General features: G+C 33.7%; 50 protein-coding genes, 1 tRNA gene and 1 other annotated feature (1 of these 52 running past the window's edge). Of the genes, 45 read left to right on the top strand and 6 right to left on the bottom strand.

The genetic code is table 11. From position 1 onward, the window contains the following. From BLV37_RS04210 to BLV37_RS14985, 6 genes are all read left to right on the top strand, one after another. Nucleotides 1–807 carry the end of an ABC transporter substrate-binding protein gene (locus tag BLV37_RS04210; protein WP_091727736.1) on the top strand. Its footprint begins 945 nt before the window's first position, so 807 of the gene's 1,752 nt are visible here — the last part of the coding sequence; the start codon falls outside the window, past its left edge; its stop codon occupies nucleotides 805–807. A 95-nt stretch (nucleotides 808–902) separates the two neighbouring features. Further along, nucleotides 903–1,883 carry an ABC transporter permease gene (locus BLV37_RS04205; RefSeq protein ID WP_091727733.1) on the top strand — a complete coding sequence of 327 codons (981 nt, stop codon included), beginning with the start codon at nucleotides 903–905 and terminating at the stop codon, nucleotides 1,881–1,883. A 13-nt stretch (nucleotides 1,884–1,896) separates the two neighbouring features. Beyond that, the gene (gene opp4C, locus BLV37_RS04200) at nucleotides 1,897–2,814 is read left to right on the top strand and encodes an oligopeptide ABC transporter permease (RefSeq protein WP_091727730.1); all 918 of its coding nucleotides are present in this window, start codon (nucleotides 1,897–1,899) and stop codon (nucleotides 2,812–2,814) included. A 5-nt stretch (nucleotides 2,815–2,819) separates the two neighbouring features. Further along, on the top strand, nucleotides 2,820–3,800 hold the full coding sequence (locus BLV37_RS04195; protein WP_091727727.1) for an ABC transporter ATP-binding protein: 981 nt from the start codon (nucleotides 2,820–2,822) through the stop codon (nucleotides 3,798–3,800). After that, nucleotides 3,800–4,774 carry an ABC transporter ATP-binding protein gene (locus BLV37_RS04190; RefSeq protein ID WP_091727724.1) on the top strand — a complete coding sequence of 325 codons (975 nt, stop codon included), beginning with the start codon at nucleotides 3,800–3,802 and terminating at the stop codon, nucleotides 4,772–4,774. The genes BLV37_RS04195 and BLV37_RS04190 overlap by 1 nt, the downstream gene beginning before the upstream one ends. A gap of 33 nt (nucleotides 4,775–4,807) precedes the next feature. Continuing rightward, complete coding sequence (locus BLV37_RS14985) at nucleotides 4,808–4,984, top strand: hypothetical protein (RefSeq protein WP_176967868.1); 177 nt, start codon at nucleotides 4,808–4,810, stop codon at nucleotides 4,982–4,984. Nucleotides 4,985–5,195: 211 nt separating this feature from the next. Here the strand turns inward: BLV37_RS14985 and BLV37_RS04185 are convergent. Further along, a tRNA-Lys gene (locus BLV37_RS04185) sits at nucleotides 5,196–5,271 on the bottom strand. Between the two features lie 114 nt (nucleotides 5,272–5,385). Continuing rightward, nucleotides 5,386–5,613 carry a hypothetical protein gene (locus BLV37_RS04180; RefSeq protein ID WP_091727721.1) on the bottom strand — a complete coding sequence of 76 codons (228 nt, stop codon included), beginning with the start codon at nucleotides 5,611–5,613 and terminating at the stop codon, nucleotides 5,386–5,388. Between the two features lie 219 nt (nucleotides 5,614–5,832). On the opposite strand from BLV37_RS04180, the gene BLV37_RS04175 reads away from it, so the two are divergent. Continuing rightward, nucleotides 5,833–6,117 carry a hypothetical protein gene (locus BLV37_RS04175; RefSeq protein ID WP_091727719.1) on the top strand — a complete coding sequence of 95 codons (285 nt, stop codon included), beginning with the start codon at nucleotides 5,833–5,835 and terminating at the stop codon, nucleotides 6,115–6,117. 139 nt (nucleotides 6,118–6,256) lie between these two features. Here BLV37_RS04175 and BLV37_RS04170 read toward each other — a convergent pair whose 3' ends face one another. Beyond that, nucleotides 6,257–6,559: a hypothetical protein gene (locus BLV37_RS04170; protein WP_091727717.1), complete on the bottom strand. Its 303-nt coding sequence runs from the start codon at nucleotides 6,557–6,559 to the stop codon at nucleotides 6,257–6,259. 223 nt (nucleotides 6,560–6,782) lie between these two features. Between BLV37_RS04170 and BLV37_RS04165 the strand changes: the two genes are divergently transcribed. Together BLV37_RS04165 and BLV37_RS04160 are read left to right on the top strand one after the other, a co-directional pair. Next, nucleotides 6,783–7,256, top strand: coding sequence for an NfeD family protein (locus BLV37_RS04165; protein ID WP_091727714.1), 474 nt, complete (start codon nucleotides 6,783–6,785; stop codon nucleotides 7,254–7,256). Next, nucleotides 7,241–8,176 (top strand): SPFH domain-containing protein, encoded by a 936-nt coding sequence (locus BLV37_RS04160; protein ID WP_091727712.1) that lies wholly within the window; start codon nucleotides 7,241–7,243, stop codon nucleotides 8,174–8,176. The genes BLV37_RS04165 and BLV37_RS04160 overlap by 16 nt, the downstream gene beginning before the upstream one ends. A gap of 36 nt (nucleotides 8,177–8,212) precedes the next feature. On the opposite strand, the gene BLV37_RS04155 is transcribed toward BLV37_RS04160, so the two are convergent. Further along, nucleotides 8,213–9,844 (bottom strand): MBL fold metallo-hydrolase RNA specificity domain-containing protein, encoded by a 1,632-nt coding sequence (locus BLV37_RS04155; protein ID WP_091727710.1) that lies wholly within the window; start codon nucleotides 9,842–9,844, stop codon nucleotides 8,213–8,215. Between the two features lie 176 nt (nucleotides 9,845–10,020). Here BLV37_RS04155 and BLV37_RS04150 point away from each other — a divergent pair, with 176 nt between their 5' ends. From BLV37_RS04150 to BLV37_RS04125, 7 genes are all read left to right on the top strand, one after another. Further along, a complete protein-coding gene (locus BLV37_RS04150; RefSeq protein WP_091727707.1) occupies nucleotides 10,021–10,290 on the top strand; it encodes a hypothetical protein in 270 nt (89 codons plus the stop codon). A gap of 72 nt (nucleotides 10,291–10,362) precedes the next feature. Next, nucleotides 10,363–10,512, top strand: a complete 150-nt coding sequence (locus BLV37_RS14980; protein WP_176967867.1) for a hypothetical protein — start codon at nucleotides 10,363–10,365, stop codon at nucleotides 10,510–10,512. A gap of 148 nt (nucleotides 10,513–10,660) precedes the next feature. Then, entirely contained in the window at nucleotides 10,661–12,685 is a 2,025-nt protein-coding gene (locus tag BLV37_RS04145; RefSeq protein ID WP_091727704.1) for a transporter substrate-binding domain-containing protein, read from the top strand. Then, nucleotides 12,663–14,018 carry a sigma-54-dependent transcriptional regulator gene (locus BLV37_RS04140; protein WP_091727701.1) on the top strand — a complete coding sequence of 452 codons (1,356 nt, stop codon included), beginning with the start codon at nucleotides 12,663–12,665 and terminating at the stop codon, nucleotides 14,016–14,018. The genes BLV37_RS04145 and BLV37_RS04140 overlap by 23 nt, the downstream gene beginning before the upstream one ends. Before the next feature lie 216 nt (nucleotides 14,019–14,234). Next, nucleotides 14,235–15,281, top strand: coding sequence for a TRAP transporter substrate-binding protein (locus tag BLV37_RS04135; protein WP_091727698.1), 1,047 nt, complete (start codon nucleotides 14,235–14,237; stop codon nucleotides 15,279–15,281). A gap of 86 nt (nucleotides 15,282–15,367) precedes the next feature. Continuing rightward, the gene (locus BLV37_RS04130; RefSeq protein WP_091727695.1) at nucleotides 15,368–15,841 is read left to right on the top strand and encodes a TRAP transporter small permease; all 474 of its coding nucleotides are present in this window, start codon (nucleotides 15,368–15,370) and stop codon (nucleotides 15,839–15,841) included. After that, nucleotides 15,841–17,115 (top strand): TRAP transporter large permease, encoded by a 1,275-nt coding sequence (locus tag BLV37_RS04125; protein ID WP_091727693.1) that lies wholly within the window; start codon nucleotides 15,841–15,843, stop codon nucleotides 17,113–17,115. The genes BLV37_RS04130 and BLV37_RS04125 overlap by 1 nt, the downstream gene beginning before the upstream one ends. Nucleotides 17,116–17,224: 109 nt before the next feature. Here the strand turns inward: BLV37_RS04125 and BLV37_RS15420 are convergent, their stop codons facing one another. Both BLV37_RS15420 and BLV37_RS15415 read right to left on the bottom strand, forming a co-directional pair. Next, nucleotides 17,225–17,347, bottom strand: coding sequence for a sporulation protein YjcZ (locus BLV37_RS15420; protein WP_143031479.1), 123 nt, complete (start codon nucleotides 17,345–17,347; stop codon nucleotides 17,225–17,227). A 29-nt stretch (nucleotides 17,348–17,376) separates the two neighbouring features. Next, nucleotides 17,377–17,502, bottom strand: coding sequence for a hypothetical protein (locus BLV37_RS15415; protein WP_280140109.1), 126 nt, complete (start codon nucleotides 17,500–17,502; stop codon nucleotides 17,377–17,379). 442 nt (nucleotides 17,503–17,944) lie between these two features. Between BLV37_RS15415 and BLV37_RS04120 the strand changes: the two genes are divergently transcribed. The 29 genes from BLV37_RS04120 to BLV37_RS03985 all read left to right on the top strand — a co-directional run bounded on the left by BLV37_RS04120 (nucleotide 17,945) and on the right by BLV37_RS03985 (nucleotide 57,001). Then, nucleotides 17,945–18,685: an HAD family hydrolase gene (locus tag BLV37_RS04120; protein ID WP_091727690.1), complete on the top strand. Its 741-nt coding sequence runs from the start codon at nucleotides 17,945–17,947 to the stop codon at nucleotides 18,683–18,685. A gap of 64 nt (nucleotides 18,686–18,749) precedes the next feature. After that, nucleotides 18,750–18,968 (top strand) — a binding site (T-box leader). A gap of 158 nt (nucleotides 18,969–19,126) precedes the next feature. Next, nucleotides 19,127–22,228, top strand: a complete 3,102-nt coding sequence (ileS, locus tag BLV37_RS04115; RefSeq protein ID WP_091727688.1) for an isoleucine--tRNA ligase — start codon at nucleotides 19,127–19,129, stop codon at nucleotides 22,226–22,228. A gap of 300 nt (nucleotides 22,229–22,528) precedes the next feature. Then, nucleotides 22,529–24,166, top strand: a complete 1,638-nt coding sequence (locus BLV37_RS04110) for a methyl-accepting chemotaxis protein (protein WP_091727685.1) — start codon at nucleotides 22,529–22,531, stop codon at nucleotides 24,164–24,166. Nucleotides 24,167–24,364: 198 nt separating this feature from the next. Next, on the top strand, nucleotides 24,365–25,201 hold the full coding sequence (locus tag BLV37_RS04105) for an FAD binding domain-containing protein (protein WP_091727683.1): 837 nt from the start codon (nucleotides 24,365–24,367) through the stop codon (nucleotides 25,199–25,201). Nucleotides 25,202–25,214: 13 nt separating this feature from the next. Then, nucleotides 25,215–25,676, top strand: a complete 462-nt coding sequence (locus BLV37_RS04100) for a (2Fe-2S)-binding protein (RefSeq protein ID WP_091727680.1) — start codon at nucleotides 25,215–25,217, stop codon at nucleotides 25,674–25,676. 31 nt (nucleotides 25,677–25,707) lie between these two features. After that, nucleotides 25,708–28,026 carry a xanthine dehydrogenase family protein molybdopterin-binding subunit gene (locus BLV37_RS04095; RefSeq protein WP_176967866.1) on the top strand — a complete coding sequence of 773 codons (2,319 nt, stop codon included), beginning with the start codon at nucleotides 25,708–25,710 and terminating at the stop codon, nucleotides 28,024–28,026. A gap of 98 nt (nucleotides 28,027–28,124) precedes the next feature. After that, nucleotides 28,125–29,369 (top strand): uracil-xanthine permease family protein, encoded by a 1,245-nt coding sequence (locus tag BLV37_RS04090; protein ID WP_091727659.1) that lies wholly within the window; start codon nucleotides 28,125–28,127, stop codon nucleotides 29,367–29,369. Between the two features lie 358 nt (nucleotides 29,370–29,727). Beyond that, nucleotides 29,728–30,978, top strand: a complete 1,251-nt coding sequence (locus BLV37_RS04085; RefSeq protein ID WP_091727656.1) for a uracil-xanthine permease family protein — start codon at nucleotides 29,728–29,730, stop codon at nucleotides 30,976–30,978. Nucleotides 30,979–31,161: 183 nt separating this feature from the next. Continuing rightward, a complete protein-coding gene (locus tag BLV37_RS04080; RefSeq protein ID WP_091727653.1) occupies nucleotides 31,162–32,304 on the top strand; it encodes an MFS transporter in 1,143 nt (380 codons plus the stop codon). Nucleotides 32,305–32,446: 142 nt separating this feature from the next. Beyond that, the gene (locus tag BLV37_RS04075) at nucleotides 32,447–34,777 is read left to right on the top strand and encodes a xanthine dehydrogenase family protein molybdopterin-binding subunit (RefSeq protein WP_208975196.1); all 2,331 of its coding nucleotides are present in this window, start codon (nucleotides 32,447–32,449) and stop codon (nucleotides 34,775–34,777) included. Continuing rightward, nucleotides 34,774–35,613: an FAD binding domain-containing protein gene (locus tag BLV37_RS04070; RefSeq protein ID WP_091727647.1), complete on the top strand. Its 840-nt coding sequence runs from the start codon at nucleotides 34,774–34,776 to the stop codon at nucleotides 35,611–35,613. Before BLV37_RS04075 ends, BLV37_RS04070 begins: the two co-directional genes overlap by 4 nt. Then, on the top strand, nucleotides 35,610–36,086 hold the full coding sequence (locus BLV37_RS04065; RefSeq protein ID WP_091727644.1) for a (2Fe-2S)-binding protein: 477 nt from the start codon (nucleotides 35,610–35,612) through the stop codon (nucleotides 36,084–36,086). Before BLV37_RS04070 ends, BLV37_RS04065 begins: the two co-directional genes overlap by 4 nt. 230 nt (nucleotides 36,087–36,316) lie before the next feature. After that, on the top strand, nucleotides 36,317–37,891 hold the full coding sequence (locus BLV37_RS04060; protein WP_091727641.1) for a methyl-accepting chemotaxis protein: 1,575 nt from the start codon (nucleotides 36,317–36,319) through the stop codon (nucleotides 37,889–37,891). A gap of 184 nt (nucleotides 37,892–38,075) precedes the next feature. Beyond that, nucleotides 38,076–39,104: a LacI family DNA-binding transcriptional regulator gene (locus BLV37_RS04055; RefSeq protein WP_091727638.1), complete on the top strand. Its 1,029-nt coding sequence runs from the start codon at nucleotides 38,076–38,078 to the stop codon at nucleotides 39,102–39,104. Between the two features lie 11 nt (nucleotides 39,105–39,115). Next, the gene (locus tag BLV37_RS04050) at nucleotides 39,116–40,228 is read left to right on the top strand and encodes a tRNA-dihydrouridine synthase (RefSeq protein WP_091727828.1); all 1,113 of its coding nucleotides are present in this window, start codon (nucleotides 39,116–39,118) and stop codon (nucleotides 40,226–40,228) included. Nucleotides 40,229–40,271: 43 nt separating this feature from the next. Then, nucleotides 40,272–41,975, top strand: coding sequence for a PucR family transcriptional regulator (locus BLV37_RS04045; RefSeq protein ID WP_091727634.1), 1,704 nt, complete (start codon nucleotides 40,272–40,274; stop codon nucleotides 41,973–41,975). Nucleotides 41,976–42,156: 181 nt separating this feature from the next. Then, on the top strand, nucleotides 42,157–43,128 hold the full coding sequence (locus BLV37_RS04040; RefSeq protein ID WP_091727631.1) for an oxamate carbamoyltransferase subunit AllH family protein: 972 nt from the start codon (nucleotides 42,157–42,159) through the stop codon (nucleotides 43,126–43,128). Beyond that, nucleotides 43,121–44,677, top strand: coding sequence for an acyl-CoA synthetase FdrA (gene fdrA / locus BLV37_RS04035; RefSeq protein ID WP_091727628.1), 1,557 nt, complete (start codon nucleotides 43,121–43,123; stop codon nucleotides 44,675–44,677). The genes BLV37_RS04040 and fdrA overlap by 8 nt, the downstream gene beginning before the upstream one ends. Nucleotides 44,678–44,694: 17 nt before the next feature. Beyond that, a complete protein-coding gene (locus BLV37_RS04030) occupies nucleotides 44,695–44,865 on the top strand; it encodes a fdrA domain protein (protein WP_091727626.1) in 171 nt (56 codons plus the stop codon). Nucleotides 44,866–44,901: 36 nt separating this feature from the next. Next, entirely contained in the window at nucleotides 44,902–46,164 is a 1,263-nt protein-coding gene (locus BLV37_RS04025; RefSeq protein WP_091727623.1) for a YlbE family protein, read from the top strand. Nucleotides 46,165–46,249: 85 nt separating this feature from the next. Then, on the top strand, nucleotides 46,250–47,044 hold the full coding sequence (locus BLV37_RS04020) for a cyclase family protein (protein WP_091727619.1): 795 nt from the start codon (nucleotides 46,250–46,252) through the stop codon (nucleotides 47,042–47,044). Nucleotides 47,045–47,177: 133 nt separating this feature from the next. Further along, nucleotides 47,178–48,365, top strand: a complete 1,188-nt coding sequence (locus tag BLV37_RS04015; protein ID WP_091727616.1) for a CaiB/BaiF CoA transferase family protein — start codon at nucleotides 47,178–47,180, stop codon at nucleotides 48,363–48,365. A 99-nt stretch (nucleotides 48,366–48,464) separates the two neighbouring features. Beyond that, nucleotides 48,465–49,403, top strand: a complete 939-nt coding sequence (gene arcC, locus BLV37_RS04010) for a carbamate kinase (RefSeq protein ID WP_208975195.1) — start codon at nucleotides 48,465–48,467, stop codon at nucleotides 49,401–49,403. A gap of 274 nt (nucleotides 49,404–49,677) precedes the next feature. Beyond that, nucleotides 49,678–50,271, top strand: a complete 594-nt coding sequence (locus tag BLV37_RS04005) for a helix-turn-helix domain-containing protein (protein WP_091727611.1) — start codon at nucleotides 49,678–49,680, stop codon at nucleotides 50,269–50,271. Nucleotides 50,272–50,386: 115 nt separating this feature from the next. Continuing rightward, nucleotides 50,387–52,024, top strand: a complete 1,638-nt coding sequence (locus tag BLV37_RS04000) for a class I SAM-dependent DNA methyltransferase (protein WP_091727608.1) — start codon at nucleotides 50,387–50,389, stop codon at nucleotides 52,022–52,024. Further along, the gene (locus tag BLV37_RS14975; protein WP_176967865.1) at nucleotides 52,014–52,184 is read left to right on the top strand and encodes a hypothetical protein; all 171 of its coding nucleotides are present in this window, start codon (nucleotides 52,014–52,016) and stop codon (nucleotides 52,182–52,184) included. Before BLV37_RS04000 ends, BLV37_RS14975 begins: the two co-directional genes overlap by 11 nt. Then, nucleotides 52,177–53,400, top strand: coding sequence for a restriction endonuclease subunit S (locus BLV37_RS03995; RefSeq protein ID WP_176967864.1), 1,224 nt, complete (start codon nucleotides 52,177–52,179; stop codon nucleotides 53,398–53,400). Before BLV37_RS14975 ends, BLV37_RS03995 begins: the two co-directional genes overlap by 8 nt. 81 nt (nucleotides 53,401–53,481) lie before the next feature. Then, nucleotides 53,482–53,685, top strand: a complete 204-nt coding sequence (locus BLV37_RS03990; RefSeq protein WP_091727603.1) for a hypothetical protein — start codon at nucleotides 53,482–53,484, stop codon at nucleotides 53,683–53,685. Between the two features lie 76 nt (nucleotides 53,686–53,761). Beyond that, entirely contained in the window at nucleotides 53,762–57,001 is a 3,240-nt protein-coding gene (locus tag BLV37_RS03985) for a type I restriction endonuclease subunit R (RefSeq protein ID WP_208975194.1), read from the top strand. Nucleotides 57,002–57,671: the final 670 nt, after the last annotated feature.

The following is a 57,671-nucleotide window of genomic DNA, read 5'->3' as shown; positions in this document are numbered from 1 at the left end:
GTTAAGCTAAACTGTGAGTGGGGACCAACAGCAGATCCTAAAGTTCGTCAAGCTCTATACTATGCATTCAATAGAGAAGAGTTTGTAAACAGCTACTTTAAAGATGAAGAAACAGGCATCGTTATAGCTGGAACTCAAGCTCATCCATTTTCACAAATTTCATGGGCATTAGATGACAAGATTAAAGCTGAATTAAACAACTATGACTTTGATCTTGAAAAAGCTAAAACACTTCTAGAAGAAGCTGGCTGGAAATTAAATTCACAAGGCTTCCGTGAAAAAGATGGTAAAGTTATGGAAATGAACATAGCTGCAATGCCAGACCATGATATATTAGCTACATTAATCCCTATGTGGGAAAGAGACTGGGGTAAAGGATTAGGAGTTAAGCTTAATATTGCATACCTAGAGTTCAACACTATACTTGACTATGTAATCTATAACTCAGATGCTAACTATGACAAATGGAGCTTATTCTTCTTAGCTACTTCAATAAATTCTCCAGATCCACATACTCTATATTCATCATTCCATTCAGACTATGTAGGAAGTGGAAAAGACAATACATCTAGATATAAGAATCCTAAGGTAGACGAACTACTTGACAAAGGTAAGACTATAATGGATATAGAAGAAGCTAAACCAGTTTACCAAGAAGTAGTTAAGATATTAAACGAAGAAGCTGTTATGATGCCAGTATATGTTAACACATACTTTGACCTATACGATGCAAAATTAACTAATTTCACAACAAGCTCACTATATAACTGGGTAGCTGCATTAAAGGATGCAAAAGTAGCAGAATAGACTATTAATCATTAAAATAATTAATATAGAGGCAGCCTCCATAGCTGCCTCTACTATTTCATTCTATATTTACAACTAAAGGAAGGAGTGAAGGCATGTTAAAATATATTGGACGTAGATTATTGCACCTAATACCTGTACTAATAATTATTTCAATAGTAATATTCACGATTCTAGAGCAGATGCCAGGAGATCCTGTTAATGCATATTTAGGAGAAGGCTCTGCAGTAACTGTTGAACAACAGCAGATGATGAGAGCAAAATTAGGATTAGACCAGCCTGCACCTGTTAGATATTTAAAGTGGTTAGGTAGAACACTTACAGGAGATTTTGGGACATCGCTTAAATATAGGAAGCCTGTAAATGAGGTTATAGGCACGTTTATATGGAATTCCTTCCTGTTAAATGTAGTGGCTATGACGTTGGCTTTTGCTATTGCTATTCCTGTAGGCATAAGGTCAGCAGTTAAAAAATATGGTTTGTTTGACAATTTCTGGACAGTATTTTCATTAACAGGGGTTTCTATGCCGTCCTTTTTCTTTGCACTTATACTTATATTTTTTATAGCAGTCCCTATTAAATGGATACCTTTAAATGGTATGAGAACTGTTCTGCTTGCTGCAAAGGGATACCCAAGTAAATGGGCAGAGATATTAGACGTTTTAAAGCACATGATATTGCCTGTTACCGTATTGACTATTTCAAGCTTAGCAAGCCTTACAAGATATGTAAGAAACTCTGTAGTTGAGGTAATTAACCAAGATTATATTAGAACAGCTAGATCAAAAGGACTTACTGAAAAGGTTGTTATTTATAAGCATGCATTTAGAAATGCACTTTTACCTATTGTTACACTATTAGGTATGTACCTACCTGGTTTGTTTGGTGGTTCAATACTACTAGAAACAGTATTTATTTGGCCAGGAATTGGTAACATATTATTCAAATCAATTGGTGATAGAGACTTCTCTATGCTTATGGCTGCCAATGTTTTCTATGCAATATTGACTGTAACAGGCAATTTGCTGGCAGATGTATCATATGCATTGGTAGATCCTAGAGTCAAGGTAGAATAGGAGGTATGGTGATATGTCTGTAAAAGTAGATGATTTAGATAAAAACATAAAAATCAAATCAAAGGCTGTAGGACCTTGGCAACTAGCTTGGGAAAGATTTAGAAAAAATAAAGTTGCAGTAGCTGGAGCAATACTATTCATTATAATTGCATTATCAGTAATAATTGTTCCAATGCTTTCGCCATATCAAATGTCAGAGTTTGAACTTGACAACAAAAACCAACCACCTTCTAAACAACACTGGCTAGGTACAGATGAACAAGGCAGAGATGTTTTCTTAAGAATATTTTTAGGTGGTAGAATTTCTATAATGGTTGGTCTTATGGCAGCAGGAGTAACAGTAATTTTAGGCTCATTAGTTGGAGGTATAGCAGGATACTATGGTGGGAGAATAGATAACTTCCTCATGAGGTTTGCTGAAATAGTTAATGCTATTCCATTTACACCTACTGTAATATCAATATCTGCAGCATTAATGTTTAAGGTCTCCTCTGAGAAGAAAATGTTTGCTGTTATGTTTCTTATAGGTATATTAAGCTGGCCTGGCTTAGCCCGTATAGTTAGAGGTCAAATATTATCCTTAAGAGAGCAAGAGTTTATGCAAGCTACAGAAGCTCTAGGGCTTTCAGCTACTTCTAAGATAGTACGTCATTTACTACCTAATACATTAGCGTTTATTATAATCAGTGCTACCCTAGGTATGGCTGGAGCTATATTAACTGAAGCAGGACTTTCATTTTTAGGCCTAGGTGTTGCACCACCAGTTCCTACTTGGGGAAATATGGTTGAAAGAGCAAGAAACACAAAAGTATTTACTACCATGCCTTGGTTATGGATTCCACCAGGAGCAATGATAATGCTTACCGTTGTTAGTATAAATTTATTGGGTGAAGGGCTAAGAGATGCCTTTGATCCTAAGGAAAGTAGGTAGAGAATATGAAAAACATATTAGAAGTTAAAGATCTTGCCACATATTTCTTTACTGACAAAGGTACAGTAAAGGCAGTAGATGGTGTATCTTATACTATGAGGGAAGGCCAAACCTTAGGCATAGTTGGAGAATCTGGATGTGGCAAAAGTATTAATGCCATGAGTATTTTAAACTTAATAGAAAGACCAGGTAAAATCGTTAGTGGTTCCATTAAATTTAATGGAGAAGAGTTAGTTGGTGTAGACCCAGCTAAGATGAGACATTATAGGGGTAATGAAATATCTATGATATTCCAAGAGCCTATGACATCATTAAACCCAGTATTTAGAATAAGAGATCAAATTTCCGAATCTTTAATGCTACATCAAAACATGAAAAAAGAAGAAGCTTATGAAAAATCAGTTGAACTTCTAAAACTAGTAGGAATTCCAAGGGCTGAAAAGGTAGCAACTGATTATCCACACCAATTATCAGGTGGTATGAGACAGAGAGTTATGATAGCTATGGCCCTTGCTTGTGATCCAAAGATATTAATTGCAGATGAGCCAACAACTGCATTAGACGTTACTATTCAGGCGCAGATTTTATCCTTGATGAATGATCTGCAAAGAGAAACAAATACTGCTATAATGCTGATTACTCATGATTTGGGTGTTGTAGCTCAAATGGCTCATCATGTTTTAGTAATGTATTCAGGAAAAGTTGTAGAGTCTGCTCCCGTTGTGGAGTTGTTTAAAAATCCTAAGCACCCTTATACACAAGGTTTGTTAGCATCTATTCCTGATTTAAAAGAAGAAAAATCGAGACTTAATAGTATAGATGGTGTTGTACCAAATCCATTTGAATTACCAGAAGGATGCTATTTTGCTCCTAGATGTAAGCATGCAATGGATATATGTCTTAAAAAGCAGCCTAGCACTTACGATATAAATAGTGAGCATACTGCTAGCTGCTTCTTATACTCGAAAGAGGGGGGAGATATGTAATGGATAAATTATTAGAAGTAAGAGATGTAAAGAAATATTTCCCTGTACAAGGTGGTTTTTTCAAAAAAACCATAGGACATGTTAAAGCAGTTGATGGAGTATCCTTATATATTCGCAGAGGTGAAACATTAGGGCTTGTTGGTGAGTCTGGTTGTGGAAAATCCACTCTGGGAAGAACAATAGCTAGATTATATGAGCCAACTGAAGGTGAAATCATATATGACGGTATAGATATTGCAGGATTAAAAGGACAGGAATTAAAAAATTTAAGAAGAAAAATGCAAATTATTTTTCAGGATCCTTATAGCTCCTTAAATCCAAGGATGAATGTTAGCACTATAGTTGGTGAGGCTATGCTAGCTCATGGAATGGTTAAAAAAGGAGCAGAATTTAATGCTAGAGTTTTACAAGTAGTTGAAAATTGTGGGCTATCAGACTACCACATTTACAGATATCCTCATCAATTCTCAGGTGGTCAAAGACAGAGAATTGGTATTGCAAGGGCATTAGCACTTAACCCTGAGTTTATCGTTTGTGATGAGCCAGTATCAGCCTTGGACGTTTCTATACAATCACAGATATTAAATCTAATGATGGATTTGCAAGAAAAAATGGGACTTTCATATTTATTTATATCACATGATTTATCCGTTGTTAAACATATTAGTGATAGAATAGGTGTTATGTATTTAGGTTCTATTATTGAGTTAGCTGATAAGCATACTCTGTATTCAGATCCACTACATCCATATACACGTGCATTGCTTTCTGCTATTCCGGTAGCAGACCCAACAAACATTAGAAAGATGGAGCCAATTATTGGAGAAATTCCAAGTAACGTAAATGTTCCGACTGGTTGTAAGTTCCATACAAGATGTGTATATGCAAAAGATATATGTAAAGAGCAAGTTCCTGAATATAAGGAGATTAAACCTGAACATTTTGTTGCATGTCATTTCGCTGGTGAGATATAATATATATATCTTATCAAAGGAAAGTGAGTTAATATGTTTAAGAAAAAAAAAGAATTATTTAAAAAAGTTGAACTAGATGAAAGCAAAAAAGATGTAAGGCTGGAAAAAGGAGATTTTTTAGCTATAGCAATAGCTCTTAGCTTTTATATGGTCCCAGCTCTTATAGGTGTATTTGCACTAATTGCTTTAATAGTTTGGATTATATTTTAGAACATATATAATAAAACTTAAAAAATATAAATAGAATAGAAAGGAGGCATAACCTCCTTTTTTCTTGCTTATAAACTATTGTTTTTTGAAAACAATTTAAATTACCAATAATATCAAGAATGCAAGGTAGGGATAAAATAATAAAAGACTTCCAGATATAATTCTGAAAGTCTTGATTTAACATGGTCTTACAGTACTCGTATCATAAAATTGGTGCATCTTCAGGGACTCGAACCCTGGGCCCACTGATTAAGAGTCAGTTGCTCTACCAACTGAGCTAAAGATGCAAAATAATTATAGAAAATATTATACTACTATTATAAGATGTTGTCTATAGAATAGTAGTATTTTTTACAAAAAAACACATGCAAATTATTCCTTTATGAGTTCCATAGGTTATTCTATATTTCATTAACCTTTTTAACCCAAAAGTCATTATCAGAAATCCCACAAAAAGGGCATCTTTTGACATTTAACCTTTTGTCCTTAACAAATATTACTACATTACTACAATATGGACACCAAAGCTGTCCACGCTTCAAAGTAACATTTTTAGGGATACTTTTTGTCTTAACATTTTTAGCCCTTTCCATTAAGGGAAATAGGGTTAATTGCTCATCTTTTATCATGTGAAAAACCTCCAATTTTAAACAGAGCAAACATAGTTTAATCTCATTTCATAATATCACATATTTTATATTATTATAAAGTATTTTTAGAAAGAGATAAACTAATATCATATACGTATTTTGAATAGCATAAATAAAAGATACTGATTTTAGGAGGGAATATTTATAATAATATAGAATAAGAAATAATGAGGAAGTTTTTTGAGGGAGGAGTACAAAATGGAATTTAATAATTATTATGATCCAGGAAAATATTCTAATGACCATCATAAACCAAATTATTATAGTGGAAGTAGTGGAGACAGCGATGATGTTGTTTCAATGGGGACATGGGTTATGGTACTAATACTAACAGGAATCCCAATAATAAATATTATTGCAGTTCTTGTTATGGCCTTTGGTTCAGGTAATAAAAATATAAAAAATTATGGCAAAGCTGCACTTATTATAATAGGCATTAGTATATTATTAGGAATTCTCCTTGCTGCATGCTCAGCATTTTAGACAAAATTGAAGCCCTCTAAGAAGCTAGAGGGCTAGAAGAGTATTTTTTACTCATAGGAAGGACTACTATTTGTATAGAATTTTCCTAGAGTGAGTTTTGACAAAGGCTTTTTGACTATAGACTTTCACAAAAGCCTTATTAATAAAGTCTATTAGAGTTTGAGCTATTAGAGTTTTGAATTTTTTCTTTTACTTTTTGCTTTTCGTATTGATCTATTGAGGTAGAATTAGTAAGACTTGGCACTGTGCCAGAAGTCATCCCTGTAGTAAAGCTATTCATAGAATTATTCAGATTTGGCATAGTACTTGAAGTCAAACCTGTATATAATCCTGACATTGTGCTTGAATTAGAGCTTAACTTTTGATTTGTATTTTGTAGCTCCTTATAACTTACAGAACTAGAATTTTTCAAGCTTGGAACTCTACCCATAGAATTTTTCATAAGCTCAAACCTCCAATTATAGTTTTAGTAAGTTGTTCACTTACATATATTATTATCTGCAATAAAAGTGTTTATATATATTATAAATAATTGATAATTTTGATTTTTTTTCATGAAAGTAGTTAATATTTTAGCAATGTGTATTTAAACAGGTGAAAATGTGGTATATTATTAATATAGGATTAATTTTAATATCCATATTGAGTTGAAAGGGGGAATATATATGGATTTCCAGCTAACTAATACTATGTTATGGCTAATATTAGCTGTAGCCTTTGGTATTATTGAAGCAGTTACATTAGGAATTGCAACCATATGGTTTGCATTAGGCGCATTAGTAGCTTGGATTTTTGCAGCATTTGATGCACCGTTAATAGTCCAAATACTTGCATTCTTATTATCATCTGGAATACTGCTTTACTTTACAAGACCAATTGCACAAAAGTTTTTGAAAATAGGGCATACTAAAACTAATGCTGATACCCTAAAGGGAAAAACAGGAATTGTAATAGAAAATATAGACAATATACAAGGTACTGGTCAAGTAAATGTAGGAGGGCAGATATGGTCTGCAAAAACTGCCTATAATGAGAAGATAGATGAAGGGACACAAATAGAAATATTAGACATACAGGGTGTAAAACTAGTTGTTCAAAAAATAAATAAAGGGGAGGAGTTAGAATGCCAGGTTTTATAGCGTTAATTATTTTAGCTTTTATTGCGTTGTTGTTAATAATCACTAATATTAGAATAGTACCACAGGCTTATGCTTTTGTAGTTGAAAGACTTGGAGCATATCAGGATACATGGAAAGTAGGTCTTCATGTTAAAATACCTCTAATAGATAGAATTGCAAAAAAAGTTTCCTTAAAAGAGCAAGTTGCAGATTTTCCACCACAGCCTGTTATCACTAAGGACAATGTAACTATGCAGATAGACACAGTGGTGTTTTTCCAAATAACTGATCCAAAGCTATTCACATATGGAGTTGAATATCCAATGGCGGCTATAGAAAATCTTACTGCTACTACATTAAGAAATATAATAGGTGATTTAGAGCTAGATGAGACATTAACTAGCCGTGACACTATCAACACTAAAATGCGCTCTATACTAGATGTTGCAACTGATCCTTGGGGAATTAAAGTAAATAGAGTTGAATTAAAGAACATAATTCCACCAAGAGAGATTCAGGATGCAATGGAAAGACAAATGAAGGCAGAAAGAGAAAGAAGAGAAGCTATACTAAGGGCAGAAGGGGAAAAGAAATCTGCAATCCTAGTATCAGAAGGAAGAAAAGAATCTGCAATTCTCGAAGCTGAAGCTGAAAAGCAGGCTGCAATATTAAGGGCAGAGGCTAAGAAAGAAGCAGCTGTTAGAGAAGCAGAAGGTCAGGCTGAGGCTATTTTAAAGGTTCAACAAGCAACTGCTGAAGGATTAAAGATGATTAAGGGTGCTGGAGCAGATCAATCTGTAATTTCACTTAAGAGCTTAGAAACACTTGCAAAGGTGGCAGATGGTAAGGCTACAAAAATCATTATACCTTCTGAAATTCAAAACCTAGCTGGATTAGCTACTTCATTAAAGGAAATAATGAATACTGATAATGAAAAATAAGATTTAAGGACACCATTAGGTGTCCTTAGTTATTTACTATTCACTAATTAATATATTTAAATCCATCAGTTTCTTTTGAAGATCTATAAGATTATTTTTAAGTAGGTTATAATCTTTTTTGAGAGTTTCTTCATCTATCATCTTTTCTGTTTTAGTTACAAGACCCTCAAATTGATCATATACTTGCTGTAGCTCTGACTTAATATTATCTCTTAGCTTAATAGTTTCTACCAAATCAAAGGTGCTATCCTCTATCAAATCTGTATCTAATTCATATACTGTGTTCATATTAGGGATTATAGGATTTATGCTAAAATTATCTTTTATTGCTTCTGCTAAGCCTAATGAAGACTCATCTTCCCCATGAACTATAAAAATATGTTTAGGAATTTTATTAAAGCCTTTTATCCAATTAATCAGACCTCTTCTGTCAGTATGGCCAGAAAAACCTTCTATACTATGAACTTCAGCTTCTACTGCTATTTGATCTCCTAATATCTTTACATTTTTTTCTCCATCCTTCAATCTTCTGCCTAAGGTACCCTCCGCTTGATATCCTACAAATACTAAGCTATTAGATTTTTTCCAAAGGTTGTATTTAAGATGGTGGCGTATTCTTCCGGCATTACACATTCCACTAGCTGAGATAATAACCTTAGGAAATGTATAGCTATTTAATCTCATAGATTCTTCTTGTGAGCTTATATAGTGAAGATTAGCAAATTCAAATGGATTGTCACCTTTTAATATTAGCTTCTTTGCTTCCTCATTAAAGCAGTAGGAGTTATTTTGAAAGATTTTAGTAGCAGATACAGCCATAGGACTATCAATATATATTGGAATTCTCATAAAGGTTTCAATATCGTTATTATATTCGTAGTATTTATTAAGCTCGTAAATAAGTTCTTGAGTTCTACCAACAGCAAAAGAAGGAATTATAACGGTACCACCTCTTGTAACAGTAGTATTAATTATATTAGTTAGATCATTTACTCTATCTTCTATATTTTCATGCTCTCTATTTCCATAAGTAGATTCTACTATCAGATAATCTGCCTCTTCAATAAACTCAGGGTCTTTTATTATAGGTTTATTAGGTAAGCCTAAATCGCCAGAGAAAACTAATTTAACCCATTTGCCTTTTTCCATTATCCAAAGTTCTACAATTGAAGATCCTAGTATATGTCCAGCATCTTTAAATCTAACTGACACTTCATCGTTAATATGGATTTTCTGATTATATAATACAGGCTTAAAATATCTTAAGCTTGCAGTGGCATCTTTGGCAGTATATAAAGGCTCAACTAATGGTTTTCCAGCTCTATTTCTTTTTTTGTTTTCCCATTTAGCATCAGCTTCTTGTATATGCCCACTATCTACTAGCATTAGCTCACATAGGTCACTAGTTGCTTGAGTACATATTATTTGACCTTCAAAGCCTTCCTTGACTAGCTTTGGAATTCTACCACTATGATCTATATGGGCATGGCTTAAAATCAAAAAATCTATTTCAGCAGGGTTAAACTGAAATTCCTCATAATTTAGCTTTTCAAGACTATTACTTCCTTGAAATAGACCACAGTCTATAAGTATTTTATAGCTTGAAGTCGTCAATAAAAAACAAGAACCAGTTACTACCCTAGCAGCACCCAAAAACTGAATTTTCATAGTTATCCCCCTTGTACTATTAGAATTGTTTAAATATTTGAAGTATTATCCTTATTATATCACAACTATATTTTGTCATTGAATGATTTTATAATAAATTCAAATATATTTTCACGCTTTACAACGAACGTATGTTCTGATAAAATAAAATCAAAGGTTAACTGTGAGGTGAGAGTATGATAGATAATGTCATTAATTATTCACTAGAAAAGCACAAGCCTATAGACATTATATACATGAAGGGTATGGATATAACACAAAGAAGAATAAAGGTATTTAAAATTGACAATAATATAATAAAAGCTATTGACTTAGAAAAAGGTGCCATAAGGAATTTTAAAAAAGACTCCATATTATCAGCTATGCAGGTGAAATTTTTCAATTACTCAGATATTAGTACAAGGAATATTAAACGCAGAAACCTACAACTAGAAAGTCATAATTAAGGAACTTTTTTAACTAGTTTTCGTCTAATCCATAAATGATAGCTTAATCCCTTAGCAGGAAGGTGAATTCGTATGCTTACTAAAAGAGAAATAGAAATAATTAAAGCGGTTATTGCCTATATAGATGACAACAAATCCAGAAGGATTAGAATAATAGACAAAGATACTAATCATATTAAAAGAAATAAAAGCTTAGGCATGCCTTTAAAAATAAATGCATAGGGCTTCAAAATAGTTTTTCCAAATAGAGACTCATTAAAAAATGAGTCTTTTTCTATTTTTCCTAAAAACTACACAAAGGAAAAAGTTGAAAAATGTAGAATGAAATATATAGGCGTATTTAAATAATAGATAAGAGAGGAGATATCTATTGAAAAATATTATAAGAATAATAACTATGCTCCTTATTTTGATAACTATATTTAGTATGGCAGCGTCGGTTGCTATTAATGATGACAAGGATGTGCTTATAATCGCAGGCGACAAAAATTATCCACCATATGAGTTTATTGATGATGATGGAGAATACAGAGGATTCAATGTAGACTTAATGAGAGCTTTAGCAATTGAACTAGGAGTAGAGATAAAGCTAGTTCCCATGGACTGGATGGGAGCTCATGCAGCACTAATTAATGGGGAAATTGATGCTATACAGGGAATGAGCTTTAACGAAAATAGGGCCGAAATATATGATTTTTCAAACGAATATCTTGTAAATTCACAAGTCTGCTTTGTAAAAAAGGATAATTCAATTATATTTGGTTTAGAAGATTTAAAGGGTAGAAGAGTGGCAGTACAGAGAAGTGATTTTGCTGCTTATACCTTAGCAGAAATTGGAGAAATAGAAGTAGTATTTTTCTCAGATCTAGATGAAGCATTTTCAAAGCTAATCAATAATGATGTAGATGCAGTAGTAGGAAATAGATTAACAGGATTATATAATATACAGAAAAAAAGAATAGAAGATAAAATTAAAATAGTAGGATACGAATTAAATCAAACTCCTTATGGAATAGCCTTTAAAAAAGGGAATCAACAGCTTGTTAAAGAGGCTAATATTGGACTAGAAAACCTAAAGAAAAACGGAACCTATCAAAAGATTTATGAAAAATGGTTCGGAAAAGAAATAAAGCCTGAGTGGAAAAGCTTAAAATATACTCTTTATTTTCTTTCTTTTATTATACTTTTGACCATACTAATTATCCTATTTATTACTAGGCTAAATCTTGTATTGAAGAGAGAAGTAGAGAAAAGAACTCACGAGCTAGAAATGATAAATAAAGAATTAGAAGCTAAACAGCTAATGATAAATGAAAGCAATAGATTTAAAGAACAGGTACTAGATAGCTTAGGCAACGGACTTATAACATTTGACAAAGATGGAACTATTACAACTATAAATAAAAATTCTGAATCCTTAATAGGGATTAAGAAAACAGGGGCATTAGGCAGGAAATACAATGAAATAGGCTTAGACGAATATTTTGATATGGAAAAGTTAAAAGATTGCATTACTTTTGGAACAGTATATTCATTAGAAGAAAAGACCTTTTACCACAACCATAGAAATATTACCTTTTCTTACACTCTTTCTCCTTTAAAGGGAGATGAGGATGTTCATATAGGTGCAGTATTGACTTATAGAGATATTACAGAAGTAATAATGCTAAGAAACAAACTGGCAGAAAAAGATAAAATGCAATCATTAGGAAGACTTGTTGCGGGTATTGCACATGAAATCAGGAATCCTTTGACCTCAATAAAAACATATATTGAACTAATGCCTATTAAATATGATAATAAGGATTTTAGAGAAAAGATGACACAGCAGGTACCTGCTGAAATTACAAGATTAAATTCTCTTTTATCAGACTTAATTGATTATTCAAAGCCTAAAAAAATGAAAAAGGAAGCTTTCTATTTAAAGGATATTATAGTTCAAACCGTTGAGCTGTTTACTGCTGAGCTAGATAAAAAAGGTATAATTCTAAAATATAATATTGAAGACAATGTAAATATTTATGCAGACAAGCAGCAGATAAGGCAAATAATAATCAATTTGCTTATCAATAGTATTGAATCAATAGAAGAAAGTGGAGAAATATCCTTTAGTATAAAACAGGATGAAGATAAAATCATTATGGAAATTGTTGATAACGGTAAAGGTATTTCAGAGGAAGATATGGATAATCTGTTTGAGCCATTCTTTACTACAAAGGCAGATGGCACGGGGTTGGGCTTATCCATTTGCTATCAATATGTTAAGGAAAACAATGGTCAAATTAATATTAGAAGTAAAGAAAATATAGGTACCACAATAGAGCTTGTATTTAAAAACAATTTTGAGGAAGATGCAGAGGAGGGGGGATACAATGAACAAGATTTTGATAATTGATGATGAAATATCTATTTGTGATTCATTGACCTTTGCTTTAGAAGATGAATACGAAGTCTTTAGTACCCAAGAAGTAGAAAAGGCATATGAAATAGTTTCTTCAAACATTGTAGACGTTATTCTATTAGACTTAAAGCTAGGAAATGTGGATGGTATTGAAGTATTAAAAACCATTAAGAGCATTAATGATGATATCCAGGTAATTATAATGACTGCCTTTGGGAGCATTAAATCTTCGGTAAATGCTATTAAGGAAGGAGCCTTTCACTATATTACAAAGCCACTAGATATGGAGGAATTATTGATTTATATCCAAAAGGCCCTAGAATATAAAAAGTTAAGTGGCTCCCTAACTAATTTGAAGGAAGTTGTAAATAGAGAATATGGAATAGAAGGAATAATAGGGCAATCTGAAGCATTGCAGCAAGTATTGAAACGAGTAATTAAAATAAAGGATATAGATTCAACTGTTTTGATAACAGGGGAAAGTGGAACAGGAAAGGATTTAATTGCTAAGGCCCTACACTTTCAAGGTATAAGAAGGGATGAAAATTTTCAAGTAGTTAACTGTGCAGCTATACCAAGCAATTTACTGGAAAGTGAGTTGTTTGGATACGAAAAAGGAGCCTTTACTGGAGCAGAAAAAAAGAAGCTAGGGAAAATTCAGCTAGCACATAAGGGTACATTGTTTTTAGATGAAATAGGAGAGATGGATCTGCAGCTACAAGCTAAAATATTGAGAGTAGTAGAAGATATGCAGGTTGTACCCTTAGGCGGAGAAAAGGGAGTTCATGTAGATGTTAGAATAATTGCAGCCACTAATAAGGACTTAGAGGAAGAAGTAAATGCTGGCAGGTTTAGAGAGGATTTGTATTATAGACTAAATGTAATAACTATAAAGCTCCCACCTCTAAGAGAACGTAAAGGAGATATACCTATATTTTTAGATTATTTTTTAAAAAAATATAATAAAAAATTAAATAAAAGTATTAAAGGATTTGAAAAAGCTGTAGTAAAAGCACTTGAATCTTATAATTACCCGGGAAATGTAAGGGAGCTTGAGAATCTTATAGAAAGACTGGTAGCTTTATCTGATGAGGAACTAATAACATTAGATGATTTGCCATTAAAGTATAGACAAAGCAAGATAATAATAGAAAGTGACGAGTTCATGGTCATAAATATGGGAACAACTCTAAAGGAAGCAGAAAAAAAGCTGATTTTGAATACACTGAAATATTTTAATGGGAACCGTAGGCAAACAGCTGAATGCTTAAATATAAGTGAAAGAAATCTTCATTATAAAATTAAAGAATACGAAAAGGGTAATTAATACTACCTGCAAATTTTGCATACTTGCAATTTTTGCAGGTAGTATTATGTGATAATAAATCTAAGGAATTATTATATTAACCTAAAAATCGACAAGTTTATTTTTGGCATCGCTTTTGCATAGTTAATATAGTAAGCAAAGGAGGTGCAATAAGGATTTTTAGATTTTATTATTGCTTTAACTAAATTTTAATTATATAGAGGAGGAAAACGTTTTATGAAAAAAACTAGAAAAATAGCATTGTTATTAATTTCTGTACTAATTCTTAATATTTATTTAGTTGGCTGTTCAAATGGAAGCAGCACGCCTTCAAATGAACAGAAGGTTGATCCTAAAGAGGTTATTGAAATAAATTATGGTCATGGATTCATGCCAGAAACTCCACATCACAAAGCTGCAATAAAGTTTAAGGAAGAAGTTGAAGCGGCAACTAATGGCAGAGTAAAAGTAAACCTTTTCCCAGCTGGTCAATTAGGTAGTGCAAGAGAAATGTTTGAAGGACTTCAAATGGGAACACAAGAAATTGCTCTAGTTCCTACAGCAAGAATAAGTGGCTTTGCTCCAGAACTTCAATTGTTTGACCTGCCATTCCTTTTCCCTACTAGAGAAATAGCTTATGACTTAATGGATGGAGAAATAGGTACTGAGTTACTAAATATATTAGACAAGCAAAAAATAAAAGGTGTAGCTTTCTACGAAGATGGATTTAAGCATTTTACTGCAAATAAAGAAACTAGAACTTTAGATGATTTCAAAGGTGTTAAGTTTAGAACAATGGAAAGTCCAATAATTATGGCTCAATTCAAGTCACTAGGAGCTAATCCAGTACCTATAGACTTTGGTGAGCTTTACAACTCTCTTCAGCTAGGAGTTGTAGAAGGACAAGAGAATCCTTTAGTTACTATTGAAAACATGAAGTTTTATGAGGTTCAAAAATATTTAATGCTTAGTGAGCATGCATACTTAGGTCACGTATTAATATTTGGTAGTGATTGGTTCAATAAATTACCAGAAGATATTCAAGAAATTCTTTATACAAAGGGAAGAGAAATAGCAAAATGGCAAAGACAAGCAGTACAGGATGAAGAAGTTAAATATCTTGAAACTATTAAAGCATCAGGCACAAGTATAGTTGAGCTAACAGAGGCTGAAAGAGAAGCTCTTAAAGAAGCTACACTTTCAGTTCATCAAGAATATGTAAAGCTATTTGGCGATGAGATATTAAATAAGGTTTATTCGGAAATAGAAAAATTAAGTAAGTAGTACCCCCTATAATATGAGGAAAATTAGATTGTATTATCTAATTTTCCTCATATATAAACCATAGCTTAAGGAGGCCAGAATCAACAATGGATAATATATTACGAAAAATTGAGCAGTATCTTATTGGCACTCTACTATTGGCAATTACTTTTATATTGTTCATAAATGTAGTGTTAAGAATTTTTGGACTTTCCTTTGAGTGGGCAGAAGAGGTTGCAAGATATGGGATAGTATGGGTTACTTTTATTGGCTCAAGTGTATGTATATACAAAGGAGCTCATATAGGAGTAGATGCTATAACTATGATTCTATCTCAAAAAGGAAAGAAAATTTTATCATTAATTGTATACCTTATTGCAATTATTTTTACGGTTATATTTACACATCAATCTTTTTTAATAACAATGAGGGTAATTGAAACTAAACAGCTTAGCTCCACACTAGAACTTCCTATGGCCTATGTATATGCTGCTATGCCAGTAGGTGGAGTCTTAATGGGGATTAGATATATTCAAGAGATAATCTCCTCTGTAAAGGCTTTAAGGGAGGTTGAGGAATAATGACACTAGTATTATTTGCTATTCTTATGGTGCTTCTTATGGGAAGCGTTCAAGTTTATATAGCTTTAGCCCTATCAACAGTAGTAGCAATTGCATTTTTCACAAATATTCCATTAGAAATTTTACCTCAACGTATGTTTGCAGGTATAGATAAGTTTTCTCTTATGGCAGTTCCATTTTTCATACTTGCAGCAAATGTAATGAATGGTGGTGGACTATCTAAAAGAATACTGAACTTTGCAAAGGCTTTGATTGGACATAAAAAAGGTGGACTTGCCATGACAGTTGTACTTTCCTGTATGTTCTTTGGAGCTGTTTCAGGCTCTTCACCAGCAACTGTTATTGCTATAGGAGCTCTTATGCTCCCAGCTTTAAAGGAAGCCCATTATGGGGAAGACTTTTCAGTAGGACTTATAACTTCTAGTGCAGCAGTAGCAGTTATTATTCCGCCAAGTATAGGTATGATTGTTTATGGCTCAGTAACAGGAGTTTCAGTTGGAGAGCTTTTCATGGCAGGCTTAGGACCTGGAATAGTATACGGTGCAGTTTTTATGTTATATAGCTATTATTATGCTAAGAAAAACAAACTCCAAACAGAAAAAAAAGCTAGCTTAAGAGAGATTTGGTTGGCCTTTGTAGATGCAGTATGGGCATTAGGCATACCAGTTCTTATTCTGGGGGGAATTTATGGAGGAATTTTCACTCCTACTGAAGCAGCAGCAGTGGCTGCAGTATATTCAATTTTTATATCTATATTCGTTTATAGGGATTTAGATTTTAAAGGTTTAATAAACGAGACTATAAATTCAGCAGTAGGTACAGCGCAAGTTATGATACTTTTAGCAGCTGCCTCTGTATTTAGCTGGATACTCACTAGACAGCAAGTACCTCAAGCCTTAGCAGAAGCTCTAATGAGTATAAGCAATTCAAAGGTTGCAATACTTCTTATGATAAATGCAATACTTCTAATAGTAGGTATGTTTATAGACCCTGCATCATCAACTACAATATTAGCTCCATTATTCCTTCCACTGGCACTAAGCTTTGGTATAGACCCAGTACATTTAGGGATTATTATGGTAGTTAATGGCGCTATAGGCATGTTTACGCCACCATTTGGACTAAATCTCTTTGTGGCTACTGGCATATCTGATTTATCAATAAGTAAAATAATTAGAGGCGTAGTACCGTTTATTATTTTGAGCTTAATCACTATGGCTATCATAACCTTTATTCCTCAAATATCCTTATGGTTGCCATCAGTGCTTAAATAAATTTAAAAGAACACACCCTACCCCCAAAAACCATTAAAGAAGAGAGAATTACCTCTCTCCTTTAATGGTTTTTATATTCTGTTAATATATATAAGTGTGTATTTTATGATTAAAACTTACCAAATCCTCTTCCGCTACCACAAGAACAGAATAGAATGACTAATATTAGGAAGAAAAATAATAATTCGCTTCCCATTCCGCCACACTCACGTCCCCAATTACTTTCTACCATAGGAAATCCTCCTTTATTTTATTTGCAAATTACCATTTACCAAATCCACAATTTGAACCTGAGAAGCAGAAGAAAATAATTAAGATTATAATAATTAACCAAATTATTTCTCCATCAAAAAAGCCACATCCTTGTTTGCTAGCTGCATCTGTCATGTAATAACCTCCTTTATTAAAATAATTAATAAAATGTAATTTTAACTATTACCACTTACCAAACCTACAATCATCGCTGCAGAGGAAGAAGATAAAGATAATAATGATTATCCACCATATATCTATTCCACCATGGCAGCCACATTTTTGTTTATCTACTTCAGACATACTAAAGCCTCCTTTAGATTAATGAGGAAAACATTTTATTTGTTACTACATTATATGAAATGTAGTTTTTTTGGTGAAAGGGATATGGAATATTTTTTACAATAAAAGAAAATGTATTTTTAAAAACATACTTTGTTATGAATACAAGAGAAAAAATGATTTTTATGAATATATTGGGTATATAAGAAACAATAATTATTTGTATTTACATAATTATAGGAATATAATATAGTATTAATAATCTATACTTACAGAAATACGAGGGGTGATTAGCATGGGTAATGTAGCTGCTTTTTTCGACATTGATGGTACTCTTTATAGGAACTCACTGATGATTCAGCATTTTAAAAAAATGTTAAAATACGAGGTAATAGATCCTTTAATATGGCATAGCAGTGTAAAACACACTTATGATGAGTGGGAAAAAAGATTCGGAGATTTTGAGGATTATTTAGAGGAGCTTGCGGCTGTCTATATTAAGGAATTAAAAGGTGTTAATAAATCTTATATAGAATTCATTGCTAGTCAGGTAATTAATCTAAATGGTGATAAGGTATATAAATACTCTAGAACTAGAATAGATTGGCATAAAAAACAAGGTCATAAGGTTTTTTTCATATCTGGCAGTCCAGATTTTCTAGTATCCAAAATGGCTGAAAAATATGGGGTAACTGAATTTAAAGGTACAATCTATGAGGTTGATGAAAAAAACAATTTTACAGGTGAAATACTAAGAATGTGGGATTCAGAAAACAAGCAAAGGGTTATAGATGAATTCGTAGAAAAATACGATGTGGATTTACCAAATAGCTTTGCCTATGGAGATACTAAGGGAGATTTGTCCATGCTCCGCATGGTAGGTAACCCAGTAGCTATCAATCCAAATAGAGACCTATTTAACTGTATAAAAAATGATCCAGACCTGTCAAATAAAACTACTATAATAGTAGAAAGAAAGGATATTGTTTATAAGCTGAACCCAGATGTAGAGATAGTTAGGGGTCTATATGATTAGCTATTGACAAATATTGATAATATGGTATATTATTAAATATTGATATAATTGTTATAAACTATATACAAAAGCTATGATGAGGACAGTAGTAAAGGAGCTTTGCATACAGAGAGATAATCATTGGTGAGAGATTATTGTAAAAGCCTTTATTAATATCACCTAGGAGCTTAATGCCTGAAAGGGAGTAAGGCATTACGTTAAATGCGTTAAATTGCAATGAGAGATAGGTTAGCCTTGCTTTCCTATAATTTGGGTGGTAACACGGTTTATAATCGTCCCTAGGTTTTTGACCTAGGGACTTATTATTATGTATTGCTTTGTCATACTGTTCGTAAGTAAAAGTATGTCTTGTTTAGCGATGGTTTAACAGGAGTTGAGCAGTAGTTAAACAATCGTTAAACAATCGTTAAACTATTGTTTAAAAAATGAAAGGGTGAAAAAATGCAAAAGTTTAAAGAACTATCTAATTTGTCAATAGCTCAAAACGAAAAAGTGATTTCTAATTTTTGGGAAGAGATTGATATTTTAACTAAATCAGTGGAAAACAGAAATGGGAGCAAGCCCTTTGTGTTTTATGAAGGACCTCCAACAGCTAATGGTAGGCCTGGAATACACCATGTTATCTCTAGAACATTAAAGGATTCAGTATGTAGATACATGACTATGAAAGGATTTCAAGTTAAAAGAAAAGCTGGGTGGGATACTCACGGACTACCTGTAGAGATTGAAGTAGAAAAAGAGCTTAGGCTCAATAACAAGCAAGATATAGAAAACTTCGGTCTAGCCCAGTTTAATGAAAAGTGTAGAGAATCAGTATTTAAGTATGAAAGTCTTTGGAGAGAAATGACAAAGAGAATGGCTTATGAAATCGACTTAGATAACCCATATATAACATTAGACAATAATTATATCGAATCTGTATGGTGGATACTAGACAAATTTTTCAAGGAAGGCTTAATTTACGAAGGGCATAAAATACTACCATATTGCTCAAGATGTGGTACTGGTTTAGCCTCCCATGAGGTGGCTCAAGGCTACGAGGAAATTAAATCTAATACAGTAATAGTTAAATTTAAGAGAAAAGACTTAGACGAATATTTTCTTGTATGGACAACAACACCTTGGACACTAGCATCAAACGTTGCTCTTACAGTGAGTCCAGATGCCACATATTTAAAGGTAAAATCAGAAGAAACAATATACTATGTTGAAAAAACATTAGCAAAAAAAGTTTTTGGAGATCAGGAATTTGAAGTATTAGAAGAGGTTAATGGTAAAGAGCTAGAATATATAGAGTATGAGCAGCTAATGCCATTTGTCAAAGCAGATAAAAAAGCCTTCTTTATTACTGTTGCTGATTATGTAACTACTGAAGATGGTACTGGTATAGTTCATACCGCTCCTGCCTTTGGAGAGGACGATTACAATACGGGTAAAAGATATAACCTTCCAGTATTACAGCCTGTTAATGAAGACGGAAAATACGTGGATACACCATGGAAGGGTATGTTTGTAATGGATGCAGACATAGAGATAATTAAATGGCTTCACAGCGAAGGTAAACTATTTAAAAAAGAAAAACTGGCACATAATTATCCACATTGCTGGAGATGTAAAACACCACTATTATACTATGCTAAGCCAAGCTGGTATATAGAGATGACAAAGCTTAAAGATAAGCTTATAGAAAATAACAATTCAGTTAAATGGTACCCAGACTATGTAGGTGAAAAACGCTTTGGAAACTGGCTAGAGAATCTAAATGACTGGGCAATATCTAGAAGCAGATACTGGGGAACACCTTTAAATATATGGAGATGCGATTGTGGACACATAGATAGCATAGGCTCAAGAAAAGAGCTAGTTGAAAGAGCTATAGAAAATATTGACGAAAGCATAGAATTACACAGACCATATGTAGATGATGTTCATATTAAATGTGATAAATGTGGCGGTACTATGACAAGGGTATTAGATGTTATAGATTGCTGGTTTGATAGCGGGTCAATGCCTTTTGCACAGCATCATTATCCATTTGAAAACAAGGATAATTTTCATGAGCTATTCCCAGCAGATTTCATCTGCGAAGGTATCGATCAAACTAGGGGCTGGTTCTATTCACTTTTAGCCATATCCACATTTGTAACAGGTAAATCACCTTATAAAAGAGTTTTAGTAAATGACTTGATATTAGATAAAGAAGGAAAGAAAATGTCTAAGTCAAGGGGAAATACTGTAGATCCATTTGAATTATTTGATAAGTATGGTGCAGATGCATTGAGATGGTATCTCCTTTATGTATCTCCTGCCTGGACACCAACAAAATTTGACGAGGATGGACTTAAGGAAGTACTGAGCAAATTCTTTGGAACAATTAAGAATGTATATAATTTCTTCACATTATATGCAAATACTGATGAAATAGATCCAAAGGATTTCCATATAGAGGTTAAAGATAGACCTGAGCTAGATAGATGGATTATTTCAAAATACAATAGCTTATTAAAGGCAGTAGAAGAAGATTTAGAGGCTTATGATTTAACAAAGGCCGTTAGAAAGATTCAGGATTTTGCAAATGAAGATTTATCTAACTGGTATATTAGACGCTCAAGAAGAAGATTTTGGGAAGCAGAGTTAACAGATGACAAAAAAGCTGTTTACAATACAACCTTTGAAATACTAGTTGGTATATCCCAAATGATAGCTCCTTTTGCTCCATATATTTCTGAAGAAATATACAGAAACCTAACAGGAGAATTATCAGTTCATCTAAGCGATTATCCTGTGGCTAATGAAGCCTATATAGAACTTAAGATAGAGCATAAAATGGATCTTGTAAGAGATTTGGTAGGCTTAGGAAGAGCAGCTAGAGAATCTGTTAGGATTAAGGTTCGTCAGCCAATACAAAAGGTTTTACTAGATGGGAAGCATGAAGATGAAATCCAGGACTTAGTTCCATTGATTAAAGAAGAATTAAATCTTAAGGAAGTAGTTTTTGCTAAGGACTTAAACGAATATATGAACTTTAGCTTAAAGCCTAACTTTAAAGTAGCAGGTCCAATACTAGGACCAAAGATAAAAGACTTTGGGAAAGCATTGATAGAGCTTGACGGTTCAGTAGTAGCTCCGAAAATAGAAGCTGGAGAAAGTATAATCCTAAATATTTCAGGAGAGGACTTCCAGGTTACAAAGGATCTTGTAATGATTACCATAACAGCAAAAGAAGGCTTTACAGTCTCTATGGAAAATAATCACTTTGTAATATTAGATACCACATTAACAGAAGAGCTGGTAAATGAAGGCTTTGCTAGAGAGTTTATTTCAAAGGTGCAGCAGATGAGAAAAAACAATGGATATGAAATGATGGACAATATAAAAATCTATTACCATGGTGATGATGAAATAGAAAAGGCTGTAAATATTTACAGAGAATATATTATGAAAGAAACATTAGCTTTGAGCATTGAAAAAGTACAGGATAATAGCTTTGAAAAACATAATTTGAATGATCATGAAACGGGCTTAAAGCTGGAAAAACTATAAAAATATTTTAAAAAATGACGCTAATACTATAGTATATTAGCGTTATTTTTTTCTAAGCCCATTAGTTTATGAAAAAAACACAATGAATCATTTAAATGAGATTAATCATTTGTACAATAGATACAAAGGTAATACAGAATAAAAATAGAATCTCTCAGTTAGTAGTTAAAGTACTGATTTTATTCATGCTTTAAGACTATACACCATAAAATATTTCTATGCTATAATTTAGATAGAATTATATTTATTGGAAGAACTGTAAAATGGACAAGCATGTTATAATTATAGGGGGTTGATTAAATGCTTAAAAGAAATCGTTTTTTTTATTTAGCTCTATTATCTAATATAGTATTAAATGGTCTGGCTGTTTATCTATTAGATAAAAATGGCCTAGGAATGTTAACAAAAACCATAGCACCATCTGTTATCATTCTGATTGTATGGGGTATATATTATAAAAGTAACAAAAATGATTCTACCCTATTGCTTAAGGACATTAAAAATATTATGGATGAATATTCACAGGGAAACTTTCTTGCAGAATATACAGGAAGAAGAGACCTAAAAGACCAAGATAATATAGTGAACTCATTAAACACCTTAAGGACGCAAATGCAGAGTTGGCTCTATAATTTACTTCTTTCCAAGGTCAAAATCGATGACTATTCAGTTATTCTTTTAAGAAATACACGCGAAACCCTAGATAACATAAGTGAAATATCAGAAGCTATAAATTCAATTAATTTTAGCTCAACTAAGGCTACAGAAGATACAGCTGAAAATGCTGCAATAGCTGAACAATTATTAAGCTCAAATACTGAAATAACCGAAAATGCTTTGAAGTTTAGTACCTTCACCCACGATGCTACTGAAAAAATAATGAGGGATAGTAGAGAAATAGAAAAAACCCTAGAAGATGTTTCTGAAATAGAAAATATTATGGTTAAGGCATCTGAGGAAATAGATAGATTAAAGGTTCATTTAAACTCTATTTTCCAAATGAGTGACGCAATATCTGAAATAGCCGATCAAACAAATTTATTATCACTAAATGCGTCTATAGAAGCAGCAAGAGCAGGGGAAGCTGGTAGAGGCTTTTCTGTAGTAGCTGAGGAAATTAAAAAATTGGCTGAGGAAAGTGCTAAAACTACAACTGAAATAAAGAATAATGTGTCTTTAATAGATTTAAGCATAGGTAGAGTCATAGAAGAAATCAAGCAAGGGGCTGATAAATCTGTAGAAATCAAAGAAAAAAGCAATGAGGCTAGCAAAAATCTAAATGACATTACATTACAGATAAATGAAATTGCTAATTTTATAAACGATATATCAAAAAATATTGATGAACAAAATAGAGCTACAGAATCACTAGCTAAAAATGTTGAAAATGCAGCAAGCTTTATTGGAGATTTAAATAAAACCATAAAGGAAATAGATGATAACATTTCAGTGCAAGTAGAGATGGAAAGAGAAAGCTTAGATACTTCTAGTAGCATAGCTGATATAGCTAAAAACTTTAATGAATTCACTAAAACCTTTGAGGATGAAATAAATAAAGAGCTTATTGCTGCATGTGAGAAGATTGCAGACCTTGAGCAAAGGGGTATTATAAACAATTCATATCTTGTAGAGCTATCTAAAAAGACTGGTATATCTGAATTTTATATTACTGACTCTCAAGGAGTGACTGAATACTGTAACAATCCTCAAGGTATTGGGTTTAAAATAAGTGATGACCCTACTACACAGGCATACGATTTTTACAAAATACTATTAGACCCAAGCCTTAAGGTATGTCAAGAAATGAAAATAAGAGACATAGATGGCAAGTATTATAAGTTTGCTGGAGTATCTAAGAAGGGTAAAAAAGGTGTTATTCAAGTAGGGTTATTCATAGATGATTTACTTGATTTTAGAGGACAATATGCCATAGACTAATGACCTAAAGCTTCTTTTGTGATATATCACAAAAAAGCAACATAAAAAGCATTCAACTTTGTAAGTATATTACAAATATTTTCGTGCTATATTTATTTTAAGACATGTAAAACGTTTTCAACAAAGCAAACTATGTATACATGCTCTACTTTTTTAACATAAAAACAGTTGTTTTTCAATATATTTGGAGGTGAAACCATGAAGTCTTTTGAATACTTCAAACCAGAATCCTTAAAAGAAGCTAGTGAACTACTAATAAAGTATGGAGAAAATGCCCATATACTAAATGGTGGAACAGACCTAGTAGTAAGGATGAGAGAAAATTTAACTACACCAGAAGTTGTAGTAGACATTAAAGGGATTAAAGAGCTTTACGATTTAAACTATGATGAAAAAGAAGGACTTTTTGTAGGTGCATGTGTAAAACTAAGCGATATGGCACATAACAAGGCTGTTGTTGAAAACTATAGCTTTTTAGCAGACTCAGCTGAGACAGTAGGATCAGGTCAAGTTAGAAACCTTGCTACAATGGCTGGCAACAACTGTAATGCATCACCATTAGCTGATACTTCAACTCCCCTTGTAGCTACAGATGCTGTAGTTCATATTTATGGGCCTAATGGGGAAAGAAAAGTATCTATTCATGAATTTTTTAAAGGAGTAAGAAAAACTTGCTTAGCTCATGGTGAAATTGTAACAGGAATACAAATTCCTGCTAATAAAGATTTAAAGGGAGTATTTATAAAAAACTCCAGAAGAAAAGAGGTAGACCTATCTACAGTGTGTACTACAGTAGTAAAGATAGGAGATGAAATAAAGATAGCTATGGGTGCTGTAGCACCGACACCTATAAGAGCCTGGGAAGCAGAAAAGCTTGCTAAGGGAAAAGAACTTACAGATGAGCTTATTAGCCAAGTTGCTGATATGGCAGCCTCTGAAGCAAAGCCAATTGATGATGTTAGAGCATCTAAAGAATATAGAAAAGAAATGGTTAGAGTAATGGTACGCAGAAGTCTTGAGCAGTTAAGAGGCTAAAGGAGGGAAAAAGATGAAATATAAAATTAGCTTTACTTTAAATAATGAAAAAATTCAACATGAGGTTGAGCCACACAAAACTCTTCTTAAAATGCTAAGAGAAGATTTTGACCTTACAGGAGCTAAGGAAGGCTGTGGACAAGGGGAATGTGGTGCTTGTACTATCTTGTTAGATGGGAAACCAGTAAATTCATGTCTTGTACTAGCAGTAGATGCTGATGGTAGAGACATATTGACTATAGAAGGATTATCCAACGGAACAGAGCTAGATAATCTTCAAGCTTCATTTATTACACATGGAGCATTGCAATGTGGGTATTGTACTCCTGGAATGGTAATGGCAGCAAAAGGTCTATTAGCAGAAAATCCTCATCCAACTGAAGAAGAGGTTAAAGAAGCTATTAGTGGAAACCTTTGCAGATGTACAGGATACAAAAAAATTATAGAAGCAATTATGGATGTAGCAGAAAGATAGAATCATTCTTTGAAGGGAGGTCAGTATTATTATGAAATATGTTGGTCAAAGAGTTTCGAGAGTAGATGGTATCAAGAAAGTTACGGGAGATTTGAAATATGTTGATGATATAAAATTACCAGGAATGCTTCATGCGGCTGTTAAAAGAAGTCCGTACGCTCATGCTAATATTATTAGCATAGATACAAGCAAAGCAGAGAAACTTCCTGGCGTTAGAGCAGTTATTATAGGAAAAGATTTACCTAAGAGAGCAGGACTATATCTTACTGATAAAACTTTTTTAGCTATAGAGAAAGTTAGATTTTATGGTGAAGGAGTAGCAGCAGTTGCAGCTGAAACTTTAGAAATAGCTCAAGAAGCTATAGAGCTTATTGAAGTTGAGTACGAAGAAATACCAGCAGTAACTAATGCAGTAGAAGGTATGAAGCCTGGTGCTCCATTAATTCACCCAGAATTAGAGAACTATAGGATTGCTCCTGTTTTTCAGATAATTCCTGGTACTAATGTTAGTGAGCACTTTAAGCTTAGAAAAGGTGATGTAGATAAAGCCTTTGAAGAGGCAGACTTTGTTTTTGATACAGAGTTTTATGTTCCACATATACAACACGCACCTATTGAAAACCATGTTGCTATGGCAAAATACGATAAGGATGGAACTTTAACAGTATGGGCAAGCTGTCAATCGCCTTATGCAGTTAGAGCAGCTCTATCAGATGCTTTTGATGTACCTCTTCACAAATTGAGAGTAATATCTCCAGCAGTAGGTGGAGGCTTTGGAGCAAAAGCAGGTACTACTCTAGAGGGTATAGTAATACCACTTTCAATGAGAGCTAATGGTAGGCCTGTTAAGCTAGCTTATTCTAGAGAAGAAGAATTCACTAGCTCATACGTAAGACAGGCAATGCATTCTAAGTTTAAAACTGGTGTAATGAATGATGGTAGAATAGTAGCTATCAAAAATGAATTTGTTTGGGATGGAGGAGCATTTACAGAATATGGTGTAAACATAGCTAAGTCAGCGGGCTTTGCTGCTGTAGGGCCATATGATATACCAAATATCTGGTGCGATTCTTACTGTGTATATACAAATCATCCTGTAGGAGGACCATACAGAGGCTTTGGTATGGCTGAGATTCATTTTGGAATAGAGCAAAACCTAGATGTTATAGCCCATAAGCTTGGAATAGACCCAGTAGAAATAAGAAGAATTAATGCTCAGAAGCCAGGTGGTACTACTGCAACAGGAGCAAGAGTTGATGATGCATGCTCTCTAGTACAGTGTATCGAAAAGGTTGCTGAGGATATAGATTACTTTAAACAACCAGAGCAGCCTAAAGATTCTAAAAAGGTAAGAGGTAAGGGAATAGCTAGTGGTATGAAGGCACCATCAATGCCTACAAACGCAGCATCTTCAGCTATAGTTAGAATCAACGAAGACGGAACAGCTTATCTTTCAGTAAGTGCTCAAGATATTGGACAGGGTTCTGATACGGTTCTAACACAGATAGCTGCAGAAGTATTGTCAATACCACCTGAAAAAATTACTATAAACACAGGTGACACACAAAATACACCTTATGAGTGGCAAACAGTTGCTAGCCGTATAACTTACTCAGCAGGAAATGCAGTTATAAAAGCCTGTGAAGATGTTAAAGAGCAGCTATTAAAGCTGTCAAGCATTAAGCTAGGCATATTTGAAAGAGATTTAAAGCTTGAAGATGGTTATGTAGTATCTAAAATATATCCTGACAAAAAGGTTAGTATAGCAGAGCTAGCATTAGGATTAAATTTCCCAGATGGTTCAGCTGTACATGGTCCACTTATTGGTAGAGGAGTATTTATACCTGCAAATATTTTAAACTTTGATTTAGAAACAGGACTTAGCGACAATCCAGTTACATTCTGGACTTATGGAGCTAATGGAGTTGAGATAGAAGTAGATACAGAAACAGGGCATATTGAAGTATTAAAAGTAGCTGCATGCTGGGACGTAGGTAGAGTAGTTAACCCTACACTTATTGAAGGCCAGATTGAAGGCGCAATAGTACAAGGTATAGGCTCAGCTTTATTTGAAGAAATAAAGCTTGACAATGGTAAATTCCTTAATAAATCCTTTATGGATTATAAGATACCAGCTGTTGGAGATATGCCTGATATGAAGCTAACATTCATAGAAAATCCTCAGCATGATGGGCCTTTTGGAGCTAGAGCAATTGCAGAGCCTGCAATGATTCCATCAGCACCAGCTATTGCAAATGCTTTATACAATGCTCTTGGCATAAGAATAAATAGAATGCCACTTACTCCAGAGAGAGTATTAAATGCATTAAAAGAAAAAGAAAATAAATAATATACTAATGAAAACAAATGTGCTCGCCTAGGATAAATAGCTAGGTGAGCACATAAAAAGCAGGAAACTGCTAATAAACAAAGGAGATTACAATAATAATGGACACAATGATAAAACTACAAGAACCCATTCGAGATGCATCAGTGCTTTCAGTAGGGAAGAGAATTCTTTTAGGGATGCAACACACATTTACTATGTTTGGAGCTACAGTGCTAGTTCCACTAATTACAGGATTAGACGTATCATTATCATTATTTATGGCTGGAGTATGTACTATAATAAGCCATCTCATTACGAAAAAAAGAGTACCAGTATTTTTAGGGTCATCATTCGCTTTTATAGCACCTGTTTTAGCAGTTGTAGAAATAGTTGCAAACAATGGTGGCACAGATGGACTTGCATATGCTAGGGGCGGGATGTTTGTAGCTGGGTCTATGTACTTAATAGTAGCAGGACTTATCTATATATTTGGAGTTGAAAAGATAGTAAACTTTTTCCCACCAATAGTAACAGGACCAATCATATTAGTTATTGGGCTTAAGCTAGCACCTACAGCAATAGATATGGCATCAGGAAACTGGCTATTAGCTCTTGTTGCAGTGGCAGTTGTTATTGCAGTATCAGTAGCTGGAAAAGGATTTTTACAGGTAGTGCCTGTACTTATTGGCTTATTAGCTGGATATGGAGTAGCTATTTTAACAGGCAATGTGGATTTTACACCAATAGCTGATGCAGCTTGGATAGGCATACCTAAATTTCAATTGGCTAAGTTTGACCTGCAAAGTATAATGATGATTGCACCAATAGCTGTAGCTACAATAGTTGAGCATATAGGTGATATGATAGCTATAGGAGCTACAGTAGATGATGATTTCTTAAAGGATCCAGGCCTTCATAGGACTATGGCCGCTGATGGTGGTATGACTATGCTTTCTACAATGTTTGGTGGGGGAGCACACACCACTTATTCAGAAAATACTGGAGTGTTAGCCCTAACTAAAGTATGGGATCCAGTAATTATGAGAATTGCAGCTGTATTTGCAATAATACTAGGAGGAGTTCCTAAACTAGCAGCAGTTATTAGAACAATACCAACATCAATAGTAGGAGGAATATCAATTATTCTATTTGGTATGATAGCCTCTATTGGAGTTAGAACCTTAGTAGAAAATCAAGTTGATTTTACTAAATCAAGAAATTTAATTATAGCCGCGACAATTCTTGTCTTAGGTCTTGGAGGAGCTGCATTCCCAGTAAATATTGGCTCTGTAAGCTTTACTATAGAAGGAATGGCACTAGCTGCAATTATTGGTATTGTTTCCAATAAAGTTTTTCCAGAATAAATATCTATATATTTATAAAAGTTTTTATAGTATTTATATTAAAAATGAAATAACCACCTAGCTGTTATTAAAATAACAGCTAGGTGCTACATATATGATAGTTTGTTGTACTCATATACTCTAGAAATTATCGATAAAAGAACAAAAAAATAACAAATAATGGAACAAAACACAGTTTAGGGAAAACATTTGCATTTTTTCGGTCTTAATAGTATAATTAGAAGAACCAGAATGCAAAAAACTTCTTCAAAAAATCAGTGATGTATACATCTAGCTGTTAATGAGCCAACAGCTAGATGATGCATATATACTAGCTAAACAACTAGCTAGAAAAAAATAATAAGGGGGAGTTTAAAGAATGGAAAATGTAAAACAACAAGAGCCAATCAGAAATGCCCTGGAACAGCTTGGTACAGGTAAAACAATTCTTTTAGGAGCTCAGCATGCATTCACAATGTTTGGTGCAACAGTATTAGTTCCGATTCTAACTGGACTTAACGTATCAGTTGCTCTGTTTATGGCTGGCATATGTACCTTAATAGGCCATTTCATCATGAAAAACAGAGTTCCAGTATTCCTAGGTTCATCCTTTGCATTCATTGCACCTATTATTACAGTAACTACCATGGCAGCTGATGCTGGTCTTGACAATCCAATTGCATATGCAACTGGTGGTATAGTCGTAGCTGGTCTTATTTATGTTGTAGTTGCCATACTTGTGCACTTGTTTGGTGTTGAGAAGATAGTAAGCTTCTTCCCACCAATAGTAACTGGACCTATGATTATGGTTATAGGACTTAATTTAGCACCAACTGCAGTAGGCATGGCTTCTGACAACTGGTTTTTAGCAATAGTAGCATTCTTAATAGTTGTACTAGTTAACATTTTTGCAAGAGGATTTCTACAAATTATCCCTGTAATCACAGGACTTATTATTGGTTATATAGTAGCTCTTGTGACAGGTAACGTGGACCTTACACCTGTTGCTGAAGCAGCATGGTTTGGACTACCTAAATTTACTATGGCTAAATTTGATCTTCAATACATCATGGTAATTGCACCAGTAGCACTTGCTACAATAGTTGAGCATATAGGAGACGTTATAGCTATAGGAGCTACAGTTGAAGATGACTTCACAAAAGATCCAGGTCTTCATAGAACAATGTTAGCTGATGGATTAATGACTTCACTTTCTGCATTCTTTGGTGGACCAGCTAATACAACTTATTCAGAAAACACAGGAGTTTTAGCACTAACTAGAGTATGGGACCCATTAGTAATGAAAATAGCTGCAGTTTTCGCAATTTTCCTAGGAGGAATTCCTAAAATAGCAGCACTAATTAGTACAATACCAGGCTCAATAATCGGTGGTATATCAATAGTACTATTCGGAATGATAGCAGCTATTGGTCTTAGAACAGTAGTTGAAAATCAGGTTGACTTTACAAAATCAAGAAACCTAATAATAGCAGCAACTATATTAGTATTAGGTATTGGTGGAGCAGTATTACCTATTAAATTTGGTATACTTGACATCTCTCTACAAGGAATGGCTCTAGCAGCAATAGTAGGAATTATATTAAATAAATTATTACCAGAACCTAAATAACTAGAACTCATAAACTATTTGAAGAAATATTTGAAGAAATAAAATAATAGAAGATAGATAACAAAAATCCCTATGCAAAGTCTTTTTATTAAAGACAAGCATTAGGGATTTTTATTTTCTTGCTCAAATATATTATAATTGATATAGTATATATTTAACAATATATTTTGACGGAGGATTACTATGGATAAAAACACTAAAAAAATGATATTGATGGAGCTGATTTTCTCGATTTTTAAAAGCTTCGTACTAATATTCGTAAATATATATCTTTGGAAAACAGGCAAGAGCATTAAAGCTGTAGCCATATTTAACATATTTAATTATATAGCTGCTTTTATATCCTTTTATATAGGCAATGTAATAGCCTTAAAGAGCTCTAAATTAAATTATTTATTATCATCCTCATTTTTCATTATGCTATTTGCTATAACAGCAATTATGGGAGATGAAATATCTAAATATGCGGTTCTTATAGGAATATTGGGAGGCTTTGGAGATGGATTATTTTATTTTAACTTAAACTTTTTTCAAGCAAGCGAGCTAAAAAGAAATCAAGTAGATAGTTTTATGAGCGCAGTTGGAATAGTTAGCAAACTATCTTCAATAATAACTCCTATAATATCTGGATTGATAATAGAAAAATTTGGCTTTGCACATATGACATATGTACTTATTGGACTATTGATATTGCAGATAATAAATGCAATATCCTTACCTAATAGAAAAATAGAATATCTAGCTAAAGTTAATCTTAAAAAAATATTTAAAGAAAAGGATTATAAAAAAGTTCTGAGTACACATCTGATACATACTCCTTTTGGACAATTTATAATAATGGCAAATAGTGTATTCCTTTATTCCTTTGCTAAAAGCGAATCCTTAATGGGAGTATTAAACTCAGCCTTTGCAGTGTCTGCAATACTCTTTTACTATATATATATGAAAATGCAAAGAAGATATCCAAGAAAAAAGCTAATGATGGTAGGTGCTGTAGCATTGGCATCATCCGTATCTTTATTGTTTAAGCCTAGCTTTATGACCTTTGTGTTATTTAGCATGACTATAAGCATGGGAGATGCTTTTTTTAACAAACCATTAACAGGTATACAAGTATATTCGGCTAAAAAATATGGCAGTAATGATGAAGAGCTTTTAGGCAATTTAGTTTTTAGAGTCTCATTGCTTACTATTAGTAGATCCATATTTTATATACTGATACTTCTTTTTTATGTAGATAGTAGCTCTTTCATATTTAAAGCACTACTTGTCTACAATATATTATCTCCTATACTAAGCTACACTTTAATTAGAGAAGAAATGTAAATAATAGTTTAACACAGTATGTTTTATGGTAAATATAATAATATGGGATTAATTTAGCATTAAATCATCATTCTTAGGGTTAGCGAAGAATCTAGCTTTCCATATGGCTTATAATTTAGAAAGTACAAAGGAGAGTGGTAAAGTGGGGAATTATAAAGTAGTTGGGCAAAGCTACCTTAGATTAGAAGGTAGGGATAAGGTTAAGGGTAAGATAAAGTATGTAAATGATTTAAACTATCCTGGGCTTCTTCATGCGGCCTTTAAAACTAGCCCTCATGCCCATGCTAAAATTGTTTCTATCAGTACAGAAGAGGCAAAAAAAGCTCCTGGAGTAAGGGCAGTAATAACAGGAGAAGACTTACCCTATGTAGTTGGACTGTATCTAGGAGACAAATATCCATTAGCCCGAGGCAAGGTAAGACACTATGGAGAAGCAGTAGCAGCAGTAGTAGCAGACAGTGAGGCAGAAGCTAGAGAAGCATTAGATTTGATAAAAGTAAATTATGAGCAGCTAACACCAGTTCTCTCTGTAGAAGAAGCATTGAAAGAGGATTCTCTTTTAGTTCATGAGGAATTGGGAAAATATCAGCATATATCTGCAATACATCCAGAGCCAGGAACAAATATTGCTAACAAGACAAAGATTAGAAAAGGAAATATAGTCGAGGGCTTTGAAGAATCTGACATAATCATAGAGGACGAGTTCTTTTCGCCAACAAGTGATCATGTTGCAATGGAAACTAGAGCATCTATAGCAGAGATCAAAGAAGACGGACAAATAGTAATTACAACAGCAAGTCAAGCTCCCTTTGTTGTCAGGAGCCTTATGAGTGAATTCTTTGAGATTCCTACTGGCAAAATTACAGTGATAGCTCCACCAATAGGAGGCGGTTTTGGTGGTAAGGCAGGAATTCAGCTAGAGGCTTTAGCTTACTTATTATCTAAAGCCGTAGGGGGGAGGCCTGTCAAGGTAGTAAATACTAGAGAACAGGATTTAACAGCTTCTCCAGGTAAAATAGGCTTTAAGGGTAAGGTCAAAATGGGCTGTACAAAGGATGGAAAAATTAAAGCCCTAGATCTTCTATACCTATTCGATGCAGGAGCATATGCAGACTACTCAGTAAACATAAGTAGAGCAGCTGCCATAGCTTGTACAGGTCCTTATAGAGTAGAAAATGTAAACTGTGACTCTTTATGCTTATATACTAATCATCCTTTTACCAATGCATTTAGAGGCTTTGGGCATATAGAATTAGCTTGGGCTATAGAAAGAGCCTTAGATGTTATGGCAGAGAAGCTATCTATGGACCCTGCAGAGCTTAGAAGGCTTAATGCTATTAGAGAAGGAGACACATCTCCAACAGGCAGCCTAATGAATAAAAATACTGGAGACCTTGTTGCATGTATAGATAAGGTTAAGGAGTTTTTAAATTGGGATGAGGGAACCCTTATCCAGGTAGACGAAAATACAGTAAGGGCTAAAAGCTTAACCTGCCTTTGGAAAGCACCTGCTATGCCTACTAATACTGATGCTGGCGCAATCATAACCTTTAACGAAGATGGCAGCATGAACCTGCATATATCAATAGTAGAAATAGGACAAGCTACAAAAACAGGATTAGCACAAATATTAGCTGAAAAATTTAAGGTTGGCATAGATAAGGTTCACGTAACCTTTGAAGTAAACACTAAGGTTTCACCACATGATTGGGCAACTGCTGCTAGTCGTGGATTATTCATGCCAGGTAGAGCAACGATAGAAGCTGCAGATGATGCTATAAGGCAAATAAAGCACACAGCTTCCATTGTTTTAAGATGCCCACCAGAAGATTTAGAGGTAGCGGAGGAAAAAGTTTATATAAAAGATGAGCCTCATATAGGACTAGCACTTAAAGATGTGGTTTTAGGCTATGTTTACGAAAATGGTAATGCAATAGTAGGTCAAGTAATAGGTAGAGGTAAATATATTTCTAGAAGATTAAGCGATATAGACAAGGAAACAGGCAAAGGAAGTCCTGCTCTTGAGTGGACATTGGCAGCACAAGGAGTAGAAGTAGAGCTAAATCTAAAGGATTATAGCTATAAAGTACTTAAAGCTGCATGTGTAATGGATGTAGGTAAAATAATTAACCCAGCAATAGCTAGGGGACAAATTGTAGGAGCAATGGCAATGGGACTTAGTTTTGCTGCAAGTGAAGGGTTTTTATTTAACAGTAGAGGGCAAGTAACTAATGATGATCTAAGAAGCTTTAAAATAATGAGATACAATGAGCAGCCTGAATACCTAGTTGATTTTATAGAAACACCTCAAGGTGATGGGCCATTTGGAGCAAGGGGTATAGGAGAGCAGGCAATAATAAGCATGCCTGGAGCTCTAGCAAATGCATTATCAAGAGGATTGGGAGCTCAACTAAAATCATTGCCTCTAACTCCAGAGGCTCTTTGGAAAGCTAAAAAGGAGGTAAGCCAATGATATCCTACGACTTTGAATACTATAGACCAGAAACCTATGAGGAGGCTTTATCAGTATTTAGTGAAAAGCATAAAGAAGGTAAAAACCCATTGTACTATAATGGAGGAACAGAAACAGTTACTTATGCCCGTAAAAAGCTAGTAAATACAGGGGCTTTAATAGACATAAAATCCATACCTGAATGTACAGCTTTTTCAGAAGATGGAGACAAGATAGTATATGGTTCAGCACTAGATTTAAACTATATAATTGAAAAAAGCAGCTTTAAGCTTATGGGAGATGTATCTAGAAAAATAGCTGATCATACAGTGAGAAACAAGCTAAGTCTAGGAGGCAATATCTGTGGAAGATTATTTTACAGAGAAGCTATATTACCAATAATGCTGGCAGAGGGAACAGCTATTATAGCTACAAATGAAGGAATAATAAGGGTTCCCGTATTAAAGTTTTTCGATAAAAAAGTTAATCTAAAAAATGGAGAGCTTTTGCTCCAAATAGAAATAGATAAAAAACATGCTAGTTTTTCACACTATAACGAAAGAAAAGAAAAGCAAAGTGAAATAGACTATCCACTTTTTCACTTAGCAGCTATGAAAACAGACCAGAATATAAGATTTGCTTTTTCAGGGATATGTGCTTATCCATTTAGATCTTTAGAGCTAGAAGCTGTCTTAAATGATAAAGAAAAGAGCTTTGAAGATAGAGCATCATATGTAATAGAAAACTTACCTAGTAATGCAAGAAATGATATGTTTGCATCAGGAGACTTTAGAAAGTACTTGCTTAAAAACTCTATAGTAAATGCTCTAAAGAAGCTGGAAGGAGGGCTAAAATGATAGCTTATAAGGATTATACATCTGTAATATTAAATGTAAATGGCGAAAAAAGAAAGGCTATAATCAAGCCTTCAGATACTCTTCTAAGAGTACTTAGAGAAGAGCTAGGTCTTACAGGTGCAAAGCCAGGCTGCGAAAATGGAGATTGTGGTGCTTGTACGATACTCCTAGATGGCAAGCCAGTTAAGTCATGTATGATGTTAGCAGTAGAAGCTATTGGCATGGAAATCATAACTATAGAAGGTTTAAATAATACAGAGATTCAACAAGCCTTCTACGAAGAAGGAGGCTTCCAGTGTGGATATTGTACGCCAGGATTTTTGCTGAATTCATATGCATTGCTTGAGGAAAAACCAGATGCTGAGGATGAAGAGATAAAGGAATGGTTGAAAAGCAATCTTTGTAGGTGTACAGGCTATGAAGGAATAAAAAATGCAGTTTATTCAGCAAAAGAAAAAATTAAAGAAAGATAGACAGATACTAAAGCCATCAGAAATAATCTGGTGGCTTTAAATATATTTTGTCAATTAAAGAAGGAAAAAAGAAAAATTTGAAGAATAATAAGATTTAAACCGTTTACATTTTGAAGTGGTTTATCCCAGGCAAATAATCAGAGCATTATTTATAAATGGCTATATAGTAAGAAAGACAAAATGTAACCAATTACACAAAATATCAACTTTTATTCCAAAGGAGTGTATATATGAAGAAAAAAAATACTACCTTAATAGCTTTATTACTTACTATAACTTTATTGATTCTAAGCCTAGTATTTTCTAAGAATTTACCATTAGGGACTGATAAAATAGTTAGTATAGCCTTATCTATTCTAGTTGGTTATTTAATTTCAAGATTAATATGGAAGAATAAATTAGCTTTATTAGAAAACTGCTGTGATGTAATAGAAAAGGATAGATATGATGTATCTATTTCGGGCTCAGGAGCGTCAAAGGATATTCACAGAGTAAATCATAATTTATCAAAGCTTTTTAATACATCTAAGGAATCATATAAAAGCACTTTAAAAACCAGTGTTCAAGTTGCTCAATCAATGGAATACCTAAATGAAACTATTAAAGAAATGGAAGTAGCGACAGAGCAAATAGCATCTTCAACAGAAAATCTAGCAGAAGGAGCAACAGAGCAAATACAATCCTTAAACGAAATAATAAACTCCTTAGACATTATATACAATGATTTAGAAAGTATAGCTAACAAATCACTAGAAAGTGTAGAAAATGCAGAAGACTCCTTTAAAAATGCTCAAGAAGGTAAAGCCTTAATGGGTGAAACTAAAAAGACAATAGAAAAAGTAAACCAGTTAACTACAACCTTGCTGAGTCTAATTACTGATTTAAATACTCAAACTGCTAGTATTGCCAATTTTGTAAATACTATTTCTGATATTTCTGATAGCACAAACCTATTAGCATTAAATTCATCAATAGAAGCTGCTAGAGCAGGAGAGCATGGAAAAGGTTTTGCAGTAGTTGCCAGAGAAATAGGCAGTCTTGCGGAAGAATCCCAAAGAGCTTCTAAGGATATTGAAAATATACTAAACAGTACAGGTACAAAGCTAAGGGAGTTATCTACAATTTTAAAGGATAATGCAGAAGAAGTATCAAAAAGCATGGAAATAGTCAAAAAAACTAACAGCTCATTTGAAAACATTGAATCAAGTGCCTTCATAACAAAAGAGGGTGTAAGAAATATAAGTGACTATGTAAATAAAATTAAGAAAAGCGGTGAAGCTATTATTTCCTCCACAAGTGGCATTCAATCTGTATCAGAAGCCAACGCAGCAGGAAGCCAACAGCTTAGTGCTATGATTCAGGAGATAAGTGCTTCTTTTAAGGATATAGTATCTAGTACTGAATCCTTATTGGAAGAGGCTAACCTACTTCAACAAAGCTCGGCATCAACAGCTATGGAAGGGTATATGTATCATAAAGCCCTAGAGTTAATAGATGTCATCGGTTCAAAAGCCTTAGATAGTGCTAAACTAAAAGAATTAGCTAAAAGCTTTAAAATAGATGATATATATATAGTTGATAAAAGAGGTATTATAGTAAATTCTAGCGAAAGCCAAGCAATAAACTTAGATTCATTTAAAATAGACCCTGTATCTAAAGAAGCAGCAGGAGGGAAAGCACCATACTTAGCAACACCTATTAGAAAAAGAGTGGAAGATAACCAAATGTATAAATTTCTACATGTGCCCTATAATGGCGGTGTATTAACTGTATCTCTTTCTTTAGAATCCTTACTTAATATGTAATATGCTTATCAGATCCTTTCCTAATCAGTAGATAACAATCATTTAGTTATCTGAGCAAAGAAAGGGTCTGCTGTTATTTTAACAGCCATAAAGCATACAAAATTACTTAGTCTACCTAATTTGTTCCTTTTAAAAGAAATAAGTGATATAATATTATCAAACGATTTCATTATGGAGTGGTATTATGGCAAATATAAAGAAAGTATCAGAAGTGGCTAAGGTGTCTGTGGCTACAGTATCTAGAGTACTGAATCATCCTGAAACTGTTTCTGAAAAAACAAGAAATAGAATACTCAAGGTTATGAAGGAAATGAACTATGTACCTAATAATATGGCAAGGAGCCTAACCACAAAGAGGACAAGCACCATAGGGCTTATAATACCTAATATATTAAATCCACTTTACCCTAATGTGGCAAAGGGCGTAGAGGATGTGTTTTATCAAAAAGGCTATAATATGCTTTTAAGCAATACGGAGAACAATGCAAAAAGAGAAAGAGATTCAATTGAAATGCTCCTAAGTAAAAAAGTTGACGGAATCATTGTATGCTCCAGTATTTTAGAAAGAAAAGATATAGATATTATAATTAAGCAAAAAGTACCCTTAGTACTTTTAGGTGACTATGTAGAGGATGTAGATATTAATATAGTATATACTGACTATTTTATGGGAGCTTATTTAGCAACAAATCATCTAATAAACACGGGATACAAAAAAATAGCTCATGTATCGGGACCTATGGATATAAAATCTAGTATAGGCAAGCTAGAAGGGTATAAAAAGGCCTTATTAGATGCGGGATACAAATACGATGAAAGCTATATAGTAGAAGGAGACAATCAAATAGACGGAGGACATCTTGCACTTAAAAAGCTACTAAAGAAAAGAGGAAAGCCAGATGCTATTTTTGTAGCCAACGATTTAATGGCCTTTGGTGCTATGGAGGCAATAAAGGTAGCAGGCTATAGCGTGCCAAAAGATATAGCCATAGTAGGCTTTGATGACATAGACGTAGCGTCTTTAGTAGAACCAAAGCTAACAACAGTTACTCATCCAGTGTATAGAATGGGCTTAACAGCAGCAAGATTATTGTATGACAACATTACAAATGAAGAGGAAGAAATCTTTAAGCAGCAGATATTTATTCAGCCTACACTTAAAATCAGAAAATCTTGTGGACATGATAATAGAATTAAAGAAATATTTAGTTAAAGGGTGATTATATGAGTCTGTCAGTTAATTTCATGGGAATCAAACTTAAAAATCCTGTTATTGTTGCGGCTAGTCCTCTTACTGGAAATGGCAGCATGATGAGGAAAGCTATAGAAGCAGGAGCCGGTGCTGTGGTCACTCAGACAATAGCTAATGAAGTAAGATATAACGTCAGACCTAGAATAGCAGCTAATCATCTTGGAATGCAAAACATTGAATTATATAGTAATCTTACATTAGAACAATGGGAAAGAGAAATTTATCATGCTAAAGAAAAAGAAGCAGTAGTTATTGCAAACATACTTGCGCATACACCTTCTGAAATGGCATATTTGGCTAAAAAGGTAGAAAAGTTTGGAGTAGATGCTATAGAGCTTGGAATAGCCATTCCTCATGGAGGAGGAATAGAAGTTATTCCAAGTAATGTAGACAGGCTCTATAGCCTGACTAAAATGGCAGTAGATTCAGTAAAGATACCGGTTATGGTAAAGTCTTCTGTTAATGTAAGTAATATAACGATATTAGCAAAAGCCGTAGAAAAAGCAGGTGCTTCCGCCATAAGTGCTATAGACACCGTAAGATGCATATTAGGAGTGGATATTGATAAAGGAAAGGCTCTTCTGCCGACCTATGGAGGATACTCAGGAGAGGGCATTAGACCAATAGCCCTAGCTGCAGTTGCAGGAATTTGTCAAGCAGTTAAGATTCCTGTTTCTGGCATAGGTGGGATAGATAACTATGAAAATGTTCTTGAATATATGATGCTAGGCGCGAGTACAGTTCAGATTTGCACATCATTAATGATGAATGGATATGGCAGGATAGGAGAAATATTAAACGATCTAGAAAAGTGGATGGAATATAAAGGATATTCTTCTTTAGAAGAAATAAAAGGAGTAGCATTAGCATCATTAAAATCCTTTGAAGAAATATCAGTAGAGCCATACGTTGCCAAAGTACTAGGTAAATGCACTGTTGATGAATGTGGTGAATGCTTGAAGGCGTGTATTTATGATGCTATTTCCTCTAGGGATGGCATAATTGTAATAGACCCTCATAAATGCACAGGATGTGGCTTGTGTGTTAGCTTATGCAAAAAAGGTAATATTTATTTAGATTGGTAATCCTATATTTTGGGTATGATTATGTTGTAAGGTTGGTGAAAATATGTACAGATATTCAGGGATTACAGTAAATGAGCTGTTAGAGCTTGAAACTATGAAAGAAGCTAAGGTATTAGCAGGAGTAACTGGATTAAATAGGAAAATAACAAAATTAAATGTTATGGAAGTACCGGACATAGTAGACTGGGTTGAAGAAGGTGAGTTTCTCCTTACGACAGCCTACCCTATTAGAAATAATTTAACAGTTTTAGAAGAGCTTATTATTGAATTAAATAAAAAAGGCTTGGCAGGCTTAGGTATAAAGACTAGAAGATATATTAATGATATTCCTGATGATATACTTAGAAAGGCAAATGAAATGGGCTTTCCATTAATAGAAATACCCTTTGATTCTTCTTATTCTAGTATCATAGGTGAAGCTCTAACAGAAATTGTCAACAATCAGACTAATATTTTATGTAGAATAGACAGCATTCATAATAAGCTAATAAATGTAATGCTAAACGGAGGAAGCCTAAAGGAAATAGCAGGGGCATTTTATGAAAGTATAGATAGAAATTCAATGGCAATAAAAGAATATATATTTGAAACAAGTGTAATACTATGTGAGCCAGAGAAGAAAAAATATATTGAAGCAATAATTGAAGCAGAGACTTTAAAGAGGGAAAAAACAAAAGACAAATATAACGAAAAATTACTTCATACTAAGGATATAGATATATTAGGAAATGAAGAAATCCAAAGAATTACTATTCCTATTTTTACAAAGGACAGAGAATATGGCTGCATATATATCTGGGAGGACAAAAAACCATTGACTCCAGTAGAACTGAAGGTTATAGAAGCTTCTACACCTATGATAGCCTTAGACCTATTTAAGAAGATATCAATCTTTGAAATAGAAAGCAAACATAAGGTGGAGTTTTTTGAGGATTTATTTTCAAGTGAAGAGATTAGACATAAAAAAGCATTAGAAAGAGCTTCTTATTTTGATTTTGATACAAAGCTAGGCTACTCAGTAATAGTTATATCTGTAAGTAACAATGAAATCTTTAGTCACTATAATGTTGATTCTAATGCTTATTTGCAGCAGATAAATGTTAGATTATTGAGTATTATTAAAAGAATATCAAAGACTAGAAAAGAAAGGATTATATGTGGAAATAAAAGCAATAGCATAATATTACTTTTTGGCACAGATCCTGAAGCGAAAAACTCAAAGATAAAGCAAGAAATTAACTCCTTCTGCAATGAGCTTTTAAGATATGCAGAATATGAGTATATAAACGATAAAATTTCCATCGGAATAGGGAGAAATTATAAAAACTCAAATGAGCTTTGGAAGGGCTATAGAGAGGCTACTAGAGCTGTAGAATGTCAAAAACATTCTAGTGACAAGATAATAACTCACTATGATGACTTAGGTATATATAGAATTCTTTCCTATGAAGAGCTTCAGCCAGAGCTAAATCAGTTTTATAAAGAAATACTTGAGCCTTTAGTAAAATACGACAAGGAAAAAGGAACAGAACTAATAGAAACTCTTAATAAATACTTTGAATGTGCAGGAAATTTAAAAAAGATATCAGAAGAAATGTATACTCACTACAATACAGTTATCTATAGAATCCAGAGAATAAAAGAGATTACAGGTATTGATTTTGAGAATTATAATGACAGATTAAATTTCCAGATATCCTTAAAGATATTAGAAATGCAAGAAAATGAAAGATGCAACAAGAAATAGTCAGACTTCCTCTATCCCTTGAGGAAGTTTTTTGCCAATACTTATAATATATGCGTTGTTTATAAATTTGTAACAAAAGATAGGGTCAATATTTAGGTAGACTATATAATGAATAAATGACCAAAATAGGGTATCATGTTAATAGAGTATAAAAAACTCATTTGTTAGAGGATATGATTTAATGAACTCATCACATATTTGTCAATATCTATATAAAGAAATACAAGAGCATTATGTAAAAGGCAAGGTGCATTCTGTATTTGAAAATAGCTTTAATGTATTAGATGGAGACAACAGGCTTATTTCTTTTCTAAGCTCAAATAAGCCTATGGCACCTCATTCAATAAAGCTAAAAGACCAGATTTCATTTATAGATGTAGGACTTGAAAGAGGTCAAGAGCTTGAATTTCACCAAGATTATGTTTTGATTAAAGATTTAAATAAAAAGATTAATTATGGAAAAGCTTTTCTATGGGATAAAAAACCAATATTGTTTACAAATGAGAAATTGAGAAAAGATTTAACAGAAAACGTTTCCATTAAAATCAAAAAAATAGGTGAATTTCTATTGAATGAAGGCAGTAAAGAAGGAATCTATCCGTTGCTGCAGGTCCTTAGGGGAAAAATAAAAGGAATAGATACAATTCTAGCAGATAATATCACCCTTGGAAGAAATGAAGAATTTATTAAAGAACGGTTTTTAGACTTTATGGACAGCTATATTAAAGAGGATATAGACAATATTTCCTCAAGAGCTCAAAGAATAGTTGGGTTTGGTGTAGGATTAACTCCTTCTATGGATGACTTTATATCAGGAATGATGGTCTCCAGAATATATCTTTTTTCTTATTTTAATCAACAAACAGAAAAAGCTTTAAAGCTTAACAAAGCTATTGTTAAACATATAAAAAACAAAACCACATTAGTTAGTGAAGAAATGCTTATGTTTGCTTCCTTAGGCGAAGTCAATGAGGATGTAAGGAACTTAATGCTTTCCTTATTAACTAATAGCCCCATAGATGAGCTATACAATAACTTAAGAAAAGTTGCTAGCTTTGGAGCTACTTCGGGGACAGATATCATATCAGGTATATATGTTGGTAGCTGTATAATATTTAATCTAATACAACAGGAGGTTGATAGTAATGAGTAGTGTTAAATTTGAAATAAGAAAAAATTCATACTATGATTCAGTTACATTGATGCTTATTTCAAAAGAAATTAAAAAAATAGACGGAGTTCAAGAAGCACTTGTAGGTATGGGTACAGATTTAAACAAAGAATTAGCTGAAAATCTTGCAATAACAAATGATGAAATTAAAGAGCTTACTCCAAATGACTTCTTTGTAAGTGTTCTTGCAGATGATAACGTACAAATCGAAACAATATCTGGTGAAGTAGACAGATTACTTAGCCAAAAGAAGCAAAGCAGTGATTCAGACTATATGCCACCAACATTAGAGTCTGCTATAAACCACAGCCCAGATTCTAATATAGTAGTTATCTCAGTAGCAGGAGAATATGCAGCTGCAGAAGCAAAAAAAGCACTAAACAACAATTTACATGTAATGCTGTTTAGTGATAACGTAACAGTAGAGCAAGAAAAAGAATTAAAAGAATTAGCTTGTGAAAAAGGCCTGCTAATGATGGGTCCAGACTGTGGAACAGCTATAATAAATAATGTTCCATTAGCATTTGCAAACGTAATTAGAAAAGGTAATATAGGAGTAGTAGGAGCATCAGGTACAGGAACACAAGAAGTAACAGTTATAATAGACAAGCTAGGAGAAGGAGTATCTCAAGTAATTGGAACTGGCGGTAGAGACCTTAAATCAGAAATAGGCGGACTTATGATGCTACAAGGAATAGAAGCATTAAAGAACGACCCAGAAACAAAAGTAATAGTTCTTATATCAAAGCCACCAGCAGAAGAAGTAGCTGAAAAAGTAATGAAGGCTATTGAAAATTCACCAAAGCCAGTAGTAGTAGATTTCATAGGTGGAGATAGAGAGCTAATAGAAAAATATGGTGCACATGCTTGTGTATCTCTTGAAGATGCTGCAAGAAAAGCAGTTGCTCTATTAAGAGGAGAAGAAGCTAAAGATTTTGAAGGCTTTGACTTATCAGATGAAGAAATTGAAAAAATAGTAGCTGGAGAAGTTAGCAAACTCCACAAGGATCAAAAATATCTAAGAGGCTTCTACACAGGTGGAACATTAACAGATGAAGCAATGAAGCTACTTAGTGCAGATATAGAAAACATATACTCAAACATACCATTATCACCTGAATACAAGCTAGAAGATGCAAAAGTAAGCAAAGAGCATACATGTATAGACTTTGGTGATGATGAATTTACAAAAGGAAGACCTCACCCAATGATAGATCCAGTAGCGAGAGTAGAGCGTCTTACAAAAGAAGATGACGAAGAGGTAGCAGTAGTTCTTATGGACTTTGTATTAGGATATGGATCACACGAAGATCCAGTAGGAGAAATGCTTCCAGCAATAAAAGCAGCCAAAGAAAGAATGGCAAGTAAAGGGAGACATCTTTGTGTAGTAGGCTCAATCTGTGGTACAGAAAATGATCCACAAGGTCTTGAAGAATCACAAAGAAGATTAGAAGAAGCAGGAGTAATAGTAATGCCTTCAAATGCTCAAGCTGTAAGATTAACAGGACTTATCCTTAACAAAATTAAATAGGTTTGGAGGGTATGAAAATGTCAAATATAAATAAACTATTCAAAGAAGAACTTAAAGTAGTCAATATAGGACTCGAATCCTTCTATAATGATTTGAAAAAGCAAAAGGTTTCTGCAATTCATGTGAATTGGAGACCAGCTGCAGGAGGAAATAAAAAACTGGCTTCACTTTTATCAAGATTGAAATAGATAATAAAAACTAACAAATCAAGAGGAGTGATATAAATGATAGCTGAAAAAATTGCGCAAGCTAACAAGGAAGCTATAGAAAAGCTGTTAAGTGCTCAACCTACACTTGTTGGTATAGGAACAGTAGGTGAAAACGTACCAGGAATGACTAAAAAAACTGTATTGCACTCAGGACCACCAGTAAAATGGGAAAATATGAGTGGTCCAATGAGAGGAGCAGTAATAGGTGGACTTATTTATGAAGGACTTGCAGCAAATGAAGAAGAAGCTGTAAAACTAGCAGAATCAGGAGAAATTACATTTGATTCTTGCCACCATCATGATTCAGTAGGTCCAATGGCAGGAGTAACTACTTACTCAATGCCTGTATGGATAGTACAAAACAAAACTTTTGGAAACTACGCTTACTGTACATTAAATGAAGGCTTAGGAAAAGTTCTTCGTTATGGAGCATATGGCGAAGAAGTAATCACTAGACTTAAATGGATGGAAACAGTATTAGGACCAGTTCTTAAAGCAGCTCTAGAGCTTTCAGGCGAAATAGACCTAAAAACAATGATAGCTCAAGTAATTCAAATGGGCGATGAAGGACATAATAGAAATAAAGCAGGTACATCATTATTAATAAGAGAATTAGCACCATATATAGTACAAACTAGTTTCTCAGAAGCTGACAAGGTAGAAGTACTTAAGTTCATGCATAGTAATGACCACTTCTTCCTAAACTTAACAATGCCAGCAGCTAAATGTTCATTAGAGCCAATGGCAAACACTAAGTACAGTACTCTTTTATATACTATGGCTAGAAATGGTACTGAGTTTGGTATAAGAGTAGCAGGATTAGGAAACAGATGGTTCACAGCTCCAGCAGAAATAATAGATGGACTATACTTCCCAGGATACTCAACAGAAGATGCAAACCCAGATATAGGAGACAGTGCTATAACTGAAACATGTGGAATAGGCGGATTTGCTATGGCAGCTGCTATACCAATAGTTCAATTCGTTGGAGGAACACCACAAGACGCATTAAACTACTCAAAATCAATGTATGAAATAACTGAAGCAGAAAATAATGCATATAAAATACCAGTTCTTGATTTCAGAGGGTCAGCAACGGGTATAGATATACAAAAGGTAGTTGAAACTGGCATTCGCCCAATAATCAACACAGGTATTGCACACAAAGATGCAGGAGTAGGTCAAGTTGGAGCAGGTTTAGTTCATCCACCTATGAAATGCTTCGAGGATGCATTAGAAGCTTTTGTTGAAATGTTGGAAGCAGAAGGTGCAATATAACCTTTTTAAATAAACATACTATAGACTCTATCCACAGAGGTAGAGTCTATAGAAAAAATACTTAAAATACAAGGAGGAATTTATCATGTTACAAAATTGGGATAAGGTAAAAATGTATGATTTAACTCAAAACACAAGTCATTTAACACCACCATGGCCAACTTATGAGCCACTTCAAGTTAAATTCTTTAAAAGATTATCACCAAATGGTGCTAATGGACAATTAATCACTACATCAAATCACGTAGGAACACACTTAGATGGTCCATTACATTTTGATACAGCAGGAAGAGATATTGCATCATTAGAATTAACTAAATTAGTAGGACCTGGAGTAGTAGTTGACCTATCAGATATAGCTGAAGATTATGGAATTTACACTCCACAAGATATTATGGATAGAGTAGAAGTTAAAAAAGGAGACATCCTTATTATCAATACTGGGTACCATAAATATGGCTGGGAAAGCCCAGAAGCAGACGAAAAAAGATATATGTTAAGACATCCAGGACCATCAATGGACTTTGTTGATTGGGTAAAAGAAATGGAAATCGCTTGGATCGGAGTAGACTGTGGTTCAGCAGACCATCCAATGAACACTAAGATTCGTGATTGGGAACCAAAAGAAGCAGAAGCAGCAGACAGATACATGCAAGCAAAATATGGTAAAACATTAAACGAAATGTATCCTTGGCCAGATGTATACCAAGCAATGCATATTCAAGTATTCCCAAAACCACATGAAATAATCCATGCTGAAAACCTAGGTGGAGAAATCGATAAGGTACTTAACAAACGTCTAATCATCGGTTGCTTCCCTTGGAAATTTGAAGGTGGAGAATCAGCATTCTGCCGTATCGTAGCTTTTGACGCTGAATAATTAACTAGAAATATAGACTAAATGGACTACCCGCCTTTGGCGGGTAGCTATTTAATTAAGTATATATTATTTATTCTTCATTTCATTATGAGCGAAGAATCTAAAATACTATTAAGTAAGGAGGGCGAACATATTGAAACTAGCTTTAGATAATATAAAAGTACTAGACTTGACCAGGGTATTAGCAGGGCCTTATGCAACTATGATACTAGGTGACCTAGGAGCAGATATAATTAAAATAGAAATGCCAGGTACAGGAGACGATTCAAGAGCTTTTGGCCCTTATGTAAAAGATGAAAGTGCATATTTTATGAGCCTTAATAGAAATAAAAGAAGTATAACACTTAACCTAAAATCAGAAAAAGGTAAAGAAACCTTTTTAGAAATGGTTAAAAAAGCTGACGTAGTAGTAGAAAATTTTAGACCTGGAACTATGGAAAAGCTAGGCCTAGGCTATGACTACCTATCCCAAGTAAATCCAAAGATAATATATGCAGCATCCTCAGGCTTTGGCCATACAGGACCTTATAGTCAAAGAGCAGCATATGACTCAGTAGTACAGGCAATGGGCGGTATCATGAGCATAACAGGAGAAAAAGGTGGCAAGCCAGTTAGAGTAGGCTCATCTATAGCAGATATAAACTCAGGCTTATTTACTGCAATAGGTATACTAGCAGCACTAAACAACAGACATGAGACAGGAAAAGGACAAAAAGTTGATGTAGCTATGCTAGATTCTCTAGTAGCAATACTTGAAAATGCAGTTGCACGTTATGTAGTAACAGGTGAAGCACCAAAACCAGGAGGAAACAGACATCCTTCTATAGTACCTTTTGAACCATTTGATACAAAGAATGGAGAAGTAGTAGTAGCAGCAGGAAACGATGTTTTATGGGCTAAGTTCTGTGAAGTATTAGGAAAAGAAGAACTAATAAATGATGAAAGATTTGCAACAAACCCACTAAGAAATGAAAACTATGACCAATTAAGACCATTAATAGCAGAGCCAATGAAGGAAAAAACAACAGAAGAGTGGCTTGAGATCTTAGATAAAGCAGGGGTGCCAAATGGACCAATCAACACTATAGATAAAGTTTTACAAGACCCACAAGTAATAGCTAGAGAAATGATAGTGGAAGTAGAGCATCCTGTTGCAGGAAATCTTAAAATGCCTGGAGTGCCTATAAAGCTAAGCGATACACCAGGTAGTGTAAGAACACCAGCACCTTTATTAGGTCAACACACAGAAGAAATACTAAAAGAATTATTAGGATATGATGACGAAAAGATTCAAAGCTTAAGAGACGAAAAAGCACTTTAGCATATAGGCTCCTCTAAAGGGGAGCCTAAATTTCTGAGCAGATAAAAAATAATAGTATTATTTTACAAAATATTGTATAATTTTCTGGGAGGGATGCAAGTGGAAAAAGTAGTAGTTGCATTAGGAGGAAATGCTTTACAAGCACCAGACAGCCTAGCTACAGCAGAGGCACAGCTGGAGGTAATAAAAACAACAACAGTGTATTTAGCGGATATAATTGAGGAAGGCTATAACCTTATCGTAGCTCACGGTAACGGGCCACAAGTAGGCAGAATAGTTATTCAAAACGAAGTAGCAGACAGTGTAACACCAGCTATGCCATTTGACGTATGTGGAGCTATGAGTCAAGGAATGATAGGATATCATATGCAACAAGCACTAGGGGATGAGCTAAGAAGTAGAGGAATAAACAAGCCAGTAGCTACAATAGTTACGCAGGTAGTAGTAGATAAGGATGACGATGCTTTCAAAAACCCAACAAAGCCAATAGGTCCATTCTATACTAAAGAAGAAGCAGACAAAATAGCAGAAGAAAAAGGCTATGTAATGGTAGAAGACTCAGGTAGAGGATATAGAAGAGTAGTAGCTTCTCCTACACCACAAAGAATAGTTGAAATAGAAACGGTAAAAACTCTAGTAAATAACAACAATATAGTTATAACAGTAGGTGGCGGCGGTATACCAGTAATAGAAGAAGATGGAAAGCTATCAGGTGCAGCTGCAGTTATAGACAAAGACTTAGCATCACAAAGATTAGCGGAAGACACAGATGCAGACATACTAGTTATACTTACAGGAGTACCAAGAGTAGCTATTAACTTTGGCAAACCAGATCAAAAAGAATTAGACGTAGTAACACCAGAGAAAATGAGACAATATGCAGCAGAAGGACACTTTGCACCAGGCAGCATGCTTCCAAAAGTAATAGCAGCCATAGAATTCGCAGAATCAAAACCAGGTAGAAAAGCAGTAATAGCATCACTAGACAAAGCAAAAGAAGCATTAAAAGGTGAGAGTGGAACTATAATAGAGGCGTAGGTTGTATCATACCAAGCAAAGTACTCTTGCCATTTCGAGTGAAGTACTTTTGTCATTCCGAGCGAAGCGAGGAATCTCTAAACTGTAATAAAACAATCAAAAATCTAAAAACAAGTGCATCTATCCATAAAGATAGGTGCATTTTTTACCCTTAAAGTTAGAAACTAAATAAATAGACAAATTCTCCTAGCAACAATATTGACTAAGACAATATTTAAAAGTATAATATAAGTAAATTGACCGAATTAGTAGACAGAAAATTGGGGGTGGACGCTTGATAGGATTAGAATATATATTAAACCTTTACAATATGCAGCATGTAGAACTAGCAGAAAGATTAGGCATAAGAAAGCAAAATATAAATATGTGGATTAAAGGCAAGCAAAATATACCAAAAAAATATATACCCATCCTTGAAGAAATATTTGGACTTAAAAAAGAATATTTTACAAAAGAATTAGACGAAATAGATAAGTTAGAAATTCAAAAAGAAAAACTAAAAAGAGATTTAAAACCAGTAATAAAAAAACAAGAACAACAATTTATGGTAGGAGAAATCAATGACATTGTAGAAGTACCTATATATGATAAAGAAGAAATAAACACTATTGAAAGAAGTATAGAAAAGGCAAAACTAGTATCAAGGTTTAAAGAAACTTTAGATGTAGTAGATAACAACCCTTATATGGATACATATAAACTTATCATAGAGCTATTAGAAAAAGTTCAACATGAAGTCATAGTTCATAAAACCATAGAAGCCCTAGCCCATTACTTTGAAGTAATACCAGACTGGGTAGCCAGTAGTCCAGAACAAGATGAATTTGAAGAAGAAATATTTGAAGTATTTGATGACCATAACTTTTAAATTGAGGATCATGTAGGGGAGAGCTTTGCTCTCAAGGAAGAAGAACTTGTCATTCTGAACGCTAGTGAAGAATCTCATGTTTTTAAAAATTAACACCAACAAAGGAGGATAACATATGACAACAGCAAACATTGGATTTGAAGAAACCCTGTGGAAAGCAGCAGACAAATTAAGAGGCAGTATGGATGCCAGTGATTATAAGCATGTAATATTAGGACTTATATTTTTAAAATATATTTCAGACAAATTTGAAACTAAATACATAGAACTAGTAGAAGAAGGAGAAGGTTTCGAAGAAGACAGAGATGAATATACATATGAAAATATATTTTGGGTACCAAAAGAGGCTAGATGGGATTACATAAAAGACAATGCAAAGGACCCTAAAATAGGTCAATATATAGATGATGCTATGATAGCAATAGAAAAAGAAAATATAACACTAAAGGGAGTATTAGATAAAAGATATGCAAGACCAGAACTAGATAAAAGAAGACTAGGAGAACTAATAGACTTAATATCCGCAATCAAGCTTCATAAAAATGGAGAAAAAGACTTACTAGGTAGAGTGTACGAATATTTCCTAGGTCAATTTGCCAGTGTAGAAGGCAAAAGTGGAGGAGAATTCTATACACCTACATCAGTAGTTAAAACCTTAGTAGAAATGATAGAACCCTATGAAGGAAGAATATACGACCCTTGCTGTGGCTCAGGCGGTATGTTTGTACAATCTGAAAAATTCGTAGAAGAACATCAAGGAAGAGTAGAGAATTTATCTATTTATGGTCAAGAACTCAATTCTACTACCTGGAAGCTTTGCAAAATGAACCTTGCCATAAGAGGATTAGATGCTAATTTAGGACCACATCATGATGATACCTTCCATAATGATTTACATAAAACCTTAAAGGCAGATTATATACTAGCAAATCCCCCTTTTAACGTTAGTGATTGGGGTGGAGCAAGACTTACAGATGATGTAAGATGGAAATATGGAGTTCCACCAGAAGGCAATGCCAACTATGCATGGCTACAGCATATGATTTATCATTTAGCACCAAATGGAGTAGCAGGAATAGTACTAGCAAATGGCTCACTTAGCTCTAACACATCCAACGAAGGAGAAATAAGAAAGAATTTACTTGAATCGGATTTAGTAGATGCTATAGTAGCATTGCCAGATAAACTGTTCTACTCTACAGGAATACCAGTATCATTATGGATATTGAACAGAAACAAAAAAGACAATCCAAAATACAGAAGAAGAGAACATAAAGTCTTATTCATAGATGCCAGAAATCTTGGCGAAATGATAGATAGAAGACATAGGGAACTAACAGATGAAGACATCAGAAAAATAGCAGACACATATCATAGATGGAGAAACGAAGCCAGTCATTCTGAACAAAGTGAAGAATCTATCTACTATACAAGTAGAGGAGAGCTTAGCTCTCCAGGGAAAAAGGTAGAAAATGAAGAATTGCCTTTGGTTGCTGAAGGTGGGGTAATATATGGTGGATACGAAGATATCAAAGGCTTTTGCTACAGTGCAACCATAGAAGAAATAAGGGAACATGAATATATCCTAACACCAGGCAGATATGTAGGTATAGAAGAAGTAGAAGATGACGGAATACCTTTTGAAGATAAAATGGAGAATTTGACATCAGAACTATCCGAGCTATTCGCCAAATCCAAACGCCTAGAAGAAGAAATAAGAAAGAATCTAGGGGGGATTGGGTATGGGATATAGCAAATTGAGAATTGACAATGGAGAATTATGTAGGGGAGAGCTTTGCTCTCCAGCAATAAGAACCGAGAATGGAGAATTGAGAATTCATAAAGAATTTGTCATTCTGAGCGAAGCGAAGAATCCCTCTTTTGACTTGGAAGTAGGTGAAGTTTGTGAGTAGGGAGTGGAAGAACACTGAAGTTGGCGTAATACCTGTGGATTGGGAAGTTAATCAAATTCAAGAAATAGGCGATGTAGTAGGGGGAGGAACTCCAAAAACTACAATTGAAGATTATTGGAATGGAGACATTTCGTGGATTACTCCAAAAGATTTATCAAATCATTCAGGAAGATATGTTTTTAAAGGCGAAAGAAGTATAACTAAAAGAGGTTTGGATAATTCAAGTGCTAAAATAATTCCTAAAGGAACAATATTGTTTAGTTCAAGGGCACCTATAGGATATCTTGCAATAGCTGGCAAAGACATGTGTACAAATCAAGGATTTAAAAGTATAGTTTGTAATGAAAAAAAAGCAAATAATATATTTTTATATTATTTAATGATGATAAAAAGATACGAACTTGAAAATATTGCTGGAGGGTCAACTTTCAAGGAGGTATCAGGAAAAATTGTAAAGGAATTTAAAATACAAGTTCCACCCCTAGAAGAACAAAAAGCCATAGCCAACATCCTCTCAACCCTAGACGAAAAGATAGAGGCAAACAATCAAATCAACAAAAAATTAGAGGAAATGGCACAGACTATTTTCAAGCACTGGTTCATAGACTTTGAATTCCCAAACGAAAACGGTGAACCTTACAAATCCAGTGGCGGAGAAATGATAGAGAGCGAATTAGGCATGATTCCTAAAGGGTGGGAAGTAGGGATATTAAGCAATTTAATTGAAATTACAAGTGGAAAACGTCCAGCCAAAAAATCTGAATCAAAAGATGAAAGTTTTATTTTCCCTTTAATAGGGGCAAGTTCAATTATGGGATATTCTGAAGATTACAATTTCAATGAACAAGTATTGGTCATTGGAAGAGTTGGAACTCATGGCGTTGTTCAAAGATTCAATAGAAAGATATGGGCATCTGACAACACATTAATTATTAAATCAAAAGCATATGAGTACATTTACCAGATACTTAACGCAATCGATTATTCTGCTTTAAACAGAGGATCTACGCAACCATTGATTACACAAACGGATATTAAAAATTACAGTGTTTTAATTCCTGTATCAGAAATATTAGAAAAATATGAGAAACTTATTGGAAGTATATTTTTTCTTCATTCAAATAAATGTGATGAAAATGAAAAACTTAATTATCTCCGAGACACCCTCCTACCCAAACTAATGTCAGGAGAAATACGAGTACCAATAGATAATTAATAATCAACAATTAAGAATTGAGAATTAATAATGCTTAGCTCACATAATTCTCAATTCTCAATTCAAAAAGAGGTGATATCTATGAAATTCGGACCTAGAAAACCAAGTCTTAAAAAGCGAATATCAGCAAGAACAAGCATAAAAAGACAAGTAGTCCATAGGGCAGGATTAAAAATGCCTAAAGGCTATGGCTGGGTTAGAAATCCTAAAAAATATATGTATAACAAAGTTTACAACAGAACTACCTTTGATATTTTTAAATTGTTTAAGAAATTGTTTAAATAACTATTTAACTAAATCCAATAAAAATCAGTTGTTCGGAAATTCCGACTGACTGAAAACAGGGAAAGGGGGAAATCATTTGAATTTTACTGAAGATTATTTAGAGAAAGCTGCTATAGAGATATTACACGGACTAGGATATGAACATGTATTTGCACCAGACATATCCTGTGATGGAGAATATCCAGAGAGAAAAGATTATCGTGAAGTTATCTTAGAAGGAAGAGTAAAAGATGCGTTGTTTAGAATCAATAGAGATCTACCAGAAGAAGCATTAGAAGATGCATACAGACAAATAATAACCTTTAATAGTCCAATGCTAGAAGAAAACAACAGAGCATTTCACAAGCTTCTAGTAGAAGGTATAGAGGTATCCTATCAGGAAAAAGGACATATTAGAACAAAAAGAGCCTATGTCATAGATTTTCACAATCCAGAAAACAATCAATTTTTAGTAGCTAATCAATTCACCATAATAGAAAAGGAAGAAAGAAGACCAGACCTTATACTATTTGTCAATGGTATTCCATTAGTAGTCATAGAACTAAAATCGGCCAGCGATGAAAATGTAGGTATAGAACAGGCATACAATCAAATACAAACATATAAAAAAGATATTCCTTCACTATTCAATTACAATGGTTTCTGTATATTATCTGATGGAATCAATGCAAAAGCAGGTACCATAACTTCAAAGGAAGAAAGATTTATGAATTGGAGAAGCGTTGACGGAGAGAATATTGAGCCATTTTCAAAACCACAGTATGAAGTTTTATTTGGCGGTATGTTAGCAAAAGACAGACTATTAGATATAATCCAAAACTTTATATTATTTCACGAATCAAAGGAAGAAGAAATAGATACATATGGAAACAAAATAGGGCATAGAAAAACTATAATCAAAATACTCGCTGCATATCATCAGTATTTTGCTGTAAAAAAAGCCATAGAAAAAACAAAAGAAGCCACCAGCGAAGATGGAGATAGAAAAATAGGAGTTATATGGCATACTCAAGGCTCAGGAAAGAGTCTTTCAATGGTATTTTATACAGCAGGTCTAGTAAAAGAACTAAATAATCCAACCATAGTAGTAATTACAGATAGAAATGATTTAGATGACCAACTATTTGAAACTTTCTCCAAATCCCAAGATATATTAAGACAAACACCAAAGCAAGCAGACGTGAGAAAGCTTACAGAACTTCAAAAATCCCAACAGCTAAGCAGCAATTCAAAAGAAATAAACGGACTATATGATTTATTAAATGACAGAGAATCAGGTGGGATCATATTTACTACTATTCAAAAATTCACACCAGAAGATGGAGATATGCCAGTTTTAACAGATAGAAAAAATGTGATTATTATAGCAGATGAAGCACATAGGTCCCAATATGGACTAGAACCTAAAACAGATATAAAGACTGGAGAAGTAAAATATGGCTATGCTAAATATTTAAGAGACGCACTACCTAATGCTTCATTTATAGGATTTACAGGAACACCTATAGACTTAGAAGATCGTTCTACAACAGCAGTATTTGGACACTATATAGATACATATGATATGACAAGAGCAGTTGAAGATGAAGCAACAGTAAGGATTTACTATGAGAACAGAATCATAAAACTTGATACAGACGAAGAGGAAATAATAAAAATAGATGATGAATTCGAAGAGGTTACAGAAGGGCAAGAAGAGCTTGAAAGAGAAAAAAGCAAAGCTAAATGGTCAAGACTAGAAGCAGTAGTTGGCTCACCTAACAGAATCAAAAAACTAGCAGAAGATATAGTAAATCATTATGAAGAAAAATCAAAAACCATAGATGGTAAAGCAATGATTGTATGCATGAGTAGAAGAATATGCGTAGACCTCTATGATGAAATAGTAAATCTAAGACCAGATTGGCATAGTGACGACTTAGATAAAGGTAAAATCAAAGTCGTAATGACTGGCTCGGCAGCAGATAATGAAAGACTACAAAAACATGTAGGCGGCAAGCAAAGAAGAGAAACATTAGCCAAGAGAATGAAGGACAATAATGACGAGCTGAAAATAGTAATAGTTCGCGACATGTGGCTAACAGGCTTTGATGTACCTTCCATGCATACCATGTATATAGACAAGCCAATGAAAGGTCATAATCTAATGCAAGCAATAGCAAGAGTAAATAGAGTATTTAGAGACAAATCAGGTGGAGTAATAGTAGATTATATAGGTATTTTTGAAAGCCTAAAAAGAGCCTTAAAACAATATACAGATTCAGATAAGAAAAATACAGGAATAGACACATCAGTAGCTGTATCTATAATGCTAGAAAAGCTAGAGATACTTCAAGATATGATGCATGGCTATGATTATTCAAAATACATGGGAGACTCACAAGTTGAAAGAATAAGAGCCATTACAGGTGGAATGGATTTTATCCTTGGTAAACCAGAAAAAGAACAGAAAGAATTTAAAAATATAGCCATAGAACTGGCAAAAGCTCATTCCTTATGTGCAGCCACAGAAGTAGGAAAAGAAAAAGCATTAGAAGTAAGCTATTTTAAAGCAGTAAAGGCAAGCTTATCAAAGCTTCAGGAAAAAGGATTGCCCAAAAAATCAAAAAGAGAAATTGAAGCAAGGATTAATCAAATGTTAGAACGCTCCATTATATCAGAAGAGGTAATAGATGTATTCGATGCCATGGGACTAAAAAGACCAGATGTATCTATATTATCAGAGGAGTTCTTAGAAGAAGTCAGAGGAATGAAGCATAAAAACCTAGCAGTAGAAATGCTTAAAAAACTCTTAGAAGGTAATATAAAATCAATGGAAAAGAGAAACTTAGTAAAATCTGAAAAGTTTTCAGAAAAACTAAAAAAAGCTCTAAATAAATACCGTAACCAAGCAATAACCAATGCAGAAGTAATAGAAGAACTAATCAGAATGGCTCATGAAATAACAAAATCAAACGAAGAAGAAAAGGAATTAGGACTTAATGAAGATGAAATAGCATTTTACTATGCACTAACAGCAGACGAAGTAGTTAAAAAAATCATGGATGACGAAACCTTAAAGAAAATAGCCCAAGAACTAACTGTAGCCATTAGAAACAACATTACCATAGACTGGAGCATAAGAAGAAGTGCCCAAGCAGGTATGAGAAGGATCATAAAAAGACTTCTAGCCAAATACGACTATCCACCAGAAGAAGCAAAAAACGCCCTAAAAGTCGTAATGAGACAAGCAGAAAAAATGTGCGGAAATATATATATGGAAGAAAGTCAGTATGATAAAGTGGCAGAGGAGAATCAGGATTATTTGATGAGGTAGACTTGGACAATTTTATAAACTATGAAACAAATTATTGTTATATTAAATATTCATAAACAAGCATTATTCCTTATAGGTAATCTAATTTTTTAGTAAATAAATAAAAATAAATTTCAAATCCTTATAGATATCATAGGTATCACGTATTTATCATAATTGAAAAAATAAAAAAAATCAAGAAAAGCGTATTGACAACATTTTACAATAATAGTATATTATACATAAAGACTTATTTATTAAATAAATAATAATAATAAACTTTTAATAAAATCTAATTGTATTTAAATGCAATAATTTTGTTGATTTAAATTTATAGAGATGAGCATAATTAATAAAATTTGACTAGAGAAACTTTAAAATTAAATATCAAATATATACTCATCTAGAACAGACATAAAATAATAGGTTTTGTCTTGAAAATGGAAATTTTAAAAGAAAATAAAACAAAAAGTGCATAGCAAAGCTAAGGTTGGTATTTCTGAATTCTAAAAACCAAAAGAGTAGGCTCTGAAATTACTATGAAGCTTTTTTAAACTTAGTTAAGGACCTAATTTTATCCTTTTGATTATCAGCAATAGCCGCAAGAGCCAAGGATAAAAGTGTAATATGACCTAAAGTATTTAAATTAGTAATAGAATTGATATTGCGTACTATAGGATTCTCAAGATTC

Origin of the sequence: Proteiniborus ethanoligenes, from assembly GCF_900107485.1 — a bacterium.
Lineage (GTDB): Bacteria > Bacillota > Clostridia > Tissierellales > Proteiniboraceae > Proteiniborus > Proteiniborus ethanoligenes.
Note: the sequence above shows the minus strand (reverse complement) of the source record. Positions and strands in the feature narration are given on the sequence as shown.

Bases quoted from the DNA above. Each gene is read 5' to 3' on its own strand.
- BLV37_RS04040 (WP_091727631.1), top strand. From the start codon at position 42,157: ATGAACTCATCACATATTTGTCAATATCTATATAAAGAAATACAAGAG.
- BLV37_RS14980 (WP_176967867.1), top strand. From the start codon at position 10,363: ATGCTTACTAAAAGAGAAATAGAAATAATTAAAGCGGTTATTGCCTAT.
- BLV37_RS15420 (WP_143031479.1), bottom strand. From the start codon at position 17,347: ATGGTAGAAAGTAATTGGGGACGTGAGTGTGGCGGAATGGGAAGCGAA.
- BLV37_RS04080 (WP_091727653.1), top strand. From the start codon at position 31,162: ATGGATAAAAACACTAAAAAAATGATATTGATGGAGCTGATTTTCTCG.
- BLV37_RS04170 (WP_091727717.1), bottom strand. From the start codon at position 6,559: ATGAAAAATTCTATGGGTAGAGTTCCAAGCTTGAAAAATTCTAGTTCT.
- BLV37_RS04020 (WP_091727619.1), top strand. From the start codon at position 46,250: ATGTTACAAAATTGGGATAAGGTAAAAATGTATGATTTAACTCAAAAC.
- fdrA (WP_091727628.1), top strand. From the start codon at position 43,121: ATGAGTAGTGTTAAATTTGAAATAAGAAAAAATTCATACTATGATTCA.
- BLV37_RS04120 (WP_091727690.1), top strand. From the start codon at position 17,945: ATGGGTAATGTAGCTGCTTTTTTCGACATTGATGGTACTCTTTATAGG.
- BLV37_RS04085 (WP_091727656.1), top strand. From the start codon at position 29,728: ATGGAAAATGTAAAACAACAAGAGCCAATCAGAAATGCCCTGGAACAG.
- BLV37_RS04050 (WP_091727828.1), top strand. From the start codon at position 39,116: ATGAGTCTGTCAGTTAATTTCATGGGAATCAAACTTAAAAATCCTGTT.
- BLV37_RS04155 (WP_091727710.1), bottom strand. From the start codon at position 9,844: ATGAAAATTCAGTTTTTGGGTGCTGCTAGGGTAGTAACTGGTTCTTGT.
- BLV37_RS04205 (WP_091727733.1), top strand. From the start codon at position 903: ATGTTAAAATATATTGGACGTAGATTATTGCACCTAATACCTGTACTA.
- BLV37_RS04105 (WP_091727683.1), top strand. From the start codon at position 24,365: ATGAAGTCTTTTGAATACTTCAAACCAGAATCCTTAAAAGAAGCTAGT.
- BLV37_RS04160 (WP_091727712.1), top strand. From the start codon at position 7,241: ATGCCAGGTTTTATAGCGTTAATTATTTTAGCTTTTATTGCGTTGTTG.
- BLV37_RS04130 (WP_091727695.1), top strand. From the start codon at position 15,368: ATGGATAATATATTACGAAAAATTGAGCAGTATCTTATTGGCACTCTA.
- BLV37_RS04055 (WP_091727638.1), top strand. From the start codon at position 38,076: ATGGCAAATATAAAGAAAGTATCAGAAGTGGCTAAGGTGTCTGTGGCT.
- BLV37_RS04045 (WP_091727634.1), top strand. From the start codon at position 40,272: ATGTACAGATATTCAGGGATTACAGTAAATGAGCTGTTAGAGCTTGAA.
- BLV37_RS04150 (WP_091727707.1), top strand. From the start codon at position 10,021: ATGATAGATAATGTCATTAATTATTCACTAGAAAAGCACAAGCCTATA.
- BLV37_RS04090 (WP_091727659.1), top strand. From the start codon at position 28,125: ATGGACACAATGATAAAACTACAAGAACCCATTCGAGATGCATCAGTG.
- BLV37_RS04135 (WP_091727698.1), top strand. From the start codon at position 14,235: ATGAAAAAAACTAGAAAAATAGCATTGTTATTAATTTCTGTACTAATT.
- BLV37_RS04140 (WP_091727701.1), top strand. From the start codon at position 12,663: ATGAACAAGATTTTGATAATTGATGATGAAATATCTATTTGTGATTCA.
- BLV37_RS04000 (WP_091727608.1), top strand. From the start codon at position 50,387: ATGACAACAGCAAACATTGGATTTGAAGAAACCCTGTGGAAAGCAGCA.
- BLV37_RS03990 (WP_091727603.1), top strand. From the start codon at position 53,482: ATGAAATTCGGACCTAGAAAACCAAGTCTTAAAAAGCGAATATCAGCA.
- BLV37_RS04175 (WP_091727719.1), top strand. From the start codon at position 5,833: ATGGAATTTAATAATTATTATGATCCAGGAAAATATTCTAATGACCAT.
- BLV37_RS04095 (WP_176967866.1), top strand. From the start codon at position 25,708: ATGAAATATGTTGGTCAAAGAGTTTCGAGAGTAGATGGTATCAAGAAA.
- BLV37_RS04195 (WP_091727727.1), top strand. From the start codon at position 2,820: ATGAAAAACATATTAGAAGTTAAAGATCTTGCCACATATTTCTTTACT.
- BLV37_RS04070 (WP_091727647.1), top strand. From the start codon at position 34,774: ATGATATCCTACGACTTTGAATACTATAGACCAGAAACCTATGAGGAG.
- BLV37_RS15415 (WP_280140109.1), bottom strand. From the start codon at position 17,502: ATGACAGATGCAGCTAGCAAACAAGGATGTGGCTTTTTTGATGGAGAA.
- BLV37_RS04065 (WP_091727644.1), top strand. From the start codon at position 35,610: ATGATAGCTTATAAGGATTATACATCTGTAATATTAAATGTAAATGGC.
- BLV37_RS04025 (WP_091727623.1), top strand. From the start codon at position 44,902: ATGATAGCTGAAAAAATTGCGCAAGCTAACAAGGAAGCTATAGAAAAG.
- BLV37_RS04180 (WP_091727721.1), bottom strand. From the start codon at position 5,613: ATGATAAAAGATGAGCAATTAACCCTATTTCCCTTAATGGAAAGGGCT.
- BLV37_RS04125 (WP_091727693.1), top strand. From the start codon at position 15,841: ATGACACTAGTATTATTTGCTATTCTTATGGTGCTTCTTATGGGAAGC.
- BLV37_RS14975 (WP_176967865.1), top strand. From the start codon at position 52,014: ATGGGATATAGCAAATTGAGAATTGACAATGGAGAATTATGTAGGGGA.
- BLV37_RS04030 (WP_091727626.1), top strand. From the start codon at position 44,695: ATGTCAAATATAAATAAACTATTCAAAGAAGAACTTAAAGTAGTCAAT.
- opp4C (WP_091727730.1), top strand. From the start codon at position 1,897: ATGTCTGTAAAAGTAGATGATTTAGATAAAAACATAAAAATCAAATCA.
- BLV37_RS04165 (WP_091727714.1), top strand. From the start codon at position 6,783: ATGGATTTCCAGCTAACTAATACTATGTTATGGCTAATATTAGCTGTA.
- BLV37_RS04060 (WP_091727641.1), top strand. From the start codon at position 36,317: ATGAAGAAAAAAAATACTACCTTAATAGCTTTATTACTTACTATAACT.
- BLV37_RS14985 (WP_176967868.1), top strand. From the start codon at position 4,808: ATGTTTAAGAAAAAAAAAGAATTATTTAAAAAAGTTGAACTAGATGAA.
- BLV37_RS04190 (WP_091727724.1), top strand. From the start codon at position 3,800: ATGGATAAATTATTAGAAGTAAGAGATGTAAAGAAATATTTCCCTGTA.
- BLV37_RS04100 (WP_091727680.1), top strand. From the start codon at position 25,215: ATGAAATATAAAATTAGCTTTACTTTAAATAATGAAAAAATTCAACAT.
- BLV37_RS04110 (WP_091727685.1), top strand. From the start codon at position 22,529: ATGCTTAAAAGAAATCGTTTTTTTTATTTAGCTCTATTATCTAATATA.
- ileS (WP_091727688.1), top strand. From the start codon at position 19,127: ATGCAAAAGTTTAAAGAACTATCTAATTTGTCAATAGCTCAAAACGAA.